The sequence below is a fragment of the Nocardiopsis rhodophaea genome (assembly GCF_039530945.1).
Classification (GTDB): domain Bacteria; phylum Actinomycetota; class Actinomycetes; order Streptosporangiales; family Streptosporangiaceae; genus Nocardiopsis_C; species Nocardiopsis_C rhodophaea.
The window spans coordinates 1-57,671 of sequence record NZ_BAAAPC010000011.1 but is presented as its reverse complement, the minus strand read 5'-3'; the positions used below and the strand labels follow the sequence as shown (position 1 = coordinate 57,671).

General features: G+C 67.8%; 37 protein-coding genes (1 of these 37 running past the window's edge). 17 read left to right on the top strand and 20 right to left on the bottom strand.

Translation table 11 applies throughout. The features are described 5' to 3' along the window. On the top strand, positions 1-1,642 hold the final stretch of the coding sequence (locus ABD259_RS13745) for a caspase, EACC1-associated type (RefSeq protein ID WP_344162721.1). Its footprint begins 2,126 nt before the window's first position; 1,642 of the gene's 3,768 nt are visible here — the last part of the coding sequence; its start codon lies beyond the left edge, outside the window; it ends in the stop codon at positions 1,640-1,642. 65 nt (positions 1,643-1,707) lie between these two features. On the opposite strand, the gene ABD259_RS13740 is transcribed toward ABD259_RS13745, so the two are convergent. From ABD259_RS13740 to ABD259_RS13720, 5 genes are all read right to left on the bottom strand, one after another. Beyond that, the gene (locus tag ABD259_RS13740) at positions 1,708-4,101 is read right to left on the bottom strand and encodes a UvrD-helicase domain-containing protein (protein ID WP_344101093.1); all 2,394 of its coding nucleotides are present in this window, start codon (positions 4,099-4,101) and stop codon (positions 1,708-1,710) included. Beyond that, a complete protein-coding gene (locus tag ABD259_RS13735; protein WP_344162720.1) occupies positions 4,098-10,799 on the bottom strand; it encodes a DEAD/DEAH box helicase in 6,702 nt (2,233 codons plus the stop codon). Before ABD259_RS13735 ends, ABD259_RS13740 begins: the two co-directional genes overlap by 4 nt. Positions 10,800-10,801: 2 nt before the next feature. After that, entirely contained in the window at positions 10,802-15,805 is a 5,004-nt protein-coding gene (locus ABD259_RS13730; RefSeq protein ID WP_344162717.1) for a class I SAM-dependent DNA methyltransferase, read from the bottom strand. Then, positions 15,802-18,630: a DEAD/DEAH box helicase gene (locus tag ABD259_RS13725; RefSeq protein ID WP_344162714.1), complete on the bottom strand. Its 2,829-nt coding sequence runs from the start codon at positions 18,628-18,630 to the stop codon at positions 15,802-15,804. Before ABD259_RS13725 ends, ABD259_RS13730 begins: the two co-directional genes overlap by 4 nt. A 348-nt stretch (positions 18,631-18,978) precedes the next feature. Continuing rightward, on the bottom strand, positions 18,979-20,031 hold the full coding sequence (locus ABD259_RS13720) for a serine/threonine-protein kinase (RefSeq protein WP_344162711.1): 1,053 nt from the start codon (positions 20,029-20,031) through the stop codon (positions 18,979-18,981). Positions 20,032-20,283: 252 nt separating this feature from the next. On the opposite strand from ABD259_RS13720, the gene ABD259_RS13715 reads away from it, so the two are divergent. Beyond that, the gene (locus ABD259_RS13715; protein WP_344162708.1) at positions 20,284-21,630 is read left to right on the top strand and encodes a hypothetical protein; all 1,347 of its coding nucleotides are present in this window, start codon (positions 20,284-20,286) and stop codon (positions 21,628-21,630) included. A 31-nt stretch (positions 21,631-21,661) separates the two neighbouring features. On the opposite strand, the gene ABD259_RS13710 is transcribed toward ABD259_RS13715, so the two are convergent. Continuing rightward, on the bottom strand, positions 21,662-21,847 hold the full coding sequence (locus ABD259_RS13710) for a DUF397 domain-containing protein (RefSeq protein ID WP_344162705.1): 186 nt from the start codon (positions 21,845-21,847) through the stop codon (positions 21,662-21,664). Then, a complete protein-coding gene (locus ABD259_RS13705; protein WP_344162702.1) occupies positions 21,844-22,701 on the bottom strand; it encodes a helix-turn-helix domain-containing protein in 858 nt (285 codons plus the stop codon). Before ABD259_RS13705 ends, ABD259_RS13710 begins: the two co-directional genes overlap by 4 nt. A gap of 211 nt (positions 22,702-22,912) precedes the next feature. Here ABD259_RS13705 and ABD259_RS13700 point away from each other — a divergent pair, with 211 nt between their 5' ends. The 4 genes from ABD259_RS13700 to ABD259_RS25880 all read left to right on the top strand — a co-directional run bounded on the left by ABD259_RS13700 (position 22,913) and on the right by ABD259_RS25880 (position 26,090). Beyond that, entirely contained in the window at positions 22,913-23,470 is a 558-nt protein-coding gene (locus ABD259_RS13700) for an ATP-binding protein (protein WP_344162698.1), read from the top strand. A gap of 210 nt (positions 23,471-23,680) precedes the next feature. Then, positions 23,681-24,601: a DNA-processing protein DprA gene (locus tag ABD259_RS13695; RefSeq protein ID WP_344162695.1), complete on the top strand. Its 921-nt coding sequence runs from the start codon at positions 23,681-23,683 to the stop codon at positions 24,599-24,601. A 146-nt stretch (positions 24,602-24,747) separates the two neighbouring features. Next, on the top strand, positions 24,748-25,374 hold the full coding sequence (locus tag ABD259_RS13690) for a hypothetical protein (protein WP_344101073.1): 627 nt from the start codon (positions 24,748-24,750) through the stop codon (positions 25,372-25,374). A 119-nt stretch (positions 25,375-25,493) separates the two neighbouring features. Continuing rightward, a complete protein-coding gene (locus ABD259_RS25880) occupies positions 25,494-26,090 on the top strand; it encodes an ATP-binding cassette domain-containing protein (RefSeq protein WP_412759354.1) in 597 nt (198 codons plus the stop codon). On the opposite strand, the gene ABD259_RS13685 is transcribed toward ABD259_RS25880, so the two are convergent. The 3 genes from ABD259_RS13685 to ABD259_RS13675 all read right to left on the bottom strand — a co-directional run bounded on the left by ABD259_RS13685 (position 26,059) and on the right by ABD259_RS13675 (position 27,991). Next, complete coding sequence (locus tag ABD259_RS13685) at positions 26,059-26,403, bottom strand: putative quinol monooxygenase (RefSeq protein WP_344101071.1); 345 nt, start codon at positions 26,401-26,403, stop codon at positions 26,059-26,061. The genes ABD259_RS25880 and ABD259_RS13685 overlap by 32 nt on opposite strands. A 62-nt stretch (positions 26,404-26,465) precedes the next feature. Continuing rightward, the gene (locus ABD259_RS13680; RefSeq protein WP_344101069.1) at positions 26,466-27,497 is read right to left on the bottom strand and encodes a YncE family protein; all 1,032 of its coding nucleotides are present in this window, start codon (positions 27,495-27,497) and stop codon (positions 26,466-26,468) included. Then, positions 27,494-27,991, bottom strand: coding sequence for a VOC family protein (locus tag ABD259_RS13675; protein WP_344101067.1), 498 nt, complete (start codon positions 27,989-27,991; stop codon positions 27,494-27,496). The genes ABD259_RS13680 and ABD259_RS13675 overlap by 4 nt, the downstream gene beginning before the upstream one ends. 125 nt (positions 27,992-28,116) lie before the next feature. Between ABD259_RS13675 and ABD259_RS13670 the strand changes: the two genes are divergently transcribed. Next, positions 28,117-29,007, top strand: coding sequence for a LysR family transcriptional regulator (locus ABD259_RS13670; protein WP_344101065.1), 891 nt, complete (start codon positions 28,117-28,119; stop codon positions 29,005-29,007). A 77-nt stretch (positions 29,008-29,084) separates the two neighbouring features. Here ABD259_RS13670 and ABD259_RS13665 read toward each other — a convergent pair whose 3' ends face one another. Both ABD259_RS13665 and ABD259_RS13660 read right to left on the bottom strand, forming a co-directional pair. After that, the gene (locus ABD259_RS13665) at positions 29,085-29,243 is read right to left on the bottom strand and encodes a hypothetical protein (protein WP_344101063.1); all 159 of its coding nucleotides are present in this window, start codon (positions 29,241-29,243) and stop codon (positions 29,085-29,087) included. 113 nt (positions 29,244-29,356) lie between these two features. Continuing rightward, positions 29,357-31,015, bottom strand: coding sequence for an MFS transporter (locus tag ABD259_RS13660; protein WP_344162692.1), 1,659 nt, complete (start codon positions 31,013-31,015; stop codon positions 29,357-29,359). Positions 31,016-31,148: 133 nt separating this feature from the next. Here ABD259_RS13660 and ABD259_RS13655 point away from each other — a divergent pair, with 133 nt between their 5' ends. Together ABD259_RS13655 and ABD259_RS13650 are read left to right on the top strand one after the other, a co-directional pair. Next, on the top strand, positions 31,149-31,499 hold the full coding sequence (locus ABD259_RS13655; protein ID WP_344101059.1) for an ArsR/SmtB family transcription factor: 351 nt from the start codon (positions 31,149-31,151) through the stop codon (positions 31,497-31,499). A gap of 159 nt (positions 31,500-31,658) precedes the next feature. After that, positions 31,659-33,845 (top strand): NB-ARC domain-containing protein, encoded by a 2,187-nt coding sequence (locus ABD259_RS13650; protein ID WP_344162690.1) that lies wholly within the window; start codon positions 31,659-31,661, stop codon positions 33,843-33,845. Between the two features lie 120 nt (positions 33,846-33,965). Here ABD259_RS13650 and ABD259_RS13645 read toward each other — a convergent pair whose 3' ends face one another. From ABD259_RS13645 to ABD259_RS13635, 3 genes are all read right to left on the bottom strand, one after another. After that, positions 33,966-34,454 carry a GNAT family N-acetyltransferase gene (locus tag ABD259_RS13645; RefSeq protein ID WP_344101055.1) on the bottom strand — a complete coding sequence of 163 codons (489 nt, stop codon included), beginning with the start codon at positions 34,452-34,454 and terminating at the stop codon, positions 33,966-33,968. A 176-nt stretch (positions 34,455-34,630) separates the two neighbouring features. Next, positions 34,631-36,307, bottom strand: coding sequence for a CDP-glycerol glycerophosphotransferase family protein (locus ABD259_RS13640; protein WP_344162688.1), 1,677 nt, complete (start codon positions 36,305-36,307; stop codon positions 34,631-34,633). A 305-nt stretch (positions 36,308-36,612) separates the two neighbouring features. Next, a complete protein-coding gene (locus ABD259_RS13635; RefSeq protein WP_344162685.1) occupies positions 36,613-38,682 on the bottom strand; it encodes a phosphocholine-specific phospholipase C in 2,070 nt (689 codons plus the stop codon). A gap of 198 nt (positions 38,683-38,880) precedes the next feature. On the opposite strand from ABD259_RS13635, the gene ABD259_RS13630 reads away from it, so the two are divergent. Next, positions 38,881-39,783, top strand: a complete 903-nt coding sequence (locus tag ABD259_RS13630; protein ID WP_344101049.1) for a TIGR04222 domain-containing membrane protein — start codon at positions 38,881-38,883, stop codon at positions 39,781-39,783. A 57-nt stretch (positions 39,784-39,840) separates the two neighbouring features. Then, a complete protein-coding gene (locus ABD259_RS13625) occupies positions 39,841-40,746 on the top strand; it encodes an LPXTG cell wall anchor domain-containing protein (protein WP_344101047.1) in 906 nt (301 codons plus the stop codon). Between the two features lie 134 nt (positions 40,747-40,880). On the opposite strand, the gene ABD259_RS13620 is transcribed toward ABD259_RS13625, so the two are convergent. Continuing rightward, positions 40,881-41,837, bottom strand: coding sequence for a 3-methyladenine DNA glycosylase (locus tag ABD259_RS13620; protein WP_344101045.1), 957 nt, complete (start codon positions 41,835-41,837; stop codon positions 40,881-40,883). Positions 41,838-41,995: 158 nt separating this feature from the next. On the opposite strand from ABD259_RS13620, the gene ssb reads away from it, so the two are divergent. Continuing rightward, on the top strand, positions 41,996-42,613 hold the full coding sequence (ssb, locus tag ABD259_RS13615; RefSeq protein WP_344101043.1) for a single-stranded DNA-binding protein: 618 nt from the start codon (positions 41,996-41,998) through the stop codon (positions 42,611-42,613). A 23-nt stretch (positions 42,614-42,636) separates the two neighbouring features. On the opposite strand, the gene ABD259_RS13610 is transcribed toward ssb, so the two are convergent. Both ABD259_RS13610 and dacB read right to left on the bottom strand, forming a co-directional pair. After that, entirely contained in the window at positions 42,637-44,421 is a 1,785-nt protein-coding gene (locus ABD259_RS13610) for a hypothetical protein (RefSeq protein ID WP_344101041.1), read from the bottom strand. Positions 44,422-44,619: 198 nt separating this feature from the next. Then, complete coding sequence (gene dacB, locus ABD259_RS13605; protein WP_344162682.1) at positions 44,620-46,245, bottom strand: D-alanyl-D-alanine carboxypeptidase/D-alanyl-D-alanine endopeptidase; 1,626 nt, start codon at positions 46,243-46,245, stop codon at positions 44,620-44,622. Positions 46,246-46,640: 395 nt separating this feature from the next. Here dacB and ABD259_RS13600 point away from each other — a divergent pair, with 395 nt between their 5' ends. After that, positions 46,641-48,065 (top strand): aldehyde dehydrogenase family protein, encoded by a 1,425-nt coding sequence (locus ABD259_RS13600; RefSeq protein WP_344162679.1) that lies wholly within the window; start codon positions 46,641-46,643, stop codon positions 48,063-48,065. A 322-nt stretch (positions 48,066-48,387) separates the two neighbouring features. Then, a complete protein-coding gene (locus tag ABD259_RS13595; RefSeq protein ID WP_344162870.1) occupies positions 48,388-49,830 on the top strand; it encodes a sodium/glutamate symporter in 1,443 nt (480 codons plus the stop codon). Positions 49,831-49,960: 130 nt separating this feature from the next. Here ABD259_RS13595 and ABD259_RS13590 read toward each other — a convergent pair whose 3' ends face one another. After that, positions 49,961-50,947 (bottom strand): trypsin-like serine peptidase, encoded by a 987-nt coding sequence (locus tag ABD259_RS13590; RefSeq protein WP_344162676.1) that lies wholly within the window; start codon positions 50,945-50,947, stop codon positions 49,961-49,963. A gap of 127 nt (positions 50,948-51,074) precedes the next feature. Next, positions 51,075-52,676, bottom strand: a complete 1,602-nt coding sequence (locus ABD259_RS13585; protein ID WP_344162673.1) for a CocE/NonD family hydrolase — start codon at positions 52,674-52,676, stop codon at positions 51,075-51,077. A gap of 454 nt (positions 52,677-53,130) precedes the next feature. Here ABD259_RS13585 and dxr point away from each other — a divergent pair, with 454 nt between their 5' ends. The 3 genes from dxr (at position 53,131) to ispG (ending at position 57,197) form a co-directional block, all read left to right on the top strand. Then, the gene (gene dxr, locus ABD259_RS13580) at positions 53,131-54,357 is read left to right on the top strand and encodes a 1-deoxy-D-xylulose-5-phosphate reductoisomerase (protein ID WP_344162867.1); all 1,227 of its coding nucleotides are present in this window, start codon (positions 53,131-53,133) and stop codon (positions 54,355-54,357) included. Between the two features lie 19 nt (positions 54,358-54,376). After that, positions 54,377-55,735: a M50 family metallopeptidase gene (locus tag ABD259_RS13575; protein WP_344162670.1), complete on the top strand. Its 1,359-nt coding sequence runs from the start codon at positions 54,377-54,379 to the stop codon at positions 55,733-55,735. 304 nt (positions 55,736-56,039) lie between these two features. Next, the gene (ispG, locus tag ABD259_RS13570; RefSeq protein ID WP_344162667.1) at positions 56,040-57,197 is read left to right on the top strand and encodes a flavodoxin-dependent (E)-4-hydroxy-3-methylbut-2-enyl-diphosphate synthase; all 1,158 of its coding nucleotides are present in this window, start codon (positions 56,040-56,042) and stop codon (positions 57,195-57,197) included. Positions 57,198-57,671: the final 474 nt, after the last annotated feature.

Here is a 57,671-nt window from a genome sequence, read left to right as displayed (position 1 = left end):
GATAGCAGACCTGCCCGGGGGTTTGACTCCGGAGACGTTCCGCGACATCGATACCGTGCGCGCCTGGGGCCAGCGGGTGGGGAAAGCGCTGGAAAGCCGATGGACGCGATGGTGGCATCGGTGGCGGATCCGGCGTGGGCTGGGGGTCGTTCCCGAGGAACCCGGACTCGTCGCGCTGCTCCGTTTCCTCGCGACCGAACGCTCCTGGCGAGCGGTACACGGGCGCCTAGCGAGCCACCCCGATCCGGCAGAGCTGTACAGGGCCGCGAAGGCGATCCGAGACGGCCGCCGCGCGGACAGCGCCCAGTTCGTTGTGGGGCAGGTGGCCGCGGCTCTTCAATCCGGACAGGACCATATCGACAACCGCCTCCAGGCGCTCGCCGAGGACAAGTCGTGGAAGGGTATCCCCGCCCTGGTGAGGACGGTCCGGGCCTGGGCGACAACGTCCCGGTCCGTGCGGGGGGTGCTCCCTCCTAACCCCGGCCTGTTCGACCTCGTCGTCATCGATGAGGCCAGCCAGTGCACGGTCGCCGACCTCATCCCACTTCTCTACCGGGCGAAACGCGCTCTCGTTATCGGTGACCCCCACCAGCTGCAGCCGGTGCACACCCTGGACCCAGCGGAGGACCAGCGGGCACAGCGGCTGGCCGGGATCGCCGAGCGTTGGCTGGACGAACGGTCGCTGATCTACAGCCGCAGCTCCGCCTACCATGCCGCAGCCGCGGCGCTGGCTCGGGCGGGAGGCCAGGTCCTGTGGCTGGACGAGCATTATCGGTGCCATCCGGACATCGTCGCCCCCGCCAATCGGCGCTTCTATGGGAATCGGCTGGCGATCCGCACGAACACGCAGAAGCTGAAGGAACCGATCGACCCCGCCGTGCAATGGATCGATGTGCGGGGAGAGCCCGAGCGCCCCGAGGGCGGCTCGTGCCGCAACCGTATGGAGGCCGACGCGGTCATCGAACAGCTGCGTGAGCTGTGGGCCCTGCCGAGTTCAACGTCGATCGGTGTCGTCTCCCCGTTCACGGCGCAGTGCCGTCTGGTCGAGAACCGGCTGGGACCGAAGGGAACGGACCGGATCCGTGTCGGTACGGTGCACACATTCCAAGGCGGGGAATGCGATGTCATCGTGGTCTCCCCGGCGGCCGCGACCGGAGTGGACCGCAGATCCGGGAATTGGGCCGTTTCCCAGCAGAATCTGTGGAACGTGGCCATCACGCGCGCCAGATCACGGCTGTACATCGTCGGTGACCGGGGCTACTGGTCGGAACGGGACGGCGTGCTCACGGACATCGCACGACAGACAGCCGCGGTGGATGGCCCCCTCCTCCCTGACGACACCGCGCGCGAATCGCTTTTCTCTGCGTTGCAGAAGCGAGGCGCGTCTCCGACAGTGGGCCGACGCCTCAACGGTTACACGTGCGACCTCAGCGTCCCGACGGGTGACGGAGAGACGGCCGTCTTCATCGACTGGGCCGGAACGGATCAGGGAGCGGCAGGGGACCTGGGGCGGGTCCTGTACCGGACCCTCGATCGGGTCGCCCTTTTCGAAGCCGTCACAGGCGTCCCTGCTCTGCGTGTGCCGGCCTGGCGGTGCTTGAGTGATCCGGACAGTGTGGCCTCAGAACTGCTTGCCCCCTGATCGGGTGCCCACAGGCGGGCGGCCGTCCGCTTGTCGTACGGCCGCCCCGGGGCTCGGCCCCCGCCTCAGAACAGCGCGTTCGTCGGTCGGAAGAGTCCGTCGTCGAGCGAAGGCGCCGGGGCTGATGCGACCGACGTTGGAACGAACGGGCTGGGGGACCCGTGCCAGGACACTGCCAGCGCGTCCCGCGCGCGGGTGGCGGCGACGAAGATCAACGATCGGGCCTTCTGTATCTCACGCCGGTAACGCAGGGGGTCGCTCTCCCGGAAGCGCTCGATGCCCCGGCGCGGAACCAGCCCATCGCACATGCCTGCGATCGCCACGAAGCGGTACTCCAGCCCTTTGAAACGGTGCAGTGTCCCGACATGCACGGCGGCTTCGGCGCGAGGTCCGTCCGGTCCAATCGACACCGAGCTGATCCCCGACTTCGACAACTGGCGCTCCACCTCCCCGACCATGTCCCGGGTAGGGACGGCCACGGCGATGGAACCGTTGTCTCCGTCGATCCCCCGCCACTCGCTGACCTGGGCGGCCAGCGCGTCCAGCTCCTCGTGCCATGTGGCGGCCCGGATGAACGACGGTGTGGGGCCTCGCAGGATCGAACGGTACCCGCCGAGATTGTCGCTGCCGTCGTCGAGGTCGTCCCATGCCTCGTCGCCGAGCAGGCCGAGGGCGGATCCGAGGATCTGCTTCGTCGTCCGGTAACTGAGCGTGAGCCGCGACGAGCGACCGCGGATGTTGACACCGAGACTGCCCAGCGAGACGTAGTTGTCGTAGATGCGCTGGTGCGTGTCGCCGACCAGGAAGATGTCGTCGTCTTTCTCCGCCACCATCGCGCGCAGCAGCTTCCAGTGGGCCGGGTTCAGGTCCTGGGCCTCGTCCACCACGATGTGCTGGTAGTCGTGGCGGAGATTCGCCCACGACTGGTCCAGGCGGTGCAGCATCGGCCCGCCGTGCTGGGCTTCGTCGTCCTTGTAGGCGGCGATCTTGGCGGCCTGCTCTCCCTTGATGCGGGCGGCGATTTCCGCGACCTGGCGGTGCGTCCACACCCGCTTCTCGTCGAGGCGCATGGTGAACCGTTCCACCAGCTGCCAGATCTCGGCCCGCTGCGCCCGACTGATGCGCTGGCCGCGTCCCGCGCGCCGGGCGCGGAAGTAGTCGGCCCGCGAGTTGACCGCTTGGCCCAGGATGACCTGGCTCCACTCGGCGTTGAGGAAATCCGCGTCCCAGCGCGTCTCACCGATCTCGGAGAGCATGTCCTGCCACTCGTCCAGCGCCTGCGCGTCGCTGATCCACCGACGGCGGCCGCCCTGAGCGGCCTCGGCGACGATCTGGTTGGCCAGGCTGTCGATGTTGACGATGTGGACGCGGTCGACCAACTCTTGGCCGCCGAGATCCAGCAGCCGTTTGCGCAGGTCGGTTGCGAGATTCCGGTTGTAGGTGGTCAGCAGCACGGCCTTGGTGCGTCCCGGAGGCAGCTGCTCGACCAGGTACTTCACCCGATGCAGCGCGACGATGGTCTTGCCGGTTCCCGGGCCGCCGCTCACCCGGGCGGGGCCCTTGTAGCGACGCTTGACCAGCCTCTCCTGTGTCGGGTGCAGGTAGACCTTCCAGCGGCCGAAGTCGTCCTCGATGGCCTCGCGCAGGTCCGTGTCCTCGGTAGTCACCCTGGTCGTGGATCGGTTCAGGGCGGCCGAGTAGTCGGTGACATCGACGGGCTCGGTCGCCGCGACCGGTCGGGTGATGCTCTCCAGGACCTCGTCGAAGCCTTTGCCCTCGGCCAGAGCAAGCAGGACCTCTTCGGAGTGCGCCGGGGCGTACTCGACCAGCCCGAGCATCTTCTCCTCGGTGCTGACGTCCAGGGCCAGCGGGATCAGCGCTTCGGCCACCCCGAGCTCGCGCAGCTGCTCCGCACTGACCCCCGCCAGCAGGGGGCGCCCGTGGGCACGCGGCGGCTCACCTGACGGCTCCGGTTCCGACCGCTTCTGCCGCTCAGCCCCCGGCTCGGGTGCGGGATCCGCCACCGGAGCAGACGGCGAGTCGACGGACCCGGGGCCTTCACTCCCCGAAGGCTCGGACGTCCCGGGGGTCCCGCTGGCAGCCCGCACCGTCGCGGACTCCACGACCTCCAGGAACTCGATACCCCCCGTGACGGGGTTCACCTGGTGGTGGAACCGGTCGAGGTTGTCGTACACCTCGCTGCGGTGCCGGACCGCGACGAGGATGTAGTCGCTCTCGCCGACGTGGAGCAGGAGCGCCCGGTAGTCGTCGGTGACCCGCGCCGAATACAGGCGATCGTTCCCCTTCAGCTGTTTGAGCCGCAGCCCCGGGGAGTTGGGGTTCTCCCGGAACTTGTACTGGAAGTCGTAGATAGCGCCCTTGACGACCCGGGGGAGTCTCTTGATCTCCTTATCCGCCTTGTCCAAGAGCCTCAGCGTCGCCTTGCCCTGCACGCTCATCCTTCCGTTCCCATCACCCGCGCCGCGATCTCCGCGGCGTCCCAGTCCTGCGCCTCGCGCGCCGTCCACCCGGCTGCGGCGTAGGCCGCGTCTCCCTTGGCCTTTTCTTCCTTGTTGGTCAGTAGAGCGTCGGACAGGACGACCGCGATCCGCTGCTCAGGCCAGGCGAGCTCGGCCGGCCACAGTCCACCGGAGAGCTCGTAGCCTGCCTCGGGAACCGGAACACCGCGGTCGATCAAGCTGCGCACCAGCGACTCCAGCCCGGGCTCGTCCCGCTCCAGATAGGCAAGCACCTCGGTCCATCCCCGCTGGTCTGGTTCCGGGGCCACGGGCGCCGAATCTACGCCGCTGCCGGCCTCCGTGCCGTGCTCAGGTGTCGGCCGACCGGCCCCTGCCGACTGCGGCGCGGGAGCCTCGGACGGGACAGCAGTGTCGGCCGCCGCACGGCCGACAGCCTCGGCCCGGTCGGGTTCGCGGGAAGCACCTTCGGCTTCCTCGGTCCGCCCGTCGTCCTCCGCATCGACGATGCCCCGCCCTGCCCTGCGGCCGCTGGGCAGAGCGTCGCCGAACAGCTCGGCCGTCTCGTCGTCCAGCGGCAGTCTCGCGTGGGTCTCTTCCAGGCCGACACCTCCGGCCGCCGCGATGACCTCGGCGTCGAACGCTTCCAGGTCGCTCAGCGCGAGCTGCCCGCCGTCGCTGTGTTCGCCCGCCAGAAACTGGAGCAGATTCCCCCAGTACAGCCAGGCCTGCCACCGGCGCCTGTGCTGCTCCGGATCGGCGGTGGCCGTCGCTTGCCGGTCATCGACCACGGTGAAGCCGCTGACCGACCGCGTCTGCCGGTCGAGCAGCACCACCACCGGACAGCCGTCGTCATCGGCACCGCGCAGCAGCATCATTGTGCCGTCCGTCCCCCGCGACGCCAGCGGATCGCCGGACAGGGCCGCGACGAGCGCGCCACCCACCGTCTCCCGGCTCACCCGTGCGGCTTCTGCTCCGGGAGTACGGCCGATTCCGGCTGCCGCCGCAGACGCGCGGCGCCGCCATGTCTGTCGGTCAGGATCAGACAGAAACGCCAGGAGCATGTCGATGGGCCGCACCCACACCGTGGACCGCAACTCCTCGCCATCGCCGCCCTCCTGCCGGTAGGCGGTGAGCGCCGCGCCCTCCGCACGGTGGCCGTACGGCTTCCACCGCTGCGCTCCGGCCACGTCCCGGTTCTCCCACGAGGCGATGTCGTCCCAGGTGAGCTGGAAGACAGTACACCCGTGAGCCCGCAGCCGAGCGCGCTTCTCGGCGTCATCGGCCAGCCGGTTGCGATGTGGCGCCGCGTGGTACTCGTAGCCGTCGAGGTACACCGCCACCTGTGTCGCTTCGGCGTCCAGCCGCCGGAACAGCACATCGGGACGCGTGCCCTTGATCGTGTTCTGCATGATGACCTGCCAGCTCACCACCGAGCCGTCGGACCCGGTCAGCCGAAGCTCGGCCGTCCGCCGGTCGTTGACCCGTGCGGCCGGACTCAGCGAACGACCCGCCCGCGGCTCGTCGGCCCATGCGGTGAGCGCGGCCAGGAACCGCGCCTCCAGTTCGCTCTCGACCTGATCCCACAGCGAGATCTCGCTGGTCCCCGCGATGCTCGTGGTGCCCCAGTCGTCCAACAGGTCGTGCAGCATCCGTGACGCCAGGGCGCGGTCGGTGTGGGGGAACTCGCGGTCGCTGACGTAGGCGAGCAGGCACCGGTGGCATGCGGCCCGGTCGGCTTCCGTGGCGCAGGTGCAGCCGTCGACCACCTCCAGGGCGCGGGACAGGATCTCCCGGATGCCCTCCTCGCCGGACCGCGGGTTCAGGTAGCCGGTGCCGCCGGGCAGTGTGTCATAGACGATGAGGTACTGCCGACGCCGTCCCGTCTCCTCGTCCGGCATGGTCGCGACCGTCGACGCCAGGTGCGGCAGTTCCCCGCCGTAGACGCTGGCGAATCCCGCCATCAGCGCGGCCTTGAAGCTGATGGTGCGCTCCGGCACCTGAACCGTGGCGGCGGGAAGCAGGATGCGCAGCGCCTCCGTGCGCAGCGTGTGGGCGAGCACCAAGGGAAGATGCTCCACAGCGTCGCCGCGCCGCTGGCGGCACCAGGGGCGGTGGTGGCTGGGGGAGGAGTCGTAGCCGCTCGTCGTCAGGTACTCGTCGCGCCGGTCAGGCCCGGGGTCGTCCGGTGTCGCGCCGCCGCACGTGGTGCACACGCGGAACGGGTTGGGCCGGACCAGCTCCCCGGCGAACGGTGCGTCCGCCGGACGGTCCATCCGCAGCGCCCCGAGGTTGAACCGGCGGATCAACGCTCCGCGGGTGAACTCGACGCCGAAGGCGCGGGTCCGGTGCCGCCACGCCCCCGGCGCGATGTCCTCGCGCGCGATGTCCACGGCCACCGGTGTCTCGTAGAAGCGGCGCTGCCGCTCGTCGTGGTCGTCACGGATCAGCGCGTCCTCGCGCCGGTCCCGCGCGAAGACCCGGGTCGGTTCGATCACGTTGTGCAGCGCGCTCTGGTCTCCGATGCTCGCACTGCGGCACTGCGGGCAGGGCCGGGTGTCCTCGTCGGCCGCTGTCGTCCGCACGTAACCGCACTCCGGGCACACCCGCCACCGGGTCCATGTCGGCCGGTTCTGGGTGCCGATGTCGATGCCATCGACCTGGTGCCGGTAGCCGCGCACGTAGAAGTGGTTGCCGGGGGCGAGTTCGGTCAGGGCCGACGTCGCCGACCGCTCGTACTCGCGGATCTCGCTGTGGTAGGTGGTCTTCTGCTCGGAGTCGGTCTCCTCCCAGGAGATCGTGGCCTCCAGCTCGGTCACCGAGTCCACCAGGGAGTAGTTCGGCAGCACACCGAGCTCGACGAGGGCGCCGTGCGCGCTGCCCTTTCCGGCCGACGTGATGACGCGGGCGATCTCCCGGCGCTCGGCGGACAGCTGCCGCTTCCGGGACCGCTGCTGCGGGTCGGAGTCGAGCAGCGCCGCCGCCGCGGCGTCGATGACCTCCAGGCGGGCGCGCAGGTCGGCCAGTCGCGCCTGCCACTTGCGCTCCGCATCGGCCAGGAAGTCCTTGATCCCGGCCGCGGCATACGAGCGCAGCTCAGCGGCCGCTTCATCGCTGACATCGGCGCCCGCACCCGCGAACAGGGCGAGGAAGTCCTCCACCAGCCGCGGCCCCTCAGCCAATGCGGCGTCGACGAACGGGCCGAGCCATCCGGTCTCCCCGAACAGCGCCGACGCGCGTCGCGGCAGTGCGGACACACCGGGCAGGCGACCGCGGGCCGCCAGGTCGAGCAGGTGCGCCGCGTACTGGCGGCGCAGGATCTCCACAGCTGAGGGGTAGCTCCCGGGCGGGGTGATCTGCCCGGCGATCATGTCGCGAGGGGCGGCCAGGTAGTACCGCTCGCGCGGGCGCCGACCGATCAGCGTGAGCAGGAAGGCGTTGCCGGAGCGCCGTCCGGCACGTCCGGCGCGCTGCACGTAGTTCGCGGGGCCGTTCGGCAGCGATCCCAGGATCACGGTCGACAGCGCCCCGATGTCGATGCCGAGCTCCAGGGTGGGTGTGCACGACAGCACGTTCGGGTCGCTGTAGCGGGTGCCCTCGCGGAACGCCTCCTCGGTGCGCTCCCGCTGGGCGCGGGTCAACTGGCCGGTGTGCTCGGCGGTGGTCACCCGGAACGGTTCGGCGGACAGGTACAGCCCCCGGTAGTAGTCGGAGGCGAACCGCCGGTCTTCGTCAACCCGCAGCACGCCGTCGGAGCAGCGGTACCGCGGGCACCGCATCCCTTCGCAGGCGGGGAGAAGCGCGGGGTGCACGGTCTGCTTCCAGTTACACACTGGGCAGATCAGTCCGGCCGCGGCCGTCTCGGCATCGGCCAGGCGGCGGACGTGCACGTGGCCGGGCATGAGCCCGTAGACGCGGGTGGCGCCATCGGCGGCGGTGTGACGGAAGAGGACGCCCTCGTCGGCCAGGAGCTCCAGCAGCCGACCTAGGTAGCGTGTCGCCGTGTCGGTGTCCACGCCGAGGCAGCGTGCCGTCCAGTCCTGGTACCAGTTGCCGCGGCCGGCGATGGAGTCGAACTCGCTGCGGTTCTTGACCTGGCCCAGCAGGAAGCGCGGTGACGGCAGTCCGGCCGGGAACGCGGGCATGCCGTCGGGTCGCTTGCCCCAGATCGTGCCGTAGCGGCGGGTCCCGGCGGCGTTCAGCCACGGAGTCAGCCAGTGGTGGGCGACGCCGCCGCGCGTGCGCAGTCGCTCCAGGAGGCCGCGCAGGTAGCCGACGAAGACGTGCGGCTCGGGCAGCCCGCCGTCGACGGTCTGGTGCGGATCGTGGAGCAGCAGGTCCCGGGCGAGCGAGGCGAGCCGGTCGGGGGAGTCGATGCGGACCTCGGCAGCAGCCGTCCGGGTGAGCTCCAGGGTGCGGCCCTGTCGCGAACGCAGCCCGAATTCGAGGACCGAGGAGAACGCGAGCCGCTCGCCGATGAGCTCCCACACCCGGGTGCCGCCCGGATCCTCCCCGGCCAGCAGCTGGTCGACTTCGGCGCGCTCGTGCAGGTCGGGCGGGACCACGCAGGCCAGGAACTTGGGGTCGGCGGCGCTGGTAACGGTGTCGGCGATCAGGTCGTTCAGCGCGATCGGTGACCCGTCCCGTGGCAGGTGCTCGGCCAGGAGCGTGCGCAGGGAGAAGGTGTAGGACCGGTTCGACACGAATCCGGCGCGGTGCGCGGCGTCCTGCACCGAGTCGTTGAAGATGAGTGTCTTGGGCTGGTCACTGTTATCGCTGTTGAGATCCCCGCCGAGCTGCCCGCCGGTGAAGAGCTCGGTGACCGCCACCGAGGCGAGCGCGGCCGGTCCCGAACCGAGGAAGCGGGTGCCCTGCTCGGAACGGCAGGCGGGGCAGCGGTCCATCTCGGCGTCGCGGAACGCTTCCTTGGTGTGGGCGAGGTCGCCGATGACGAACACGCCGTCGAGCTCGCCCTTGGCCGCGGCGGCAATGTCGGTGCCGTCGACGGGGCGGATGTTCTCGCCGGAGGCGCTGAGCACGTGGACGTTCTGTCCGGCGGTGCGCTGTGCGGCTTCGGTACGGCTCGCGTGGATGAACACGCGGAGGTACTTCTTGGCGGAGATCGCGCCCCGATAGATCCGTTCCGGGTCTGTCACGAGCTGGGTCGGGTTGCGCTCCGGCGAAATCGCCGCCCACCCCGACCGGCCGCACTGGCGGCAGTACACGGCAGGGAGACGGCCCCGGCCGATGCCGGAGGCCGTGGTCTCGCCGTCCAGGGCCGGTGCGGCCTCACCGTGCCAGCTGAATGCCGGTTTCTCGGACACGGCGCGCAGCAGCCGGGTGATCGCTCGTGCCCAGAGGTGCGTCTCGATAGCGAGGAAGGGCTGGGTGGGGTCGTTCGGGTCGCGCGCGATGGACAGCAGCGCGACGTAGCGCGCCAGAGCCTCGGCCGTCTGGGCGGGAGCGGTGCGCAGCGCCTGTCCCCAGGCGTAGGCGCCGCGCTTGGGAAGCGTTTCGAGGATCTCGTCGGCGGTGGAAATCCCTCCGTCGAGGATTTCCAGGACGGCACTGGTCAGGATGTGCGTCCTGAGCACCTTGCCCAGTTCCTGCGGGGAGAGGTCGTCCTGACCCGTGAAAGCCGCCATGATGCGCGCCATGGCCGTGGGGTCCCCGCCATGCGGGTCGGGGAGGTTGGCGACCTCAACCGGGTTAGGGAGAGGGAGGCTGTACTCGATCTTGTTGAATGGGACGAATTCCTCGGCGGTGAGGCGGTCTTCGCCGATGACGGAGTCGGGACCGAACTCGGTGGCGAACACGGTCGCGGCCACCTCGCGGATGGCCTGGTCAGATTCTGCGGAGCCGTCGCCCGCGCCGAGGGTGGCGCTGGTCGCGACCGGGCAGATGTCCCCGAGCGGCTGGCCAGGGCGGGTATTGCCTGTTGCGGCGGCGAGGCGTCGCAACAGCATCGCCACGTCGGTACCCTGCGCGCCGTCGTAGGTGTGGAACTCGTCCACGACGACGTAAGCGAGGTCTGAGCCCTCCCAGAGTGGGAGGTCGTGCTCGCGCAGCAGAAGCAGGTCGAGCATCTTGTAGTTGGTGATGAGAATGTCGGGCCGGACCCGGCGGATCTCGTCACGCCTGGTGATGATGTTCCGGTAACCGGTCTCGGGCGTATCACCGATATAGAGACCCGCGGTAACGCCTTCGAGCCCCTGCTGACCCAAGTAGTCGTTCAACCGCTGCGCCTGGTCGGTGGCGAGTGCGTTCATCGGGTAGAGCAGGACCGCTTTCACCCCGGCGTTGCCGCGTGCCCGCTCCCGGCGGCAGTGGTCGAGCACCGGGATGACGAACGACTCGGTCTTTCCGGAGCCGGTCCCGGTCGTAATGATTGTGGGTTGGGCCGGACCACGGAGTGTCGAAAGCCGCTGGAAAGCTCGCGCCTGATGCCGGTAAGGAGTGAACCCGGCCGGAGCCCACTCCAAGCTCCCCCGCCATTCCCCGTCGGCCGGGCGGAATGGTGTCCGGATCCGGAGGTAGGGGCCACGGAAAATCCCGTGGTGGGGGTCGTTGAGGAACTCCTCCAATCCCTCGCGGACAGGCTCGTCAGCGAGCGCGAAGGTGGTGGAGAGGTATTGCGTGATGTTCCGTTTGATCTCAACAGCGGCGAGGGTGGGCTGCATGATCAGTCCTCCCCATCCCACTCACCGTTGGCCTTGGCGCGTTCTAGTATCTCCGTGAAGTAGGCGTGGGCCTGGCGGTACTCGTTTTTTCGATTGGCTTTATAAAAGGGGGGTGTGTAGCCTTCTGGGGTCGGCTCAGCGCAAGACGAATCTAGGTATGTCTGAAGTTGGACGTAGTGTTCTTTAGTCTGATCGAATCCGTAGGCGTAGCGGTCTGCAGCGATTTTTCTACCGTTAGCGTCGAACCAAGTATCCCGGTCGCGTCCAGCAAGAATTTGGAATCGAGCGTCATATATAGAGTTCAGTTGATCGCTGGATAGTCCGAGCCAGACTGCCACGAGCGCATCTATCTCTACTAAGGCGGCACGTCGCTCATATTCCGTTCGGAGTGGAGTAGTGTAGTCCCACTTTGGAGAGATATTACCGAGCTTTGCAAGATGCGGCCAATTAATAGCCCAATCCTGATTCTGCCAATCAGATATATAGAGTTCATTCCAAAGTGGAAAGTACGCGTCAGTGAGACAGTTGAGCCGAGCTGTTCTTACAAGCAGGGGCAGGGCCAATGGATGTCGGTCGGATGGCGACGGCATTTTGTGAGCTTCAGAGACGTCGAGATGCGAGCGCCCAGTTACGCGCAGGAGATAGTCCAGGGGCAAGGATGACCAGAAGCCGCAGTTGAGGACAGTCTGACGGTTGTCACTCAACGCCATTGAACGAACGGCGTGCACATGCGCGGGGCCGGGCGGGATAAGTGCGGCAAAAAGACTCCGCTCGGTATCAGATGCGATCATGTTGCGCCAAGCCAGGCGAAAGTATCCGGTGTAACGACGGTCTCCCCACATCTCTTGAGAGGACAAAAACTCTTCATATGTGCAGGCACGCTTATAGTTGGTATTGGGTAGCGTGTCCGCTGGGATGGTGGAGGGATTGAATGACTTCCAGTCCTTGGCATGCTTGAAAGGAATGTTTGGATTCTGCATCAAGGGCGTGGAAGGTTCGATGTGGGGTCCCTGAAGAATGGACTCGGTGAGATTCGGGGCGGGTGAATTATCCCATCGAATTATTCCAGATTTCCGATCGTTTGCCTCGTTGAATCCTTGGCTGATATACGGGTTGTGGGTCCCTAGTCGGCTCTTGAAGTTCGCGAGTTCCCTCATGGCTCCTGATTCGGATGCCGTTACTGGGTGCAATAGAGGAGTCTGCTCGATTGGTACGTCTGTCGAATCGGTTAGGCGCCTCCATTCAGCAAGCTGTTTAAGGTCTACAGAAACAATCCTATCCTTGTGAGGTTGTAGGTCCCACTTTCCGTCATTCTTAATTCCTGGTGCAGGTCCGCGTCCGTCGTGCTTCAGAGAACCCGTGACGACTGACGCCCCATACAGCCAGTTCATAGTCTTAAATCTAATCTCGGATTCGTGTGCGTAGATGTGAACGCCGAATTCTCGGCTCCGTCCAACTGGGCTGGGGAAGGCCCAGTTTCCCGCATTGACGAAATGGGCGTGAAATTTAAGACGTTTGTATGAGGCAGCTCGAAGTTTGCCTTCCTTTGTTCCCCCAAAGTGGGTGTCTGAATGGATGAGGCCGACGCTTCCTTTTTGGGCCATATTGTCCCACGTTCGGCACATGAAAGCTCGATAAAGGTCGGGGCGAGTTCCAGATAGAAGGAAATAGGTTGTATTGTCTGACAGGAAGGAACTCATGCCAGATACCTCAGCTAGGTTTGTGAGAAAATAGCAGGCGTTGTGCCGTGGCTGAAGCGCGTCCGATTTGCGTTTCGCGACGGTGCCAGCGTTCACTCTTTCGTGTAGCTTGAACCACGGGTCCAGCTCTGCGAGTACTGATTCCTCATCCCATTCGGGGCGCACCCATGGGGGGTTTCCTACTTGAAGTGTGAATCCGCAATTCTGGAAAATGTGCGCAAACTGAAGTTCCCAGTGGAAGTACCCGCGCTGATTAGCGAGGTCTTCTACTGTGTGGAGCCAAGGAAATCGCTCTGCTAACTTGAATTCTGACTCCATTCCCGTCCATGCTGGAAGCTGGTCTTCATGGTCACTGAGATCTTCTAGGCTCGCGAAGTGTTCCACGAGGGAGTCTTTAGGAATGTCTGCTCGACCGAGAAGGGCCTCAGCGAAGTCAAGCCAGTTATCAAGGCATGAGAGAGGGACACTCTTGCTCGCTACACCAAACAGTGAGTCGTTTCCCCTTGGTCGACTGACATCGAGTGTGTCTTCTAGCCGTTGGTAGAGATCATCGCTTCCGTCCAGCAGCCCTGCCTTCTCCACGGGCCAGAACCACAGTGCGCACCAGGCGTCCATCAGGGTCTTCAAACGCCAATAGGGTGTGCCTTGTGCCGTTAGGTCAGCGAGGACCTTTTCCCTGGGAACAGCTGTCTCGGGGTGCTCCAGGTCATCGGCGCCCCAGACATCGATGTGGCGGCTGATCTCCCTCTCGGAAATCTCTAGCCGGCGGATGACCAGTTGCCACAGGTACTCGGCTCGGCGGGCTAGGCCTTGGAGTCGCTGGACCTGAGACTGCTTTTCGCCCCGCTTCTTCTTCGCCGATGGTGCCTTGCGTATCGCCCTGCGCCAGTCGGCGAGGCGCTTGGCGTCGTCCGGGGCGAGTGACCGCGCCTCTCTCTCTGCTGCGACGCAACCCCAGCCCTGGGCAGGGAGGAGGAAGTGGTGGATGTAACCTTCGGGGATCTCGCCTTCCCGGAAGGGGTGATCGGTCGGCGCTTCCTTGAGCCACGCTCCCTTGGCCAGCTGGTCGGGGCTGTACAGTCGTCGCCCAGCACCGATCAGCGAGTTGCCTCGCCGCAGGTGGAGGCCGAACCATGGGGCCTGGAGCCCGGGGTGCATGACGTTGAGCCAGAGAGATACTTCCGCCAACTCCACGGCTGTCGCGTTCAGGTCGACGCCGTAGCAGCGGTGGAGGGCGATATACGCTTTCACTTTCTGCAGTTCGTGGGCGTAGTCTTCCGGCTCCAATCGCACGCCGAGTTCATTCTGCCGCCGCTTGAGGTACTCGGCCGCCACCTGGTTGATGGCCTCGTTGAGGAATGCCCCGGAGCCCAGTGCTGGCTCGCAGATGGTCCAGTCCAGGAGCTCGCGGGCCTTGGTCGTCTTGCCGTCCTGGTCCAGAAGCTCCCGCAAGGCCAGCTGTACCGTCAGCTGGGTCAGTGACTCGGGTGTGTAGTACGACGCGCTCGTCTCACGGTCGCGTCCAGCCAGCCGGTACACGAACGAGCCCGGCTTGTAGACGACGCGCTCGCCGGTGGGGAAGCCGTCCTCGTCCTTCTCCGGGACCCAGACGTCGTCCGGGTAGTCGGCCACTGCCGAGTGCGGGACCAGCCAGGAACCGTCCTTCGGGTCGCCGTTCTTGGCCGCCTCGTACAGCAACTCCTCAGCGATGAACCCGGTGTAGGACATCAGTCCCTCGTACACCGCACCAAGCTGGTTGATGCCCAGCTGCGCGTACGAGATGAACCCGCCCCGTTCCTTGCGCTTGCCGCGTGCCAGCATCAGCAGACGCAGCACCCGGTGTAGCGCCTTGTTCCGCAGTCGGGTGTCGAGCCGTGGCATTACCGGATCGTCCTGGTCATCGTCCGGATGGACCAGCGCGCGGCCGATGAGTCGCGTCCGCTCGGGGGCGAAGAGGTCGGCCCTCAGCGCCTCGAACCGTAGGCCGTCACCCTCCGACAGATCACGTGCCTCGTCCTCCGACAGCACGCGGCCGCGCGGTCGGTGGCCCTCATTGACCATCCGGAAGAGCAGGTCCAGCGACTCGTAGAGGTGCACGCTGTTGCGCGCCTCCTCGCCGACCAATCCCTGCACGACCAGGTCACCGAGGCGGGCCATGCTGTATCCGCGCATGTACGCCTCATCGTCTGCCGGAACCACGCCCAATTCCGGGCGTGCCTCCGCGTACAGCAGGAACAGGATTCGGTACAGATACCGCAGCGACTCGCGGGCCAGTTCGTCGGCGAACTCCTTATTGGAGTCGGCCAGCTGATCCGGACGCACCCCCTGTTCGCGCAGTCGTTCCAGCACCTCGTTGGCGATGATCTCGACCGACTTCTGTAGGCCCTCCCGCAGGTCCTTTGAGACACCGACCGCGTGCTGGCGGGACGCGTCCAACAGCGCCTGGATCGGCTCGGTGCCGCCCTCCTCGGGCGGGAGCAGTGCCTCGGCGCCGAACAGCGCGGCGATCGTGCCGAGCTCGTCGTTGTCCCCGCGCCCGAGCGCTACGTCCAAGCTGACCGCCAGGTACCGGCCCTCGCCCCACACCGCACGGTCGGCGAGGATGATCACACCGCCCGCGAGGATCAGCACATACCGCAGCCGCTCGTCCTGGTTGAGCAACCACGACGCGAGCTTGGTGCCGAGCGTGATGGGCTCCCGCTCGCCCACGTCCGCAGGGTCCAGCAGCCGTCCCGCTTCGGCCTCGTCCATAGCCGCGTCCACGTCCGGGGCCCAGCCGCATTCGATCGCGGCCAGCGTCGGCTCGTGCAGGGCTACCCGTACCGTGCGCTGCTCGTCGCCGTCATCCACCAGGAAATCCACCGGCTCGGGCTTGACGCTGTACCCCAGGGCCGACAGGACGTCGCGGTGTAGTTCGTGAAGGCGCTCTCGGTACGCAGCGGCCTCATTGGGCCGGACCCCGCCGCCTTCGCGGATGTCGGCCGTCGCCTCGGCGAAGGTCGGACGCTCTTTGAAGTATCGCGACTTCAGCGCGCGCAGGCCGGCGCGCGGCGTCGGTGTGGTGGAGCGGGACGTCTCGTCGGCAGACTCCTCGGATGCTTCCGACGCATCCGTCTCCGCACCCTCCGCGGGTGCCTCCTGCTTCCGCGCGGCCCTGCGCTCGCGCTTCTCGCGCTCGGCCTCTTTCTCCAGCTCGGTCCACCTGCGGAACGGGCCGTCCTTGCCCTTCAGTGTCTTGGGCAGAACCTCGGCCAGGTAGTGGGCGGAGAAGTAGTCACCGCGATTCACCAGCGAGTCGTAGCTCACGACGCCCCCTTCACCACAGCGAGGATGCGCAGAAGCGGCTCCCCGTTCGTCCGCATCTTCTTCATCAGTCGTTCCTGCTCGGCGACGGTCGCATCGACCTCACGGCGCCGCCGCTCACTCCGCGGATCGGCACCGATCCCTTCAAGGCTGAGCTGCTGCCACTGCCGGAGCTGCTGCTCTGGCTGGGCGAGCTGTTCCTCGATACGCTCGTCGTAGTCGGCCCGGCAGGTATCCAGGTGCTCGCGGGCCGCGCGCACCGCCGGTTCGACGAGCTTTTGGAGCGGCTCCAGATCGCTAGGCGTGCCCGTGTTGATCATCTCCGGGCCGACCTCGGCCCGCCGGAGCACATCGAACATGTCTTCCACCTGCGGCTGGTCGGGCAGCCCGCCCACCGCCATCCACTCGACCACCGTTGGCTGGCCCAGCTCGTTGGAGTAGATGCCCTGCACGAGGAACACCGGGCTGTCCACGCGTCCCGTGATGACGGGTGCCTGCTGCCGATGCAGGCGCACCTGCACCTTGTCCACCAGCCACTCGACCATCGGATGAAGATCGCTTACGTATGCGGTCTCCGGCCATGAGGTCTCGGTCTGACGGGCTTCCTCGCGCTTCTCCTCGCCGTGCTGCTTGTCGAAGGTCACCCGCATCCGTTCGGTGACCTTGCGCTTCTTCAGATACGAGGCGGGCAGCACGGAGAGCCGGTGCTTGAGGTCGGCCGGTGGCTCGAAAGCGAGCATCGTGCCATCCTCGTCCACCTGTACTTCAGGGCAGACGGTCTCCAACGCGGTCCGCACGAACGCCTCGGTTGAGTCGAAAAGCCGGGGGACCGGGGCGATCTCTGGTGCTGCCGCGTGCTCCGGCACGCCGACCCCATCACCGTAAAGGTGGCCCATCCAGTCGTCTTCCACGTCCCCAGCACCCGGGCGATCCAGTGATTCGTCGACCGATCTACCGGTGAGGAGGTCGTGGATGAGCCGGTCCTCCTCCTTCTTCGCGCTGAACTCGCCGGTGACGGCCTCGGCCGTGCCGAGGCTGCGGTGCGCCTGCTCCTCGCGCTTGAGCAGTTTCTCGGCCACAGTCCGGTCGTCGGTGACGCCCTCCACCTGCGATGTGTGAATGAGCGCCTTGAACTGGGGCTCGTGCTCCTGGCCGTAGCGGTCGATGCGTCCGTTGCGCTGCTCGATGCGGATCAGGCTCCACGGCAAGTCGTAGTGGATCAGGTGGTGGCACTGGCGGTGCAGGTTGACGCCCTCGGACGCGATGTCACTGGTGAAGAAGATGCGGACCTTGCTGTCCTCCAGCGCGAAGTCGTCGATGATGCGCTGCTGCTCCTGGTCGGACATGCCATTGCCTTTGAGCAGCGCGATCTGATCGCTCTTCAGGCCCAGCTCCGCCGGAACGGTCTCGACCAGCCACTCAAGGGTGGGAATGGATTCGGAGAACACGACCGCGCGTGTCTTCTGTCCCTTTCCGACACCGATGTCCTTCAGCTGCTCGATGAGGGCGGCGCGTTTGGCCGAGTCCGCGTCGCTGATGCGCTCTACCAGCTGTTTTAGGTCCTTGAGAGCACCGAACTCGCGCTCGTCCTGGCCGTCCTTCAGTTTTCCGGTGCTGCCCACAGTCATGCTTGCCAGCCGGTTGTCGATGGTGGTGGCGAGCGCTCGGTGGGACGATAGGAACGCCTTGATGAGGGTGTAGGGGAAAAGTCTGCGCTCGCGGCGTACGACCGGTCCGCCCTCGCGGCCTTCCCCACGTAGCCAGACGCGGGTCAGTTCGTCGAACACGGCTTCCTCGGCCGGAGTGGCCGCGCAGTAGACGGACTCCGACGGCCCGCGGTCCGGCCACTTGTCGCCCATCTGCTCCCGCACCTCCGGATTCACTTTGGTGCGGCGGATATAGAGGTGGGCGATGTCATCGGCCGAGTAGTTCTCGGGGTCGACGATGGCGGCCGGGTCGAGCATCCGGATCAGCTCGGCGAACGATCGGGCGTTGCCGTTGTGCGGGGTCGCGCTGGCCAGCAGCAGTGCGTCGGTCTGGGCGGCCAGCAGCTTGGCCAGGCGGTTGCGCAGGTTGCCCTCGTTGATGAGGTTGTGGGATTCGTCGATGACGACGGCGTCCCACGTCATATTGCGCAGGTGCTGCCCGTACTTGCCCTGGTTCTTCAGGGTGTCGACCGAGATGATGGCGCGCTTGAAGTACAGGAAGGGGTTGCGTCCGGCCGGGATCTCGCGCTGCACCCGCTCCAAGCCGACTGAGTCCAGGCGGACGAGAGGGATGGCGAACCGGGTCCACAGCTCCTGCTGGAACTGTTCCAGGACCTGTTGGGGCGTAACGACGAGGATGCGCTCGCCGCGGCCGCGGCGTATCAGCTCGGCAAGAATGAGCCCGATCTCCAGGGTCTTACCGAGCCCCACCACGTCGGCGATGAGCAGCCGCGGTCGCAGCCCCTGCAATGCCAGCTCGGCCGGGCGCTGCTGGTAGACGTGCTCATCGAGGAGGAACTTGTCGGTCATCGCGAGCCGCCGCTCCGACTGGGGGAGCGGGGTACGGCGCAGCACCGACTCCAGGTACAGCCGGCTTTGTGCGAACCGGGCAGAGTCGTCGGGGACGAGCACGGTGTCCTCGGGCCGAAGCGGGCGCACGTCGTCGATGCCGGTGAAGAAGACGGCATCTTCCTCACGGACGAACTCGGAGACCCCCACGGCCCGCACCATGTAGCCGTCTTCATCCGGGTGATTGGTGGGGATGCAGGTGCGCACCATCCATTCGGCGTCGCGGACCTCGATGCGGGCTCCGGGGGCAAATGGGCTTGACTCGGCTGCCACTGCTGTCGTTGTGTCCGCTTCTGCTTGTGTGGTCGTACCGACCCCTGCGTCCGCGCTCCGCTCCGTCATGTCGGACACGCTGCTCTCACCACTGATCACTGTCGGAACCCTGCAATCCCCACTCGGCACGGTTACTCACTGTGCCATGACTTGCCACTGGCCGATGACGCCGCGAAGAAACGCAGCCGTTCCGCTCCGGGCCTGGTCCGGCCGCGGGCGGTGAGCGCGCCCCATCGCCCTGCTGCGCTGGCACGATGGTCCCTTCGTATGCCCCTGGTGCGTTTGTGGCGGGCCACTCATATGCGCTCCTCCCGGTCGTCTGGGGTTGCTCCGCTTGGTCGCAGCTAGCTAGCGGGCGGCCAGGGTCGCTGATCGGTCGTATTCGTTTCGGAGCCGCGACGCGAGGGCCTGCACCAGGGGAGTGGGGGCTGAAGCGCTGGAGCGAGCCAAGTGGTGGCGAGGGCGCGGGACGGGGATCGGGGCGGCGGGGTCTACTGCCACAGGGCTGTCGCCATCGTCTGGTCCGGCCACATAGGTGGTGTGCGCCAGCCGTATCCGGGCCGCCCCGGGCGACTGGCCGATTTCGGCCAACATTTCCGTCAGCTGGGCGCGGACGTCGGCCAGCTGCGGCCGGTCGTCAGGATCGCGGGAAAGCAGCGCGGCCACGATCGGCCGCAGTTCCTCTGGAAGGCGCGTGAGGTCAGGTTCCGTACCCGTCACCAGGGCCGCGAAGAGCGCTTCGGGTGTTGGTCGCTCTATGGGGTAGTGACCGGTCACGGCGAAGGTAAGTGTGGCGCCGAGGGCGTACATGTCGGCGGCCGTCCCCACGGCTTTCGCGTTCTGCGCCTGTTCAGGGGCCATACACAGCGGAGTCCCGAGCATCGCGTTGGTCGCTGTCAGCTCTCCCACAGCACCGCCAATGGCGACGAGGCCGAAGTCGATCACGCACGGTCCATCCGGGCCGAGGATCACGTTGCTCGGCTTGAGGTCGCGGTGCAGCAGGGCAGCACCATGGATGTCGGCGAGTGCCCGGGCAAGGACGAGCCCGAGAGCCTTCCCCTCGTTGCTGCTCATCGGCCCATTGCGGTGGACATAATCACGCAGGGTCAGCCCGGGTACGTACTCCATGGCCAGCCACTGCGGATCGGCGTCGGGCGGGGATGCCGCCAGCAGCGCCGCCGTTCCCGGTCCCTGGACCATGCGCATCGCCGCGACCTCGCGGTCGAATCGTTCGCGCAGGTCATCGCGGTCGGCCGTGGCGGAGTGCAGGGTCTTGACGGCCACCCGATCCCCATCTGGGGTTTCTCCCGCATATACCTGGCCCATCCCACCCGCGCCGAGCCTGCCGCGCAGCGTGATGTCGCCGAGGGTTCGAGGGTCGGATGCACTCAGGGGGTCCACTCTCACCTGCCATTCGCAGTGCTGAGATGCACGTCGGGGGAAGGAACCGGGACAAAGTCGGACTGTAGGGAGTCAGGCCAGCTTAATACCGATGTTGCGTTCTGTGATAGGAAAATCATCCAGGCCGGGCGCATTCGGCATCCGGTGGAATGGAGAACTCCCGAAGGCTGGCACACGCGGTGGCGGAGAGGTGTATCGTCGTGCGTCTTGCCTTCCGCCGTCCGATTCGATGTGTGTGGTGAAGGAACAGCCGTGGCGCACAACCATCTCGAACAGACGTACCTGGGTCAGTCCCACCAGGAGCAGTTCGAGAAGAACATTGACTACGCGCAGGCGCTGATCGTCGGGGGCAGAGCGCTGGAAGGCCTGCGTTCGGCGGCGGGGAACTTCGGCGACCTTACGGCTGCCCACCCGGAAGACCTGTACCGTGCGGCCTGGACACAGGCGGTGTCCGCTCTGGACCACTGGCTCCACCTCGAAGTGGTGGAGCATGCGGTGGCGATCGTGACAGATCCGACGCGGCCGCGGCCCCTGAAGCTCAACAAGCTCCAAATGCCGTTCGATATGGCGGAGCGGCTGTCCGGTGAGGCGAGGGGCGAGGTATTCCGTGAGTTCATCAATGAGCAGATCCGGCGCGACACCTATCAGCGCAGTGGGGGAATCAAGGAGGCGATTCGGCTCGTAACCACGCTCAACGGCGATGAGATCTGGCGTCGCGTCGGTACCACCCTGGGTGTGCCGGCCGCCCAAGTCCAGGCGCGGCAGGACGCCATCGTCGACCGGCGGAACCGGATCGCACACCAGGCCGACCTCGGACCGGATGGTCGCCGATCGCCCATGTCCGCCGATGAGGCGGACGAGGCCGTTGCCTGGGTGAAGGCGCTCGCCACCGCGTTGGAGCAGCGCTTCCTGCCGCTGGCCGGGATGCCGGTCCGGGCAACGGCCGCTGCCACGGGCAAGGTTGAGGCATCGGTTGCTGCATCGGCCGTCACTGCGCAACGTGCGGGAAGGGTCGGAAGGCAGGGGAGCCATGCCTGGCTGGTGCGCGCGGGCCGAGGTGGAATCGACGCCGACTGGGCGCTGAAGAACGGAGTCGCGGTCGTCGGCTTCCACGAGATCGCTGACCTCAGCGCAGCGGACGACCGCGACAAGGTCGCACGGCAGGTCCGGTCGAGCTTGCCTGCTGACGCCAAGGAAGGCCGGATCGAGAACTTCTCCCGCCAGCTTTGGGCCTTTCGCGGGCGGATCGAGGTCGGCGACCTCGTGGTGCTCCCCGTGGTGAAACGTCAGCAGATCGCCATCGGTGAGATCACCAGCGACTACTTCTTCCGCGAAGACAGCAATGTGCGTCACCGGCATCTGCGGCACGTCAACTGGATCCGAGACGACATCCCGCGCAGCTCTGTGCGGCAGGACCTACTCAACACGCTTGGCGCGTTCATGACGGTCTGCAAGATCCACGAGAACGACGGCGCGTGGCGGATCGCGCGCCTGGCCGAGAACGGCGAGGACCCGGGCCCGCGCTCCGAGACGATCCGAGCGCCGGAGGACGTGGAGGAGGAGACGGACCCGGGCAAGGCCGCGCCCGAGGAGGAGTAGGGGAGTAGGTCGTCAGGTGGGGAATGGCGGTCTAGAGTTCTCCGCGCCGACTGGCGGTGAGGAAGATGGCCCATTCCCCACTCGGGAAGGTCAGGTAGCCCTTCTCTGCGTGCTTGGAGTCGCGTATGGCGGCGATCCGGCGGAGATTGGCTACTTCGACACAGTTCTGGTTCTGGGCGCTGTAGCTGCTCTTCCGGAACTCCGTGTTGGCGTTCATGGCTTGCTCTCTAGAGACTTCAGGACGTTTCCGATGAACTGGGCGGATTGCGCAGTTGAGAGCGCTACGCCCTGTACGTTGCTAAATGCCACGCTATACCGTTCCAGTTCCTCGGGTTGTTCGAGGAACAGATCGTTGGTAGCTGTCCCGACGTACACGATTGGCTGGTCCTTGGCCTCGGGGAACTCAAGGATGCTGAAGGGGCCTGCGAGGGCGAGGTGAGCCCCTGCTTCGTAGGGCAGGACTTGGATGTCGATGTGGTGGCGCAGCGCGAGATGGTTGAGATGCGTCAGTTGCTCGCGCATCACGTCGAGACCGCCGATGACGCGGCGTAGGGCGCCTTCGTCGATGACTGCGAGGACGTGGGGTGGCTTGATCCGGTTGAAGATTTCCCTCCGGGCCATCCGGGCCTCGACGCGACGGGCGACGTCTTCTTCGAGGATGGCGCGGCCGGCTCGGAATACGGCGGTAGCGTAGTCCGGGGTCTGAAACAGACCGGGGATAGTGAGCCCTTCGAAGGTGCGGATCATGCAGGCCTCGGCCTCCCAGTCGGGGAGAGCGTGGTCGCCGAAGACGTCCTTGTATTTGGACCACCATCCACGCTCTTTGGACTGCCGCGCGAGTTCGTGCATGGCGTCCCGCGTCGGGCGGTCCACGCCGTAGAGATCGGCGAGCGCGTCCAGGTCGGTGTGGCGCAGGCGGCGGGCGTCGGCGGTCTCGATTCGGCCGAGTGTGGCGCGGGGGACTCCGGAGGCCTGGGCGGCGGCCTCCAAGGTCATCTTGGCGTCTTCTCGCAGCCTGCGGAGGGCCTGGCCGAGTCGGCGGCGTCGGATGTTGGGGCTGTAAGCGTCCACGGCGCACTCCGAGCAAGATCTAATGGGAATCTCATGAATCCGCTTGAGAAATGGGATTCTGAGTTTATCCTAGGGGTAGTCAGACAGCTAAAGCTCACGTTGACGAGCTGAACGCTACGGCGCGACCGCCTCCCACGTCCTCAGAACGGACCGAACAGCGGATGCGATCGCACTACCCCCTCGTCCGCGACCTGTGTCCCTAGGAGCACACATGTCCGTTCTGACCCCCGTACCCCCGATGCCCGAGGTGACGATCCCGCTCAACCTGCTCATCCCGCACGGCTATGAGCACTACTTCAACTGCAGCACCGACCGCCCCTACTTCACGCGCCGCGCCTTCGAGTTCCGGGGTGAGACGGTCCTCATGCCGCTGGTTCACGCCTACCTGCGCACCTGCGCCGCAGCGGGAAGCCCCGAGTACCGCTACATTTTCGATCTGCTGGGAACCGAGCTCGCCAGCAACGCCATCAAGCACACGCGCTCCGGCACCCACGGTCGCACCTACACCCTCAAAGTGGAGCGCTCGGCGGGTGGCCTCACGCTCACTTGCATCGACTGGGGACGTGCGGATCGGAACTACGGCTACAAGGAGCGGCACTACCTCACCGCACTCGACCCGGCCGATCGACTGACCGTCGAGTCCGGTCGCGGGCTCGCCCTCGTCGACAACCTCTCCACGGCCTGGGGCGACAGCGGGCAGGCCAGCTTCCGCCGTGTCTGGTTCCGCCTCGACTACGACCTCACCAACAGCGCTTGGCCCGCCGTTTGAGCGAGACGCACGCCACCGCCGCCAGCGGCCCAGGAATCACGATGTTGTCAGCACGTTGCTAGAACATGTGTTCTATCGCGAGACTCGGCGTATCGGACGCGAGGCGGAGGAAAGGAGGCGGCGATGTCGGCAAGGTCGCCACGGACACGCGCATTGCGCAGGGAAGCGGCACAGGTCAGGGGCCGTAATGGACCCTCTAGGCTGGAGTCCATGCAGCAAGACGACGAACGAGCCGCGCTCATCGCTCTGCTGCGCATGGGATCGGGCTGGGCGAAGATCGCCGACTCCGTTGCCGACTCCGGAGGCGCTCTGACCGTTCTGGAGGACAGGCTCGCGCACGAGGAGACTCTTTTTTCCCCCGTGTCCGACCGCGTCTCGCAGCTGCTTGACGAGTCTCGTCGCCTGCTCGATGACTGGTCCGCGCAGGGTATGGACGTCCTCGTCTTCTGGGAGGACGGCTACCCTCCCCAACTCCGTGAGATTCACGAAATGCCGCCCGTCGTCTTCACCCGGGGTGAGCACGCCGACGACCGCAGAGCCATCGCGGTCGTCGGCTCCCGGTCGGCGTCACCCCGTGGGCAGGAGATCGCTGGGAACATCGCCGAACGCCTCGCTTCGGAGAAGGTGACCGTCGTCAGTGGCCTCGCCGTCGGAATCGACGCGGCCGCTCACGCCACTGCGCTGCGAGCCGGGGGCCGCACCGTCGCTGTCGTCGGAACCGGTATCGACCGCTACTACCCGAAAGACAACCGTGCTCTGCAGGACGAGATCGCCGAGCGCGGCATGCTGCTGAGCCAGTTCCTGCCGGGATCTGCACCGACACGGCGGAGCTTTCCCATGCGTAACGCCGTCATGAGCGGATACGCAGCGGCGACCATCGTCGTCGAAGCAGGTGAGCACAGCGGTGCCAGGATCCAGGCGCGCTACGCGCTGAAGCACGGCAGGCAGGTCATCTTCACCAAAGAGCTGCTGGCCAATGAATGGGCACGGGACTTCCAGAGCCGACCGGGTGTGCACGTCGTCGCCAGCATGGACGAGTTAATGGAGGTCGTCCATGAGGTGTTCGCCGCGAACGAGTCACCGCCAGGACAGTTCGCCGACTGGATGGAGCCGGAGGGTCCTGTCTGGTGACCTCGGGTGAGCTGCGTCGTGTCCGTGCGAATGTCGTACTCCAGACCAACTACCTGCACGCTGTACCTCGCAAAGGACCAGGCCTTTGCGAGGTCTGCTATGGCGCGATCGATCCCAAATACACGCGATGCTTGAAATGCAAGCGTATGGAATCCGCTGCCAGAGGCAGCCTCGCCGACCTCGTAGTGCCCATCACCTACCGAATTGATGGCCAGCACGCTCACGACCTCCGGTGGTACAAGAAGACCGACGTGTCGGGGACGGAAGCCCATCGGCGCCGTCTCGCCGCCCTCTTCTGGTACTTCCGCGACCACCACATCGCGTGCGTCAAGGAGGCAGCGGGCCTGTCCTCCTTCACGCACGCCTGCTTCGTGCCAAGCACGAAGACACCGGAGAGTACACACCCCCTTCAGGAGCTGCTCGCACCGGCGGTCAGCACGCTCTGCCTGATCGACCTGGCAGTGAACACGGACGTCGATTCCGAGTCGCGCGAGTTCCACAAGGACTGGTTCCGACTGGCTCGGATCCCTCAGGGGAGGCGTCCGGACGCCGACGTTGTGCTGATCGACGACACCTGGGTCACCGGCTCCCGGGCGCAGTCGGCGGCATACCGCCTGAAGCGTGCAGGGGCGCGGACGGTCGTGATCCTGGTGCTTGCTCGCCAGCTCGATGCCGGATACGCGCACACGCAGCGGATACTCGGACCTATCCGGAACAGCACATACGACCTCGGCGACTGTGCCGTGCACGATGAGAGCCAGCCAAGGGGCTAAGGCCGAGACGGATCGGTGCGCTGCGGCAGGTCCGCAGCTTGGCGCGCCCGGGACTCCGGACCGAACCGGGGGGTCGGCAATGGCCGACACTACGTGGGCTTTCCCAGTCCAGCGGCAACATGCCTGAGAACCGCGGAGTCGAGGAGGGATTCCGCGTGGAACCACCCGGGGCCTCCGAGGTTCGGCTGCGCGGCGTCGCGTTCTCCTGTGGGAGGGACAGCGCTCCGGTGACACGTGACCTCAACCTCGACATCGCGGAAGGAGAATACCTCGCGGTAGTTGGGCCCAGCGACATCGGCGAGTCCACCCTCGCCCTGCTCCTGGCTGGGCTGGTCGCCCCCGATGCGGGAAGAGGTGCTGCTGGGGGCGCACGCTGCCGGAACCGTCGCGAGCGCAACAGGCGCGGTGGGTCACCTTTATTCCGCAGGATGCTTACGTGTTTCGCGGGGCCCCGCGGGACAACTTGGCCTATCTCGCGCCCGACTCCCCGGGTGGGAACTAGAAGAGGCAGTGCGTCGAATGGGCGGTATCGCCGACCGGATCGGCGGACTGGACACGCAGCATCGCGGCCGCGTGGTAGCGGCGATCGAATGGTCGTCGGTCAAGGCCATCTTTCGTTTCAGGTGGCGCGAGAGCCGCGCTGGTCGTGCGTGGAAGGTCGGTTCTCCGGGTGGTCGGGGCACGTCACGCCCCGGCCTCGTGGCCGAGCGGGGTGAGTTCGGCCATCGGCGCCCAGCCGCCGTCGGGGGCCTGGTCGGTGTAGATGATCTGCGGCTTCTCCGCGATGTAATGGGGCATGAACTTCATCGCCTCGGCGAAGTGCGCGGACGTCACGTGGGCTTCGCCGGCGTCGGAGCCGGTGAAGGCTTCCAGCAACACGAAGATGGTGGGGTCCTCCGGGGAGCGGTACCACTCGAAGAACACGTTGCCCTCCTCAGCGCGGGTCGCCCTGCTGAAGGCGTCGACACGGTTGAGCCATTGGTCGGCGAGTTCAGGGCGGATGCGGTACTTGACGTTGATCAGAATCACCGGAAGGTTCCTCTCGGCGTTGGTGGTCGGGTGGTGTAGGCCGCGGCATCGGCAGCGGGCTGTCACGTCAGGTAAGCGATGCCGTGTGCCCCCTGTACCGTCGCGGGGTCGCCTGGGTCGACGTCGATGGTGTGCAGCCGAGTGCCGGCTGTCAGGTCGATGACGTCGAGCGTCCCGGAGCGCAGGTTGGCGACGAACCCACGGTCCCCGGCCGGTGTGGAGCGGATGGTGAGCGGGACCCGCCCGACCTGCGCGGTCAGCCGGAGTTCCAGCCGTCCAGTGGCGGTGTGCCGGTAGGCATTCAGCAGCCCCGGCCCCGGCACGCCCGGCTCGGCGAAGCGCACCAGGCCGGCGAGGACGAGGCCGTCGGTGGTGACGTGCACAGGGGATGCGGGATGCGGAAGGGGAACCTGGTGCACAATCTCGTCGCAGGTGGTGTCGACGACGGCGAGGGTGGCCGGGGACTGGTCGTCGTCCCCGCCTGCGAAGTCGATCATCGCGGCAGCGACGTACACCCACTTCCCGTCCGGAGAGGCGGTGATCTCCTCAGTGCCGTACGGCACCGGAATCCGCCTCACCAGCAGGCAGCGCTCCAAGTCGACAACGGAGACGTAGGGGGCTTCCTTGCTGGCCGTGTAGGCCTTCGACCCGTCGGGGGTGATGGCCGTCCAGTGCGGGCCCCGGGCACTGACGTCGATCCGCCGCACCGGCTTGCGGGTGGCGGTGTCGATGGCCACCAGAGCGCCGCCTCCGTTGGGGCCTGCTTCGACGGTGACGTACAGCAGTCCGCGAGCCGCGTCTAGAGCAAGACCGTGCGGCGCTTCCTCGGGGGCGAGGGGGATGACATCGGCCAGCTCGCGCCGGTGCGGGTCGATGACGGAGATCTCGTGTGCCTTGGTGCCGGGGGCGGCATAGACACCGGAACGGTAGGTGTGCGAGACGTACATCCACCCGTTTCCGGGGTCGGCGCAGATCTCATGCGGCTGCGCGGCTACGGGAAGGTCACCGAGGGGTTCATAGGTGGCGCCGTGGAAGAACCTGAGTCGCCGCCCCGAGGATGTGACCACCGCCAGCACAGGTATGCGGGCGGTCACTTCCCCTCCTCGCTTTCGAAGTCGGGGCGCTGGATGAACTCGATCACTTCACCGTCCAGGCCGTAGACGAAAGCGAGGCGGATTTTGCCGTCCACGTGCCCGTGCAGACCCTTCTGGGGCAGATGGGCCGGAGCCTGCATCGGCCGGGCACCGTTTTCCAGGGCATGGTCGTAGGCGGCGTCCACATCGTCGGTGCGCAGGCAGATGTGCAGCAGGGCGCTGTGGGCGGCGCGCTCCTCGTCGCTCGACCGGGGGGCCTCGGGGTCGGGGGCGGCCGGGCCGCCGGGCACGGCGGTGGGGGCGTCGAACAGCTCTAGGTAGACGCCGTTGCCGGCGTCCAGGAAGGCGCAGCGGCCCACGACGCCGGGGGAGTTCCACTCGTAGACGACGTGAAAGCCGAGTGCTTGCTCGTAGAAGCGGACGGTGGCGTCGAAGTCGGCAGCGCGCAGGGCGAAGTGGTCGAAACCGCGGTGCGTCCGGGGCGAGGTGCCCATGAAGGATCGTCCTTTGAAGGGTGGTCGGTATCTCTCTGCGGATTCAACGTTACGAAGGCCCTTTTATAGGATCAAATCCAATTTTTGGGGGGACTACATAGAATGTCCCTATGTCCTGCCCTTCGTTGCGACAGATCGAATACCTCCTCGCCGTGGTCGAGCACGGTTCCATCAGCGACGCCGCCCACGCCCTCCACACAGCGCAGCCCACTCTCTCCCAGCAGCTCAAAGCCCTTGAGAAGACCGTAGGCACGCCCCTGCTAGAACGCACCGCACGCGGCGCACGGCTCACCCCTGCCGGCCGCGCGTTCCTCCCCGGCGCGCGCCGTGCCTTGGCCGGCGCCGAGCGCGCCACCGGCGCCGCCCGCGCCGTCGCGGGAATGGCCCACGGTCGGCTCCACCTCGCCTCCGTCCTCTCCGTGGCCCTCGGTGTCGTGCCCTCCGTCCTGACCGCTTGGCGCGCCGCCCACCCGCTGGTGGATGTGGAGCTGTACGAATACGCTGACCTGGAGTCCTTCACCGCCGCGATCACGGACGGCACCGCAGACGTCGCCATCGGCCCACTCCCCGAAGGCTGGGAGGGCCCCTCCCACGCTCTGGGGGCGGAGGAGTTCGTCGTCATCGCGCCGCCCGCGGATCCCCTGGCAGGCTGCGACCGTGTGCGCCTTGCCGAGCTGGCCGACCGGCGCTGGGTCCACTACGGCCACACCCACGGCCTCGCCGACCTCGTCGACCAGCTGTGCGCCGAGGCCGGCTTCACCCCGAACGCGGCCATCCGATCCATGCAGACCGCCGCCCTGCCCTACCTCGTAGCCGCCGGCCTGGGGGTGGCGATCGTGCCGGCGAACATCCTCACCCCTGACTTCCCCGGAACCCTCCTGCGCCTAAATCCGCCCCACCTGCGCGACCTCTCCGCCTTCGCCCGACCCGCGCCGCACCCTGTCATCACCGAGTTCCTGGACATCGCACAGGGCAGTGCACGGCTGCTACCCGAGCACCTGGCCATTTCCTGGTGATCCTGTGTGGGAGGCGCGATCGTGGGATCGACCGCGGGTAACTGGTCACCCTCGCCTTCGAACGATGGCGCCGGTGCTCAATGGACGAGCATGACCCACTTCTTCTCCTGGCCAGGAGCCAACTTACGGGGACGCTTCTCGATGATCCAGGCGTCTCCTTCGTTGCCGACGATCTCTAGGAGCGCCCGCCGCACGACGTCGTCGAATACGCCGTCGAGAAGCCGTGAACCCCTCACCGTGGTTTCTCGGACAGCCGCTGGATCGCGGGGATGCCGTCAGGGGCGAGAACACTCCCGCCCCTGCTTAACCGCCGTTCTCGAAGAGAACGGCGGTGAGTCTCCTACTTCGCCTACCTTTTTGTGATCACGGATGAGTGGTTGCCGCTGCGTAGGAGGGTTCCGATGAGGAGGAAGAGCAGGAGGCAGATTCCCCCGAGGGCGAGGATGACGGTGTGGAAGGCACCGTCGTAGGAGGTGATGAGGAAGTCGAGGAAAGCGGTACTGCCTCCGTCCCCGGCGTCGATCGCCGACGTCGCGCCCGCGGTGTGGCCTCCCGCGACGTCATTGGCGACCGCGGCCGCGTCCCCCGCTCCCGGGAAGTCGCCGATGCCGTCGCGGATGTGCGAGGTCAGGAGCGTGGTCAGCAGGGAGGCGTAGAGCGCGACGGCGATGGCCTCGCTGCCCAGGCGGAGGGTGTTGAGGAATCCGGCGGCCATGCCGGTCTTGCTCTCGTCGACGATGTCCAGGGCGAGGCGGTCGACCAGTCCCGCGGAGAGGCCCATCCCGGCGCCGGTGACGAGCATGGGCAGCGCGACGACGGGGATGGCGACGGTTGGGCTGAAGAGGAGCAGGGCGAGGTCGCCGATCACCAGGCAGGCGAGGCTGATGTAGATGAGGAGGAGAGCGGAGACTCCGCGGTTGACGAGGGCGGCCGCCAGCATGGGGCAGGCGACGACCGGGAAGGTCAGCAGCACCATGATGAGCCCGGCGGTTCCCGCGCCGTAGCCGCCGACGACGGTGAGGTAGCTGGGCAGGTAGGTCAGGATCGTCACGAAGCCGAAGGACGCGGCCACCGGGACCAGGCACAGGCCGACGAACCGGCGATCGCGCAGCAGGCTCAGGTCGAGCATCGGGTCGTCGCGTCGCTGTTCCACCGTGGCGAAGACGGCCAGGACGATGACGGTACCGGCGACGAGGCCGATCACGCGCGCGCTGCCCCAGCCCCACTGGGAGCCCTGCACGATGCCGGTGGTCAGGAGCAGTATGGCCAGGATGAACAGCGCGCTGCCGATGACGTCGATACGCGCTCCGGCGCGGCCGGTGTGGGCGGTGTTGCGCGCGATCACCGGGACGGCCAGCAGGACGAGGCCCAGCGCCAGCGCGTGCATGCCGAAGACCCAGCGCCATCCCAGCCCCTCGATGATCAGGCCGGACAGGGACGGGCCGAGCGCGACGCCGATACCCGCGACGGTGCCGAACAGCGCGAACGCCTTCGCTCGGGCTGGGCCGTCGAAGGCCGTCGCGAGGATGGCGCTGCCGCAGGCGAAGATGGCAGCACCTCCCAAGCCCGCGAGGGCGCGGGCGATGTCGAGCAGGTAGATGCTGCCGACGAGCGCGCTGGCCAGTGATGCCGCCGCGCAGATGCCCGCCCCCAGCGCGAAGGCCCGCACGCGGCCGACGATGTCGGCGATGGAGCCCCACGCGAGGGTGAAGCACGCGAAGGCGACGTTGAAGGCGTTGACCACCCATTGCAGAGGCACGATGTCGGCGCCTGTGGCGGTGCCGATGGCGGGCAGCGCGACAGCCGTCCCGGAGATCGAGCTCGGCACGACGAAGACGGCGAGCAGGATCGCGGCCAGTGTCAGGGTCCGCTTCAGGGTGTATGGCGCGACGGGTGCCGAGGCTCTTGGGGTGGGGGACGAGCGTTCGCTGCGGCTCGCTTCGTCGGGGCCGAGCCGTGTGCCTGGGGGCTGGTCCTTTTTCCCTGTCTTCCTGCTGTGGGGAGCCAAGGGGTTTCTCCTTGCCTGGGTCCGGCCCCTGTGGGCCTAGGTTCTAAAAAAGACGAACCTGAGGCTCGCACGCGAGGGAGGTACGATGCAAGTCGAACCTTGTTGGCGTAGTCGACGTTCGAGGAGATTGGGCATGCCCGACACCGAAGGCCACCCCGCGCGTGCGGAGATGGACCTGTTGACCGTGCTGAGTGCTCTGGCCGACCCCCTGAGGTATCAGGTGGTGACGGCGCTCCTTCGGGAGCCGGCGGGAGCCGAACGGCACTGCTCTTCCTTCGGCCTGCCCATATCGAAGTCGACCCGCGCCCACCATTTCCGGATCCTGCGTGAGGCAGGACTGATCAGGCAGGTGGACCGCGGAAACAGCCGCAAGGCGCGGCTGCGCCGGGAAGACATCGAGTCCCGCTTCCCCGGGCTGCTCGATCTGATCGCGCAAAACGCGCCGGCCGACGACTCCTCTGCGCCTTCCCGAGCCAACCACTGACTGGATTCGCCCGGTGTCCCGCGCCGTTCTGGTGGCCGAATGCGGTCACCGTGCACATCGCCGCTATCACGTAATGTTGCGTCGCGTTGGGACTTTTCCTGTGCAGCCCCCTACGCAGGAGGACGGATGGAGCGTCGGGACATTCCCGGGGACGGGGACATGACACGCGGTGGCCCGGATTCCCATGCCTCGGGTGAGACGCGCAATGATTTCTCCGGGCGGGCCGAATCGGTGTTCATGGCCCGTGATATCCACGACCTCACCTTCGTGAGCGGTGGCGGCCCGCAGGCGTCCCACGTGCCCTGGCAGGTTCCCGCCGCCCCCGCCAGTTTCGTGAATCGGCGCGCGGAACTGGCGCGCCTCGGTTCGGCTCTGGGAAACAGGGACGGGGCGCAGGTCGTCGTGTGTGAGGGTCCGCGCGGAATCGGTAAGACGGCGCTGCTCCGCCAGGGGGCCGCCGCGTTGAGCGACCGTTTTCCCGGTGGCCAGTTCTATTTCGAGTTTCCGCAGGTCGACGCTGGAAAGCGTGGTGATGCGGACCTGGCGGTCACGGCCTTCCTCCGGAAACTTGGAGTCAACGGTAAATACCTCCCGAACACCTACGACGAACGTGTCGCCGAGTTCCGAACTCTCACGCGCGACACGGCGACGCTGGTCGTCCTCGAAGGGGCCGAAGAGCCGGCGCAGGTCAGGGCTCTGATCCCGTCCGGCGCGGGGAGCGCTGTGCTGGTGGCGAGCGACGGTCCGTCCCTGGCGGAACTCGAATTGGACGGAGCGCGCTCCATGACGCTGCGGCCGCTGGAGCCCGAGGACGGCCGGAAACTGCTGCTGGATATGTGCGACGGGACGATCGACCCCGACGACCGGCATTGTCGGGATGCCGCCGACCGACTGGTGGCCGCGTGCCACGGCCTGCCCCTGGCCATCGTCATGGTGGCAACCCGGCTGCGGCGGCAGCTGTCGCCGGACGTGCGTGCCCTGGCCGAGGAGTTGGAGGACGAAAAGCGCAGGCTGGCCGGGATGGGGGTGAGCGCGCACCTGACCCTGTCGGCGACCTTCGGACTCACCTACCGGCGCCTGTCCGATGCGGCGTCGACGGCGTATCGGGCTCTTGGCTCCTGGCCGGGCCCCCACATCGACGGCGGGCTTGCCGCCTCGATCACGGGTGGACGCGAGGAGGACACCCGCACGTGGCTGCGCGAGTTGGTCGATGCCAACCTCATCGAGGAGTTCGCTGCCGACCGCTACCGCTTCCGGCACGAGCTGATCCGCCTGGACGCCCGCGATCGCGCCCACCACCAGGACCCCGCGGAGGAGCGCCAAGCCCGGCTCCGGCGCGGCCTCGACCGCTACCTGGTGCTCATGGCCTTCGCCGACCATGCGGTCATGGGGGTCCGGACCCGTATTACCGACACCGCGGCGTTGATGGCGGGCGCCGCGGACCCCTTCGACGGGGACCAGCGGCGCGCTCTGGACCGCCTGGATGACGAGCGCGAGGCCATCGTGGAGCTGGCATCAGCCGCAGCCCACGCGGGGTTCCCCGACCACGCCTGGCAGATCGCCGAAATGGCGACCGCGCTGTACATGAACGTCCGCTACATCAACGACTGGGTCCGTACCGGCACCATCGGCGCCGACGCGGCCCGGACGGCGGGTAATCCCCGCGCCGAAGCGCGCCTGCGGGCGGCTGTGTCCAGGCCGCTCACCGACCTCGGCAAGCTCGATCAGGCCGGGGAGCAACTGGACCGGGCGCTGGAGGCCGTCGAGCACGTCGACGACCTCATGCTGCGCTCCTCGGTACACGAGTTCCACGGACGCTACCTCGACTACGTCGACCCCGAGCGCGCCATCGGCGCCTACGACCGGGCGCGGGAGCTGAGCGAGCACGTCGCTCGGACCGCCGCGAGCGTGGAGGAGCAGCGCAACGGGCGGCGCGGCGCAGCTCTGGCCGTCTATTTCCGCGGCCGTGCACACGCGGCCGCTGACCGGCTCGATGTTGCCGACGCCGAACTCACCGATGCCTTGGGACGGTTCCGGGCCCTGGCGGACGAACGTATGGCGGCACGGGTCCGCGTGAGTCTGGGGCGCCTCCACCAGCGGGTCGGGCGGCTGCGTGACGCGTCACGCGAGTTGAACGACGCCGTCCGCGCGTTGCGGGGCGGCAAGCACAAGTACTACGCGGCGGAGGCCTGCGAGATCCTCGCGGACATCCACGCCGAACTCGGTGCCAGGGACGAAACGCGGCGGCACCTTGCCGATGCCTTGGCGATCTACGAGGAGTGCGGAAGCCCGCGGGCGCGTACCGTGCGCGCCCGCCTGGAGGAGCTCGGAGACAACGGCGACTGAGGACACCCGCCGGTGCTCCACCTCCGTTGATCTCGGCGGTATCGACCGAATACTCGCCGGTATTACGTCGATACCGCCGAGATCAACGGGCGGGTGGGAAACGGTGTCGCGCTGGACGGGTCAGGAGGACGTCGAAGAGAACGCGTCCTCGTCGAGGACACGCTCGTAGCAGACGCTGAGATCGCAGTTGGCGTAGTAGCCGTAACGGTCGATCCGGTAGTAGCCGCACCGCTCGTACAGCCGCATCGCGTCCGGCATCCTGTCGCCGGTCTCCAGGCGGATCCGTGTGGCTCCCCGTTCCTTTGCTGCGTCCTCCAACGCCCGTACCAGGACTTTCCCGATCTGCCGTCCGCGCCACTCGGGGACCACGTACATGCGCTTTATCTCGAAGGTGGCCGGGTCCAGCCGCCGGAGGCCGCCGCAGCCCACAACCTCGCCCGTGTCGGTGTCCGTGGCCAGAAGGAACACGTCGATGTCGGCTACCGAGGGCTTCGGCCCCTCTTCGTGATCCTCGCCGTCGTAGAGTTGCTTCGTCTCCCGCACCTGGTCATGGCGCAAACGCTCGCCTACGGGGTCGTCCCAGGGGACCTCGTCGATGGTGATCGGCATGCCCGACAGGTTAGGGGACGACGCGGAGACGCGGTTTCACTGCCACAGGCCTTTTCAGCGCGATGCCTTTTCCGTCCTTCCGTTGATCTCGGCGGTATCGACGTAATACCGGCGGCGAGTATTCGGTCGATACCGCCGAGATCAACGGAGGTGGAGGCGCCGGTAGTGGTAGAAGGTCAGTCAGGGAACGTGTACAGCGAGCAGGCCCAGGCGCGGGTACCCGCGCACAGCGTGAAATGCCCACTCGGGTTTCGACGGTCGCGCAGGAGGGCGTAGACGACCGAGGCGAGGAGGCATACGTCGGGCGCGTCCGGGCCGCCGGGTGACCCCGCGGGTGTGGAGACCTGGACGATCCGGCCGTCGCGGATAGCCACCAGGCACCCCTCCAGGGTGCCGACGGCGGTCAGCAGTACGCCGGGGTTCTCGGTGAGGGCCGAGTGGGCCCACGGCCGGGCACGGTCCGTCCGCAGGGGACCGGGTCGGTAGATCACCGAAGCCGAGCGGGCCAGCGCGTCGTCGGGCTCGGACACAGCTGCCGCGAGGTGTCGGATCGTGCCCGGTGGCGGGTCCTCAGGCGCGCGGACAGCCGCGGGGAAGCGGTCGACGGCAACAGTGCGCGGGCCGGTGAGCGTGGTGTGCACGTCGAACGCGGTGACCTCGGTACGCTTCGGTTCGGCGGCGGGAACGGCGCGGATTCGCCCGCTACCGGGCGGCGGCGGGAGTCCCAGCAGCTGATAGAAGAACTCGGCCTGGCGGCGGCCGGAGTCACCGACGTGCGCGAAGGCCAACTCGGCGGCGGACGCGTGCTGTCCGGGGCTGTGGCCGTCCACGGCCGCCTCGACCTGGGCTAGGAGGCCGTGATCGTGTTCCAGACGTGGGGCTGAGGCGGCCAGCTGGGCGATGGCCGTGCCCGGTACCGCTTCCTCACCGAACGTCCCCATCAGCACGGGCCGGTCCAACGCCGCGCTGTAGAGGGTGACCGAACCGTGGTCGCCGATCACGCAATCGGCGCCGACCAGCGCCGCTTGCCACCCCCGGTCCGGCGGGATGAGGAGGAGCCCCGCGTCGAGCGCGTCGGCGAGCCAGTGCCGGACCTGCCAGGGGCTGTGCGCGAACCAGATGTTGGGGTGCAGGATCGCCGCCACCCGGTAGCGGTCGTGCGGGAGCTGGGCCAAGAGCTCCGAGGGGAGCGTGGGGCGCTGGCCGAGGAGTCCCTGGTCGTTCCAGGTGGAGGTGACCGTGACGAGCCGGTGGTGATCCGCGACTCCGAGCCGCCGACGGTACTCGTCGCGGAGGCGGACACTGGCCTGGAGGTCGTCGTGGATGGGGTCGCCGATCACCGCCGCGCTCGCGGCGAGGTGCGGGTATTCGGACCGGAGCTGCTCCCGCTGAGCGGGGTGGGAAACCACCATGTGTACGTTGGGCCAGTCGGTGAACTCTTCGCGGATGACCCCCGAAATGCGGAGCCGATCGGTGAGCGAATCCGGAACATATTTCTGAAAGCCGATTCCGTGCGGAAGGACGACGATGGGGGCGGTGAAATCGGTCAGATCGACATTCTCACTGGCGGTGAGGACCAGGCGGGCCGGTGCCTTCCGCGCCTCATCCCAGGGGAGCAGGCACACGTCCTGGTCTCGGAGGAGGGCTTCCGTTCCGGCGTTGAAGGCCGAGGTGTCGTCGAAGGTGAACACCACCTGGATCCGGGGGTCGCCGCGGAAGGCCGCGAGGGCGCTGAGGAGCCGGGTGGCGGAGGTGAAGGTGCGCGCTATGGCGAGGACGACGTGGGGGTGGGGGAAAGTGGTCCAGCGCCGCGCGTCGTCGCCTGCATGGGCCCGTACGTACGGCAGGCCCATTAGCGGGGGCTCTCAGCGGTGGCGGTTAGCTCATCGTTTCCGCGATTCCGCGATTCCGCGATTCCGCGATTCCGCGATTCCGCGATTACCGCGGTGATTTTAGTGGCTGGGAGGTTCAGGCGGCTAATCGTTCGTGGTATCGGGAGGGTAATTTCGGTCATCGCTTCCGTGCGGGGTTCCGGTCAGCGATGCCGATTCTAGCCCCGGGACTGACGACGGGGCCGACGGGCTACTGTCGTCACCGAGTCCCTGGTGGCCGGAAACGCGGGAGCGTGCCCGGCCACCGATCCCGAACTGCCACGGCTTCAGCCGGTGACGCTCTCCTTGCCGTTCTCGATGTGGCCGGTGAGCCGGCGCGCGAAACCGTCGTCCTCGGCCAGCGTCACCTCCAGGTCGTACCAGCCCTGGCTGTCCCCCGTCGGCCACATCACGGTGTGCTGAGCGGAAGGGCGGACGGTGAACGTCTGCTCCGGCAGCTCCGAGTAGGCCGCGGCCCGCACAGTGAACGTCAGTGTCCGCTCCCCGCGGTTGGCGAGGCGCAGGTGGAGCTTGCGCGGGCCCGGCTTGATCTCCGTGGTGATCTCGGCCGCCCGGGCGGTTCCGTCCGCGACCGATCCGGCGAACTCGCGGCGGAACCCGTTGGGGCCGGTCAGCACGAGCCGATAGCTGCTGCCGCTGACCGGGACCCGATGCGTCTGCTCACCGGACACGTCGAAGTGGCGCGGGCGCGGCAGTTCGCCGCTATACGGGAACAGGATCAGGTGGACGCTCTCGGTGCCCTGGTTCCGCAGCGTCACTTCCACCTCCCCGTCCACCACCCGGGCGAACGCGTCGGCCTGGTAGGGCAGCGGGCGGGCCGGACGCGTCCCCGGCTCCTGCGCGGGCATCCGCTGCTCGCGCGGCGGTCTCGGCTTCCACCGGCCGTCGAAGGGCGGGACCGCCCCCGGCGCGGCCGGCCGAGGCGCCGCACCGGCCTTCGTGAAGTCGAACGCCGACGTCAGGTCGCCGGAGACCGTGCGCCGCCAGGCACTGATGTCCGGAGCCTTCACGCCGAACCGCTTCTCCAGGAACCGTAGCGACGCGGTGTGGTCGAACACCTGGGAGTTGACGTACCCGCCGACCGTCCACGGCGAGACCACGATCATCGGCACCCGCATGCCGAGCCCGATCGGATCGCCAGCGTAGAACTCATCATCTACGTCCTCCGGCGGAGCCGGCGGCGGCATGTGGTCGAAGAAGCCGTCGTTCTCGTCGTAGTTGATGAACAGCACCGTCGAGTCCCATACCTCAGGGTTGGACGCGATCGCGTCCAGCACCTGGTAGGTGATGTTCGCGCTCTGGATCGGTGACGACGCCGAGGGGTGCTCGGAGTCGGCGGCCGACGGGACGATGTAGGACACCTGCGGCAGCTTCCCCGCCTCGATATCGGCGCGGAACGCCGCCGCCGTGCGGCCGGTGGGGTGGCGTCGCAACGCCCGCTCGAACAGGCGCCGCTCGTGGTCGCTGAGCTGGGCGACGCCTTCCTCCAGGCGCGCCTCCATCTGCTCCCGCTTTTCTGGCGATGCCTTGCTCAGTGCCTCGTAGTAGTAGACCATCGCCGGGTAGTCACCCCGGAGCGCCTTGGCCGCGATGTCCTTGAACGTCGCGAAGAACTCCAGCTGGTTATCGGTGAAGTTGTCCCATTCCTGGTACACCTGCCAGCTCACCCCGGCCTGCTCCAGCAACTCGGCGTAGGTGACCCAGTCGTACCCCGGGTGCGTGGCCTCGGCGTAGGCATCGTTGCCGACCGCCCGGCGCCGCGTTCCGGGCTCGTAACCCGTGTATCCGGTGAAGTGGTAGTTGCGGTTGGGGCTGGTGGAGGAGAGAACCGAGCAGAAGTAGTGGTCGCAGATGGTGAAGGTGTCCGCGAGTTCGTACTGGAACGGGATGTCCTGCCGCTCGTAATAGGTCATCGTGGCGGCGCCCTTCGCCGGGACCCACCCGTCGTGCCAACCATCGCCGCGCGACCGCTGCCCGTCGGTCCAGAAGTGGGGAAGAGCCCCGATGTACTGCAGGTTCTTCTTCACCAGGTCGGCGGCGTCCCGGACCGGGAACGGCAGTACGGTTCTGCCCCAGCCGGCCGGCTGTTCGAAGACGCTTCCGCCGTCCGGCAGCTCGATGGCATTGCGGTCACCGAAGCCCCGCACGCCCTTCAGCGCACCGAAGTAGTGGTCGAACGACCGGTTCTCCTGCATGAGGAAGACGACGTGGTCGATGGCCTGCAGGCCACCGGGGAGGGCGGGCCGGGCGAGGGCGGTGTGCACGGACGGGGGAAGGAGGGACGCGGCGAGCGTGCCCGCGCCGACGGTGAGGAAACGCTGGCGGGAGAGGGTCATGGCGGCCTTTATAGGAGGGGGGATGGGCTACTCCTTGGCTCCCCGCTAAACGGTGGTCGTATGTCGGCTTACGCCTGGTTTGCATGAGTGCGGCGGGCGATCGAGCGGGCACCCCTTTCCCCGAGGTGAGGAGAGAATAGGAGCGGTGATAACGTCCGCTTCCCCCTTATCGAGATCCGCCCGCGCCGAGGAGGCCCCGTGACGGATGCCTACGGGTATGTCCCCATCGCGATCCTCGCCTCGGAGATGCTCGTCATTGTCGTGGTCCTCGGCATCTTCGAGATGCGCGGATTCCTCGCGCATCGCGCTCTGTGCCAGGAACCTCCCGCCTCTGTCCCCGACGCCGACACGCTTTCCCCGACGGAACTGGCGTTTCTTGCGGGCGGCACGCGGCGCAGGGCCGAAGTGACGTTGACCGGGATGTACCTGCGAGGGCGCATCCGCCTCCAGGACGACAACGGCGCTCTCACCGTCAGCGGCCCGCGCCAGCCCCTACTCGGCGAAGGCGACCCGATGGAGCGCGCTATCCTGCGGCACCTGGGCGCCCACGGCTCCAGCACCGCGAACGGCCTCATCGACGCCGCTGTGGCCGTCTCTGGTCGGCGCAGTGTGCGGCAGCGCCTCTCCGGCATCGGGCTCTTCGCCGATTCAGCGGAGCTGGAACGCGCGCTCCACATGCGAGCCTGGGCGCTGAACCTGCTGACATGGATCGGCTCCGTCGGACTTCTCGGCCTGGTCGCGGGAGGGGGCGTCTACATCGCGGCGGGCGACGCGTGGGCGCGGGATATGGCGGCCCTGACGCTCGGGTTCGGCGTGACGCTGGTCTCCTCCTGGGCGCTACTGCGTGGTCTGGGAACGATCACCGGCGGGGACCTCACCTCGCGCACCGCAGCGGGAGACGCGCTCCTCGCCCAGGCTCGGGAGCGTTATGCCGCCCCCGGCCCGGATAGCGACCGACGTCTCGCCCTCGACGACGCGCTGCGTTTCACGGCGCTGAGTGGGTTCACGGACATGCGGCGGACGCGGTTCATACGTACGTCTTCCCAGATCACCGATGTGTTATGGCACCGTGACGGCAGTTGCGCCGGACGTTCGGGATGACGCGCTAGGTTAGGCCTCCTCTGCGCACATCCCCCGAATATCTTGGGAGCCATCCCAATGAACACCTGGCAGACCCATGTCTCCCGCGCGTCTCGCACCGCTGTTGGCACGGTGCTCATCTTCGGCGCGACGCTCGGTTTCTCCGGGGCGAGCGCCTTCGCCGACACGGATGACCCCGCCGACCTCCCGGCTCCGAAGGAGCGGCGTACCGGCCCTCCCGGTGACAACGGAACCGTGAAGGTCCACGACCCGGACGCGGATTCCGACGACATGCGCAACGAGCCGCACGTCTGCGCGTTCACCCTGGTCGGCTCCCACTTCGACGACGAGCAGAAGGTCTGGTGGAAGATCCGCGCGTGGCCGCCGGGCGAGAGCGCCAAGAAGCGCCCGGTCGTCCTCGAAGGCGACCTGACCCTGGACGAGGACGGCCACGGCAGCACCGCCACCCAGAGCCTTCCGGACGGCCACTACAAGCTCTTCTGGAACTTCGACGGCGTGAACGGTCACGCCAAGCAGAAGGTCTTCTGGGTCGACTGCGAGGGCGAGGAGGAGCCCGACGAGGACTCTACGGGGGCTGACACGGAGTCCGACGAGGACACGGAGACGGATCGGGATAACGACGGCAACGACGAGGACGCGGAGACCCCGGGCGAGCCCGGCGACAAGGACAAGGGCGAGTCACAGGAGTCCGAGAAGGACGCGGCGGGCGCGCCGAGCCCGAAGCCCGAGGCTGACGCCGGGCAGCCGGACTCCGAGGGGCCCGCTCCTGTTTCCGCCGCAGAACCGGAAACCGACGAGGAGGAGGCCGACACCGCGAGTATCGGCGGCCTTCCGGTGACCGGTACCGCCCTGGCCGGTCTCGTCGTGGCAGGCGTTGTGGCGCTCGTCGGCGGCGGCGCGGCGATGTTGTACGCCCGCAAGCGGAAGGCCGCCGCGGACGACTCGGAGCGCAGGGAGCCCTAGTCCGAGAAGTCCGGAAAAGCTCGCGCCGGTGCACCAAACGGCCCGGGGGCCACGGCGCGACGAGGTGGCGGGGACCCGCGAGTCCCCACCGCCTCCCATGCGCCGGTAGCGGTGCCGCCGTGGTAGGCGGGCGGTCACTCCCCGCCGGTGGCGGTGGTTCCGACCAGCGGGGCGCAGGCCGCCAGAAGGCGGGCGCGCAGCACCTTCCCCCGCTCGGCGAAGTCTTCCTGGGCGGCCATGTACTCGGCCTTGCCCTGCGCTGTCTCGATCCGCACCGGTTCGTAGCCGTAGCCGCTGAGGTCGTAGGGGGAGGCGCGCATGTCCAGCTCGCGCACGTCGCGCGCCAGCTCGAAGCAGTCCACGAGCAGTTCTCCGGGCACGGCCGGGGCCAGCTTGTAGGCCCACTTGTACAAATCCATGGTGGCGTGCAGGCAGCCCGGCTGGTCCAGTTCGATCTGGGTGTCGCGGGACGGCCGCAGCCGGTTCAGGGGGCGGGCCTCAGGGGTGAAGAAGCGGAAGGCGTCGTAGTGCGAGCACTGGATGCGGTGCGACTCCACCACCCGGTCGGTCCCCTCGGCGCCGAGGCGCAGCGGGACCGAGGAATGCCTGACCTCGTCCTGGTTCCGCCGGTACACCATCGCCCACTCGTGCAGCCCGAAGCATCCCAGGTGGGCGGGGCGCGACGCGACCGCGGTGAGCAGCGAGACCACGAACCGGGCGGTCGAGCCCCGCTTGGCCGTGAACGCCTCCAGGTCGAGCCCCACGCCGACCACCGGGTCTCCGTCCGGCCCGGTGGCCCGGATCTCGGTGAAGAACCGCTCGTCGAGCCGGTGCCGGGCGGCCTCGCCGAGCAGGACCACCCCGGCCCCCGGATACCAGCGTCGCAGCTGTGAGGGCTTGTAGCTGTAGTAGGTGAACAGGAAGTCCTCGACCGGGTGCGCGACGCGGTCGCGGCGGCGTTCGAGGTGGCCGGCGACGAGTGCGTCCACCCGCTCGTGGTGCCGCGCTTCGCGCTCTTGCCAAACCTGTTGCTCCAGGACCGCCACCGGGGCGCTCCCGGCGGGAGTGGAGATCGCGGTCGGAGTGTTCATCGGGTTCCAGGTTAGGCGTTCGGCGGCCACGTCCTTGTCAGCCGCTCGTCCACAGGTGGGAAACGGGGATGGCTGGGCGGTGGTGGCGATTGCTTCGCTGGTGGTGCGCCGGACAACCGGCTGGCGCATCTCTGTTCTGCGGCCGGAGGGATGCCCTGATGAACGCGACCATCGTCACCGTCGTCGGTCGCCTCGTCCGTGACCCGGAGGTGAAATTTCTGGAGGACGGCACGGCGCTGTGCCGCTTCACGGTCGTCACCGCACCCCGCGTGTTCGACCGCGCCACCGGCAAGTGGGGCGATGGCGACCCCGTGTTCCTGTCCTGCTCCGCCTGGCGGCTGTATGCCGAGAACATCGCCGCCAGCGTGGGCCGGGGCAGCCGGGTGATCGTCGTCGGGGAGCTGCGGCAGCGGAGCTACACCAGTTCCGGGGGGCAGGCGCGGACCATCGTGGACCTGCGGGTGCACGACCTCGCCCCGACCCTGCGGTGGACGGCCGCGCGGGTCACCCGCAGTGGATGGGTGGACGCCGCGAGCGCGGGGGCGCGCCCCGAGCCGAGGGGCGAGGAACGGGAGCGCTGGGCGGGAAGCAGCGAGGGTGAGGAGGCCGAGCGGAAGGTGTCGGTGCCGTTGCCGCGTACCGGGGGGTCTGCCCCCGCGGTACCGACGTCGCCGGTGCCGTTATCCCCGTCGCCCCGACTGTGGTCGCCATGGCCGACGGTGTCCGCGCTGCGGAGCGGAGAGTCGGCGCAGGAGGAGGGCGATCCGCCGTTTTAGCGGTGGTCGATGGCGTGGGGGAGTCAGTTGGTCCGCTGTACGGGGAGGTGGCGTCCGAGATAGCCGATGTAGATGCGGTTGGTGGTCTGCGGGCCGAGGTGCGGGTAGAAGTACAGCCGCGGACAGATGCCGTACTCGGTGTCGAGTTTGATGTGCGCGAACATCGGCACCTCACCGCGCGCGTCCACCTCGGCGGGCACCTTGAAGACGCGTTTTTCGCTGAGCTTTTCCCGGTTGCGCACGTGGTCGCTCTCCCGCGAGGCCAGTCGCCGCACCGGGATGGCGTGGTAGCCGTCCGGCGGCTCGCGCAGATAGCCGTGGAAATTCAGGCCGCTGGTCGGGTTCTCCAGCTTGAAGCGCGCGTAGTCGTCCAGGGCGAGAAGCGCCTCCCACGCGCGCGCCACCCACAGGGTCTCCTTCTGGTTGCCCGTGAGCTCGCGGACGGTGTCGCGGTCCTCGATGGTGAAGTAGAGGTGGGGGAAGTTGGAGCCGTCGGTGATCCGGTCGAGCAGGTCCTCCACCTTGCGCGGGGGACGGCGCCGAGGGTCGGGGGGCGGGGCCTCGCCCGCCAGGCGGAACAGGCCCTCCTCCCGGAGGCGGCGGCGCAGCCAGGCGATCTCGTGCCGGGCGGTGTGCAGGGCTTCACGTGCGGTGTTGGTCTCCTCGGTGACCTCGGCCAGTTCGGCGATAAGACGCTCATTCTCCTTGGTCCGTTCGGTCAGCTGCGCGCCGAGCTGTTTGGCCTTGGTGCTCAGCTGGTTGGCCTCGTGGGACTTGTCGGCCAACCGCGCGCGAAGCATGTCGATGAACTCGTTGGCCTGCTGGTCGCTGCTCGCGGCGACGGGCGAGGGCCGGGACGGAACGATGGGGTCGTCCTCGGCGTCGTGGATAAAGGTGTCGATCTCCTCTTCGTTCAGCAGAGCGTCGATGTCGTGCAGAGCGGGAGGAAGGGGGAATTCCAGCGCGTTGTCGCGGACCGAGCGGGCGAGCGCCAGGCTCACCCAGGCGCGCACCCGCTCGCCGTCGCGGGCGGTGTCCAGGGTTTGCGCGCTCATCCTGGGATGTCGGAGGGAATCGGAGGGATCGTTGAAATCCACGCGGGGGAGGAAGGTACGGACCCCTCCGGGAGGTATGTCGAAGCCCCGGGGCAGGATCCGTCCGAGGGCTTCGTGCGCGGCGGCGTCGAGGATGTACCCGGCGCACATGCCGGTCGACCGGGCCAGGACGCTGCCCATGGTCTCGCACCATCCGGCGACGGTCATGTCTTCCGGGGTACCGCTGATGACGATGGCCAGTCGGCGGTCGGGGTCGTTGATCGAGTTGAGCAGTTCCTGGACGGCCCGATCGTCCTTGCCGCGCACGATGTGCGGCACGGCCGGGAGCCGGTGGCCGCCGTCGAAGCCGGGGACCTCGTCGAGCAGCATCCGCACCGCGTCGGGCGGGGCGATGTCGAGGCGGTCGCTGCCGGAGATCCCCGGGCGCGGGTCGACCGTCATGTCGATCCAGATGTACCGGTGGGCGAGACGCTGCGGGTCGTGGACCGCTGTCACCGTAGTGCGCCATACACCGTCGGGTTTGTCCGATTCGGTGGTGAGACGCAGGAAGGTGATGTTCTCGTCGTGGTTCTCGTGGCGCAGCACCATCGCCCGCGACCGCTTGCTCAGCTCATAGGCCCCTGACCGGGTGAAGTCGACCCGCGCACCCGCTGTTCCGCGCTTACTCAGCCATTCCGACAGAACAGCCGAGGTCGTGGCGATGACGTCGTGATCCTGCGGGACCGTGACGATACTGCGGTAAACGAGGGACACTCCTGATCTCCCGTCGGTGGCCGGTTCCGGAGGGCTCTGGAATCTTCCGGCCTGCGGTATAGGCATTCCTGGATGGGCCCTCACAGACAACTGTGGCCTAATGGGTGATGCTTTGCCAATCCAGCTGCGGATTCGCCGAATGAGGTCGGAGTGCCCCTCGTTACCGGGGTGAGACCCGATGTCGTGCCGACGACGGCGTTAGCAGGCCTCGGCCCACGTGCACTCAAGGTCGCCGACGCTGCGGCCCGGGGCGTCTGGTACGTCCAGGGCGCGTGGGGCGCCGGGCCGCGGCTGGAGCGCGTCCGCGCTGGTAGTCGTGGTGCGGGAGAACTCGGCCAGACGCACGGCGATCGCGTCCTGGACGTCGCGCGGCGCCGGTCCCGAGTGCCCGTTGTTGATGATGGCGAAGACCAGTTCTTCGCCGCCGGTCCCGGTCACGTAACCCGACAGGGCGCTGACGCCGGTGAGCGTTCCGGTCTTGGCCCGCACGTTGCCGTCGGCCGGGGTGCCGACCATGCGGTTGCGCAGCGTGCCGCCGACCATCCGATCCTGTCCGCCCGCGACGGGCAGCGAGGTGCGCCAGTCGTCGTACCAGGGCTCGTCGCGCACGGCGTCGAGCAGGCTGATGACGATGTCGGCGCGGAGCAGGTTGCCGCGCGACAGGCCCGAACCGTCAGCCTGGCGCACGTCCTTGACCGAGGCGCCGATGCGGTCCAGCGCCGGCTTCACCTGGACGAGGCCGGCCTGCCAGGTGCCCTCGCCGAGCGTCTCGCGGCCCATCGCCTTGATCAGGATCTCGGCGTGCCCGTTGTTGGAGAGTTTCATGAACGGGATGAGCAGGTCACTCAGCTCGTCGGAGTGGCGGACGGCGACCTCCTCGGAGTCGGCGGGCGTGGTCCCTCGACCGACCTCGCCGTGCACCTTGACGCCCTGGTCGGCCAAAGCGTCGGCGAAGACGTGGGCGGCGTGGTCGGTGGGTTCGTGCACGGTGCGCAGCGTGGCGTAGGGGGAGCCGCCGAGCGGTAGCCCGCCGGTGGCGGTGAAGGCGTTTCCGCCGGGCTTCCGGCGGACATCAAGGGTGCGGGCGCTGGTGGCCGTGCCGGTTTTCGTCCGGTTGGTGAGCGAGAGGTTGTCGGTCATGGGCTCCAGGGCCACGTCGACCGGGTAGCCGACGCGGTCGCCGGGGGTGGCGGTGACGTTGACGACGCCGGTGTCGAGATCATCGTTGGCGGCGAGGGTCAGTGCCGAGATCTGGGCGGCGTAGTAGTACGGTTCGTCGCCCTCTTCCCAGTCGGGGTGGAGGCGCGTGTCGTCGAACCAGGTGTCGTCGGCCAGCAGGTCGCCGGTCACTTCGGTGACGCCGCTGTCGGCGACCTCCCCGGCGAGATCGGCGACGGCGTCGACGGTGAGGCTGGGGTCGCCGGTGCCCGTGATGTAGAGGTCGCCGTCGACCACTCCGTCGGAGGGGTCCTCGCCGGCGGAGACGGTGGTGCGGAACGTGTAGTCGGGGCCCAGGACGTCCATCGCGGCCGCCGAGGTCAGCAGCTTCATGTTGGAGGCCGGGAGGAGCGGTGTGGCGGCGTTCCGGCTGTAGAGGGTGTCGTCCTCGTCCAGGCTGCGCACGACGACGCCCGAGATCGCGCCCTCAAGGGAGGGGTCGTCGAGGATCGTGTCGATGTCCGTGCGGAGATCGGCGACGGGGTCGGAGTCATCGGCGGAGACGTGCGCGGCGGCCGGGACGGTGGTGGAGACGACCAGCGCCGCGCTGGTGGTGATCGCGAACAGGAGGGTCTGGACGTGGGGGATGACCCGGCTGACCGGCATCTGACGGCCTTCCTATTCATCTGTGCGTGGTGGTGGACGGTTGTGCGGGTCGGTGGGCCTCACTGCCGTTCTGTGCGAGATTGGCGGGGCACATCTCGGCGGCGGTGCTCACGCGTTTCGGATTCGCAATTTACACGTGAGGGCCGCCGTTATAGGGAAACGGTGGGCGCGTGTGGATCATTTTTCGCGGTTCTTTGCTGAGATGTCGAATTATCACTGGCGGGTTTCGGTCAGGCCCGAAATTCCGCGTGGTGGCTATTCGGAGAGGCACGGAGCGGGGGCGTTATCCGCCGAGTGGGTGATGGCGGGGGTTATACGAAGTGTCCAAAAGGGGTGGGCGCAATGCTCCGCTGTGAACAAGAGATCGTTCCGCTGGGCGGACTAGCGTCAGCCGTATGTCTACACGTCCGTTCTGGCTGGCCGGGGCTGCTGCTACCGGCGACGATGAGATCACGGTGACCGACCCCTACACGGGGGAGGTCACGGGAACCGTGGCGGTGCCGTCTACCGCCCAGATCGAGCAGGCCGTGGCCGCTGCGGACGGCGTGTCCGCGCAGGCCGCGGCGCTTCCCGCCTATGTCCGCGCCGAAGCCCTCATGCATGTCTCCCGGCGGCTCGCTGAGCGCACCGAGGAGATCGCCGGCATCATCACCGCCGAGAGCGGCAAGCCCGTGAAGTGGGCCCGCGGTGAGGTCGGCCGCGCGGTTTCGGTCTTCCGCCTGGCGGCCGAGGAGGCCCGCCGCGACAGCGGGGAGCTCCAGCGGCTTGACACCGACGCCGGAGGCACCGGCCGCATCGCGATGATCCGCCGCGTCCCCAAGGGCCCGGTGCTGGGTATCGCGCCGTTCAACTTCCCGCTCAACCTGGTCGCCCACAAGGTGGCCCCGGCCATCGCCGTCGGCGCCCCGATCATCCTCAAGCCCGCCCCGGCCACCCCCATGACCGCCCTGGTCCTCGGGGAGATCCTGGCCGAGACCGACCTGCCGAGCGGCATGGTCTCCGTGCTGCCGATGCCCAACGAGCGCGCCGCGACCCTCATCACCGATCCGCGGCTGCCGGTCATCTCCTTCACCGGCGGCCAGTTCGGCTGGGAACTGCAGCGCCTGGCACCGCACAAGCACGTCACCCTGGAGCTGGGCGGCAACGCCGCGGCCGTCGTGCTCGCCGACGCCGACCTCGACTGGGCGGCCCGGCGCATCGCACTGTTCGGCAACAACCAGGCCGGTCAGGTCTGTATCGGCGTGCAGCGCGTCATCGTCGAGGACGCGGTCTACGACGCGTTCGTCGAGCAGCTGGTACGGCGGGTCGAAGAGCTGCCGACCGGCGACCCGCGCGACCCGGCCACCGAGGTCGGGCCGATGATCAACGAGGAGGCGGCGGTCCGCGTCGCCGCGTGGGTCGAGGAGGCCGTGCGGGACGGCGCTCTGCTGCTCACCGGTGGCAAGCGCGACGGTGTCACGGTGGCCCCCGCGGTTCTGGCGGAGGCCCCCGCCGGCGCCAAGGTCGTGCGCGAGGAGGTGTTCGGCCCCGTCCTGGTGGTGAGCCGGGTCAGCGATGTGGACCAGGCGTTCGCCGAGGTGAACAGCGGTGATTTCGGTCTCCAGGCCGGGGTGTTCACGCGCGACCTGCAGGTGGCGTTCCGCGCCCACCGCGAGCTGGAGGTGGGCGGTGTGATCATCGGCGATGTGCCGACCTTCCGGGCCGATCAGATGCCCTACGGCGGTGTGAAGAAGTCCGGTGTCGGCAAGGAGGGCGTGCGGCCGGCGATGGAGGACCTCACTTACGAGCGCGTCATGGTCATGACCGGCGTCGATCTGTGATGTGTGTCATATGGTCATCCTGGTGGTGACCAACGGGTAACTTGCAGGGGGCGCCGCGGTGCCCCCTGATCTCTCTGGGTGGCGGGGCGATCGGAAACCGAACGGCTTCCGATCGCACCGCCACCCGCTGTTGGGGGCGGGACGGTCGAAAGCGAAGCGGGGGTATATCCCGCCGTTTCGTTCGTACTTACGAGTCCTTTATGGGGCATAGCATTGCGGCGCTGTCACCTGCGGTGTGGCTCACAGCGAAGTGGAAGCGACGTCATCCGGGCGCGGTGACGTGGACACACTCCGTAAGCACTCCCACGTGGAAAGGACAATGATGTCCCCCGACACCATCGGCCTTGCGCTCCTTTTACTCGGAGTGCTGCTCTTGGTCGCGAAGCTTGTCCGAGTGAAATGGCGGCTCGCGCAGAGGCTGTTCATTCCGAGTTCGATCATCGGCGGTGCCATAGCCCTGATCCTCGGCCCTGACGTTCTGGGCGCCATCGCCTCGTGGATCGGCACCGACCGCTTCGCCGACGCCGGCATCTTCACGGCGGACATCCGCGAGGTATGGTCCTCGCTGCCTGGACTGCTCATCTCGGTGGTGTTCGCCGGCCTCTTCCTCGGCCACCGCATCCCCAACGCCCGCGAGGCCGGCCGCATGGCCGGGCCGCAGCTCATGTTCGGTCTCACCCTGGCCAGCGGCCAGTACGTGGTCGGCCTGCTGCTCGCGCTGCTCGTGCTGGGACCGGTTTTCGGCCTGCCTCCACTGACGGGTGCGCTGATCGAGATCGGCTTCGAGGGCGGTCACGGCACCGCCGCCGGCCTGGGCGACACCTTCAGCGACTTCGGCTTCCCCGAGGGCCAGGACCTGGCGCTCGGCATGGCGACCGTGGGCCTGCTCTCCGGCATCATCTTGGGCATCGTCCTGATCAACTGGGGTGTGCGCCGCGGCAAGACCGCCGAGCTGAAGGCGAGCGCCACGCCCTCGGTCTCCGAGCAGATGGGCATCGTGGAGCGTGAGAACCGCCGCTCGGCCGCCACGCTGACCGTTCACCCCTCGTCGATCGAACCGCTGGCCCTGCACTTCGGCCTGCTGGCCATCGCGGTGATCATCGGCCAGCTGATCCTGTCGGGCCTGCAGTGGGTCGAGCAGCTCTTCTGGGCCGACACCATCGAGCTGTTCAAGTACGTCCCGCTGTTCCCGATCGCGATGATCGGCGGCATCATCGTCCAGACCGTCATCGACCGGTTCGACCGGCACAAGATCGTCGACCAGCTGATGATCGAGCGGATTCAGGGCTTCTCCCTGGACATGCTGATCATCTCCGCCCTGGGGACCCTCTCCCTCCAGGTCCTGGCCGAGAACTTCACGCCCTTCCTGCTGCTGGTGATCTGCGGTCTGGCCTGGTCGGTCGGCGCGTTCCTGCTCCTGGCTCCGCGCATGCTGCCGGACTACTGGTTCGAGCGCGGCATCGGTGACTTCGGGCAGTCCATGGGTGTCACCGCCACGGGGCTGATCCTGATGCGTATCGCCGACCCCGAACTGCGCACCCCCGCCTACCCGGCGTTCGGGTACAAACAGCTGGTGCTGGAGCCGTTCTTCGGCGGCGGACTGGTGACGGCGGCGGCGATTCCCCTGATCGTGGCTTTCGGCCCCACGCCGCTGCTCGTCGTGATGGCCGTGCTGCTCGCCTTCTCGCTGTCCATCGGCCTGCTGGTCTTCGGCCGCAAGCGCGGCGCTTCGGCGTCGTCGGAACCGGCGGCCAGCACGGAGTAACGGAGCGGTGCCCCAGCCGTCGCGCCGACCCTGCCGCTTGTGCCCCGATAGCCGCGGTGAGGCCGGTGGAACCTGCCGAGGATTCCACCGGCGTTTTCCCTTCCGCCCGAGATGCGCGGGGCAGACATGCTTACAGAGCACGGGCCCTCTGGTAGAGCCGTCGGGCCTCCGCGCCCAGGCGCGGTCCGTACTGGGTACTGGGGTCGGCGACGTACTTGAAACTGATGACGGATACCAGCGTGCCGATGCCGGTCGCGGGATCGAAGTCGGCCAGCCACGGCCCGCCGCTGGACCCCCGCGTCATCACACAGCGCATCCCGTTCGCGGTCGTCCCGCCCCGGTCGGCGCGGGTGCCGCCGGAGCAGTAGTGGAGATGGTCGCCCCGGTAGGGCGGGGTGGACGGGTACCCGAACGCGTAGCTTTGCTGCGGCTGGCGGTTGAAGGCGACCCGTTGCGCCCCCGTGTGGTCCTGCACGTGGGTGCCGTCGGTGGTGTTGAGCACCGCCGCCCCGAAGTCGAAGCTCTCGTCGGCCTTCTTGGCCCACCTCGCGGGCACCAGCAGTTCGCGGGCGGTGAAGCGGCCGTAGGGCTCGCGTCCGTCCGCGTAGGCGGGCACGAACGTCCAGTTGCGCGCCCAGGAGCCGGCCCCGTCCTTCAGGCAGTGCCCCGCGGTGAGCACGGTGTCCCTGTTCTCGGCGTTCACCACCGAGGCGCTGCAGGTGAAGTCGCGACCGTCCATCGTCAAATAGACCTTGCCGGTGGTCCGGGCGACCCGGCCGCCGTGCGTCCAGCGTTCCCCGGTGCTGGTGGAACGCGGGGCCGCCGTACGGGAGCGCTGGGCCGGGCCGAGGTGCAGCTGGGGGAGGTCGGCCGTCACTCCATCGAGGAGTCGTCCCAGCGGAACCGCCTCATCCATGCGCTCGCGGGTCCAGTAGGCGAGGACGTCCGCCTGTTCGGCGGGTCCGTGCGCCGCGGACTGCCGGACGACGCTGCTGCTCGGGGAGCGCGCCGATGGCGCGTTGTCGGTGGGGTCGGCTGTGGCGGAGGGAGCACCGGCCACAACGAGGCTGAGCGCCACGAGAGGCCCGAGAACCCTGGGAACGAGGGGTGGAGTCATGATCACGAGAATGCCACACAGAAAGTCATTACGCCCCTACTTTGGGTTTGAGTGGCGGGCGTCGTGGGCAGAAACAAGCGCCCCGTGCTCACACGGGGCGCTTGTTCACCTCGTTCGGCGTGTCGGGTCAGGCGGTCGGCACCGTCAGGGTCGACGGGTCGCCCGCGGGTGAGCTGAACTCCACCCGCTGCCCGATCCGGCTCTCGTTGACGTAGCGCAGGTCCACGGTGTCGATGACGAGCGCCAGTCGGTCGCCGGCCGGTACATCCCACACCACGGGCTCCAGATCGACGTCAACCGTCACCGGTGTGCCGGGATCGGCGTCGCGCAGGGTGTAGGGCTTGTGCGTGAGCAGCGCGCCCTTGCCGTTCTTATCGACCGCGTACAAGTAGACGTAGAGCGACTGCTCCGTCGCGGTGGGCGCGACCGTGAAACGGGCGTTGGGGGTGCCGCTGACGCGGACGCCGTCGCGGTAGGTGGGTCCGGTCCACACACCCGCCCGGGAGCGGTCCACGGTCGGCAGCAGCACACCGGTCGGGATGTCGGCGAACTGCTGCAGCGCCCCGGCGACGATCAGGGTGCCGCTGTGCGCCGTGGTGCCGATCCCGGCCTGGATACCGTAGGTCCAGCCGGTGTCCGGTTCGGGCTCCAGCCCGCCGGTGGCCTGCCAGTTGGTCCAGGACCGGCTCGGCTCGCCGAGGTGGAACGTGGTGCGGTCTGCCGACGCGGACTCCCAGTCCGGGTAGCCGGCCCACGGGCCGCGCCCGTTGTTCGGCTTGAGCTGCACCGGGTTTTCGCGGTCGATCCCGTTGTCGACGCCCTTGAGGTGGTGGTCCATCCAGCGGGTGAGCGACTCCCAGATCTCATTGGGCAGTCCGGCCGCCCCGAAGGCCTCCGGCGTGGCGTGGTCGCCGGGGGAGAGCATCATCCGCTTCGGCCCGGTCAGCCGCGTAAAGAGGTCGGTCTGCTGTTTGGGCGGGAAGATCCCGTCGTTCCAGGCGTGGGCGATCATGACCGCTGTCCCGTTGGCGTTGAGCGCGTCCGCTTGGGCCAGGACCGACCTGGACCTCGCGAGGTCGAGGGCCGGCTGGATGTTGCCCTTGCGGTACTCGCGTTCGATCTCCTGCAGATCCTCGCCCGGGCGGCCGGTGATCTTGCCCAGCGCGAGCAGGGCCTCGACGGCCTGGAAGTTGATCGTCTCGTTCTGGTAGAGGGAAGCGGCGAGGTCGGTCCAGCCGCTCATCGCGCCGACGGCCTTCACTCGCTTGTCGACGGCAGCGGTCAGCATGCTGATGCCCGAGCCGTAAGAGATTCCGGCCATACCGATGCGCTGGGGGTCGGCGTCGGTGTTCTCCAGCCCCCAGTCGATCACCTTGCGGGCGTCGGCGATGTCCTCCGGCCCGGCGACCTCGATCTCGCCGCCGGAGTCCCAGAAGCCGCGCGAGGTGTAGCTGATGACCTGGTACCCGGACTCCTGCGCGAGCTTCTTGCCCGCGCCCACATAGAGCAGGTTGTTGGTCGACCACGCCGACGGCATGACCAGCAGGGGGTACGGGCCGTCGGTGTTCGTGGGCGTGATCACCATCGCTTTGATGTCGATTCCGCCATGGCCGGGGATGGTCCGGTACTCGATGGTGGAGCCGACAGCGGCAGTTGCGGGCGGTGCGAATGTGACTACCGTGAGTAACGTAATGAGCGTGGCGGACAGTGCCGTCCAGAACCTCTTCATTGGGAGACCTCGGAAGTTGCAGAGTGAGCGGGGTGCGGGGGAACACGGTGGCGGCCGATGTGCGCCGCCTGTCGTCGGGTGGCCGTGGCCGGGCGTCATCGCCGACGGCCGTGGCCCGGGCGCGGGAGCGCCCCCTGTGGAACCCACGTCGACTGTGCTGGGGTCGGCCGTGGTGCTGGGTAGTTGCCGGTCGTGCTGCTCGGGGTTGGTTTCGGTCGGATGCCGGCGCTAGAGCCGACCTGTCGGTAGGTGAATCCCGCGTAGTTGATTGTGAGCTAACTTACTTCGGAGTTAAATTAAGACACGGCAGCCAGATTTGTAAAGGGCGTGCTGCTCCTGCGTGTCTCCCGGGCCGCGGAGCGTGTCCGAGGTGGTATGAGAGCGCATAGGGCCTGGTCCGTGGGTGCGCGAGAATGGGACCGTGCGAATCGCGGAACATCTACTCGGCCAGGACATCTCCTCCGAACAGCGGCGGGAGGTGATCATCCTCGGGTCTACTGGATCGATCGGCACCCAGGCCATCGACGTCGTCACCCGCAACCCCGACCGCTTCCGGGTCGTCGGACTGGCGGCCGGCGGCGGCCGCCTCGACCTGCTCGTCGACCAGGCGTGTGCCCTCGGTGCCGAGGTCGTGGCCGTGGCCGATCCCGACGCAGCGGCCGACCTGGGCCGACGCCTCCGCGAGCGCGGCCATCCCGCCAAGGTCCTGGCCGGCGCCGAGGGTGTTGCCGAACTCGCCTCCTGGCAGTGCGACGTCGTACTGAACGGCATCACCGGCGCGCTCGGCCTGGAGTCGACGCTGGCCGCGCTGCGGGCCGGGCGGCTGCTGGCCCTCGCCAACAAGGAGTCGCTGATCATTGGCGGCCCGCTGGTCAGCGCCGCGGCTCAGCCCGGCCAGATCGTGCCCGTGGACTCCGAGCACTTCGCGCTCGCCCAGTGCTTCCCGCGCGCGCTGGGCGACGATCTGACCAGCCTGGCCATGGGGCAGGTGCACGCCCCGACGGCCGAGGTGCGCAAGCTGGTGATCACGGCCAGCGGGGGGCCGTTCCGCGGCCGTACGCGCGCCGAGCTCGGCGAGGTCACCCGCGAGCAGGCACTGGACCACCCCACCTGGAGCATGGGCCCGGTCATCACGGTGAACTCGGCGACCCTCGTCAACAAGGGGCTGGAGGTCATCGAGGCCCACCTGCTCTTCGACATCCCCCTCGACCGGATCGAGGTCGTGGTGCACCCGCAGTCGGTGATCCATTCCATGGTCGAGTACACCGATGGCTCCACGCTCGCCCAGGCCAGCCCGCCCAGCATGTGTATCCCGATCGCCTACGGCATCGGCTGGCCGCACCGGGTCGACGCTGTGGCGCCCGCCATCGACTGGACACGGGCGCACACCTGGACCTTTGAGCCGCTGGACAGCGACGCCTTCCCATCGGTCGACCTGGCCTGCGAGGTCGGCGCGGCCGGAGGGACCGCCCCCGCCGTCTACAACGCGGCCAACGAGGAGGCCGTGGACGCGTTTCTTACCGGAAGGCTGGCATTTCCCGCGATCGTGGACACCGTCGCACAGGTAGTCTCAGAGCATCAGCAGCCGGACACCAGTTCCGCTCTCGCATTGGCCGATGTCTACGCGGCCGACGCGTGGGCCCGCGACCGGGCCCGGGAACTGATCTCCCGGTCCGCATGACGAGAGGCACGGAAGGTCTATGGTCACGCTTCTGACCACGCTCGGGATCATCCTGTTCTTCCTCGGGCTCCTGTTCTCCATCGCCTGGCACGAGCTCGGGCACCTCAGCACCGCGAAGATGTTCGGTATCCGGTGCACCCAGTACATGGTCGGCTTCGGCAAGACCCTGTGGTCGAGGAAGTGGGGCGACACCGAGTACGGCGTGAAGCTGGTCCCGCTCGGCGGCTATGTGCGCATGGTGGGGATGATCCCCCCGGCCGCCAAGCAGGCCGACGCCTCCGGCAAGCGGATGTCGCGGTGGCGGGCCATGATCGAGGACGCCCGCGAGGCCAGCAACGTCGAGATCGAGCCCGGCGACGAAGACCGCCAGTTCTACCAGCGCGCGCCGTGGAAGCGGCTCATCGTGATGGTCGCCGGCCCGGCGATGAACCTCGTCCTCGCGGTCATCCTCTTCTCGATCGTGCTCATGGGCATCGGCGTCATGCAGCCGACCACCACCATCGGGTCCGTCAGCGAGTGCGTGGTCCCCGCCGACGCGCAGTCGACGGAGTGCCCGAAGGACGCGCCGCCGAGCCCGGCCGCCGCGGCCGGATTCAAGGCGGGGGACGAGATCGTCAAGGTCGGCGACACGCCCACCCCGACCTGGGAGGCGGCCAACAAGGCGATCCGCGACTCCATCGGCCCGACCGACATCGAAGTGCGGCGCGACGGCGCGACCGTCACCCTCACCCCGGACCTCATCGAGAACCAGGTCGTCGCACGCGACGCCGAGGGCGAGATCGTCTACAAGACCGACGCGGACGGCGACCGGGTCAAGGACGACCGGGGCTATAACGTCCCCGCCCTGGAGACCGCCGGGTTCCTCGGCATCACCTTCTCCTCCGAGCGCCAGGCGATGGGGCTGGGGGACAGCGCCGCCTTCATGGGCGACATGGTGGTCGGCGTCGGCAAGGCGCTGATCTCCCTGCCGTCCAAGGTCGACGACGTGTTCGGCGCGGCCTTCCTCGGCGAGAAGCGCACGGTCGACTCGCCGGTCGGCATCGTGGGCGCCTCGCGGATCGGCGGCGAGATCCTCTCCCAGCCGATTCCGATCGTGGACCGGGGGGCGTTCCTGCTGAACATGCTGGCGGGGGTCAACCTGTTCCTGTTCGCCTTCAACATGCTGCCGATCCTGCCGCTGGACGGCGGGCACATTGTGGGGGCGCTGTGGGAGTCGCTGCGCCGCAACGTCGCACGGCTCTTCCGCCGCCCGGACCCCGGCCCGTTCGACGTCGCCCAGCTCATGCCGGTCGCCTACATCGTGGTGGCGTGCTTCGTCGCGTTCAGCCTGATGCTGCTCGTCGCCGATGTGGTCAATCCGGTACGCCTGGTGCAGTGACGCGGAGTGGGAGACGGGGGACGGGGATGTGGCACCGACTAGACCTGCTTTGTGGCACGCCCTGTTCCCGCACATCAGGCGCGCGCGTCCGCGTGGGGCCGGTAACCTGGGAGAGGCGGACGGAATTCGCGAGTGTCCCTCCCGCGTTCCGGTCCCATAGGCGCCGCGCGCGTGCCAGCTGGTGCGCAGGCGCCGCTGGGGGCTGCGGTGCCCCTCCGCACCACCGTGCTCCCACGTGCCAATTGGTACTCATGACTTCAATGCGACGCCGCCGGCGACTCCGGTGGTCGAGGAGTGAGACTGCGTGACCGTCGATCTTGGAATGCCTTCCGCGCCTGTGCGCCCGCTCGCGACACGGCGCAAGTCGCGGCAGATCATGGTCGGGAACGTGCCCGTCGGGGGCGACGCCCCGGTGTCGGTGCAGTCGATGACGACGGCGGTGACCGCGGACATCAACTCCACGCTGCAGCAGATCGCCGAGCTCACGGCCAGCGGCTGCCAGATCGTGCGGGTGGCGGTCCCCAGCGCCGATGACGCCGAGGCGCTGCCGATCATCGCGAAGAAGTCGCAGATCCCGGTGATCGCCGACATCCACTTCCAGCCCAAGTACGTCTTCGCCGCGATCGAGGCCGGCTGCGCGGCGGTACGGGTCAACCCGGGCAACATCAAAAAGTTCGACGACAAGGTCGGCGAGATCGCCAAGGCCGCCAGCGACGCCGGGGTGCCCATCCGCATCGGCGTCAACGCCGGATCGCTCGACAAGCGGCTGCTGGCCAAGCACGGCAAGGCCACCCCCGAGGCGCTGGTGGAGTCCGCGCTGTGGGAGTGCTCGCTGTTCGAGGAGCACGGCTTCCGCGACATCAAGATCTCGGTCAAGCACAACGACCCGGTCGTGATGATCAACGCCTACCGCCAGCTCGCCGAGCAGTGCGACTACCCGCTGCACCTGGGCGTCACCGAGGCCGGCCCGGCCTTCCAGGGCACCATCAAGTCCTCGGTGGCCTTCGGCGCGCTGCTGGCCGAGGGCATCGGCGACACCATCCGGGTGTCGCTGTCGACGCCTCCGGCCGAGGAGGTCAAGGTCGGCATCCAGATCCTGGAGTCGCTGGGCCTGCGGGAGCGCGGTTTGGAGATCGTGTCCTGCCCGAGCTGCGGCCGGGCCCAGGTCGATGTCTACACGCTGGCCGAGGAGGTCACGGCCGGCCTGGAGGGCATGGACGTGCCGCTGCGGGTGGCCGTCATGGGGTGTGTGGTCAACGGGCCGGGCGAGGCGCGCGACGCCGACCTCGGTGTGGCCTCCGGTAACGGCAAGGGGCAGATCTTCGTCAAGGGCGAGGTCATCAAGACGGTGCCGGAGTCCAAGATCGTGGAGACCCTGATCGAGGAAGCCATGCGGCTCGCCGAGGAGATGAAGGACGCCGGGACGGAGTCGGGCGAGCCCAGCGTCGCCGTCGCGGGCTGACCCACGCGCAGGGCCCCGGTCCGAGACTCCCGCGAACGGGCGGGGAGCGATCCGCTCCCCGCTCATTCGTTTTGTTTGTGGCATCGCTGTCCTGCCCGGAGCCGGGGCTGGGGTCTGCTGGGCGGCCTTGTCGGCGTTCTTTCTTTCCGGTGTTCGGTGGTGAAAATCGGCACCGAGGCCGGAGGGGGCTGGGGGCACCGGTCCCGTGGCGGGCGCGGCGGGGCGGGGGATCGCGGCGTCGGGTGGTCGTCTCGCTCCGCGTGAGGAGCCTTCCGCGATCCGGGAGCACTCCCCCGCCGCAGGCCCCCTCTGGCGATGATCATGGGGATGGTCCCGACAAACCGGACCTCAAGTTTCGGGTTTTTGGGGTGGAGGGGTGAGAGATTGCTTGCCCTGAGGTGAAACGACCCCCGCCCCCTGCAACGCAGGCGCAAAACAAGGGAAGCATCGGCAGTGCCAAAAAAGACCTCGTAT

What these genes read in the sequence shown, in the direction of transcription:
- ABD259_RS13740 (WP_344101093.1), bottom strand. Translation starts at nt 4,101, where the DNA reads ATGAGCGTGCAGGGCAAGGCGACGCTGAGGCTCTTGGACAAGGCGGAT.
- ABD259_RS13735 (WP_344162720.1), bottom strand. Translation starts at nt 10,799, where the DNA reads ATGCAGCCCACCCTCGCCGCTGTTGAGATCAAACGGAACATCACGCAA.
- ABD259_RS13710 (WP_344162705.1), bottom strand. Translation starts at nt 21,847, where the DNA reads ATGAACGCCAACACGGAGTTCCGGAAGAGCAGCTACAGCGCCCAGAAC.
- ABD259_RS13700 (WP_344162698.1), top strand. Translation starts at nt 22,913, where the DNA reads ATGTCCGTTCTGACCCCCGTACCCCCGATGCCCGAGGTGACGATCCCG.
- ABD259_RS13695 (WP_344162695.1), top strand. Translation starts at nt 23,681, where the DNA reads ATGCAGCAAGACGACGAACGAGCCGCGCTCATCGCTCTGCTGCGCATG.
- ABD259_RS13690 (WP_344101073.1), top strand. Translation starts at nt 24,748, where the DNA reads ATGGAATCCGCTGCCAGAGGCAGCCTCGCCGACCTCGTAGTGCCCATC.
- ABD259_RS25880 (WP_412759354.1), top strand. Translation starts at nt 25,494, where the DNA reads ATGCCTGAGAACCGCGGAGTCGAGGAGGGATTCCGCGTGGAACCACCC.
- ABD259_RS13675 (WP_344101067.1), bottom strand. Translation starts at nt 27,991, where the DNA reads ATGGGCACCTCGCCCCGGACGCACCGCGGTTTCGACCACTTCGCCCTG.
- ABD259_RS13655 (WP_344101059.1), top strand. Translation starts at nt 31,149, where the DNA reads ATGCCCGACACCGAAGGCCACCCCGCGCGTGCGGAGATGGACCTGTTG.
- ABD259_RS13650 (WP_344162690.1), top strand. Translation starts at nt 31,659, where the DNA reads ATGACACGCGGTGGCCCGGATTCCCATGCCTCGGGTGAGACGCGCAAT.
- ABD259_RS13645 (WP_344101055.1), bottom strand. Translation starts at nt 34,454, where the DNA reads ATGCCGATCACCATCGACGAGGTCCCCTGGGACGACCCCGTAGGCGAG.
- ABD259_RS13640 (WP_344162688.1), bottom strand. Translation starts at nt 36,307, where the DNA reads ATGGGCCTGCCGTACGTACGGGCCCATGCAGGCGACGACGCGCGGCGC.
- ABD259_RS13635 (WP_344162685.1), bottom strand. Translation starts at nt 38,682, where the DNA reads ATGACCCTCTCCCGCCAGCGTTTCCTCACCGTCGGCGCGGGCACGCTC.
- ABD259_RS13625 (WP_344101047.1), top strand. Translation starts at nt 39,841, where the DNA reads ATGAACACCTGGCAGACCCATGTCTCCCGCGCGTCTCGCACCGCTGTT.
- ABD259_RS13620 (WP_344101045.1), bottom strand. Translation starts at nt 41,837, where the DNA reads ATGAACACTCCGACCGCGATCTCCACTCCCGCCGGGAGCGCCCCGGTG.
- ssb (WP_344101043.1), top strand. Translation starts at nt 41,996, where the DNA reads ATGAACGCGACCATCGTCACCGTCGTCGGTCGCCTCGTCCGTGACCCG.
- dacB (WP_344162682.1), bottom strand. Translation starts at nt 46,245, where the DNA reads ATGCCGGTCAGCCGGGTCATCCCCCACGTCCAGACCCTCCTGTTCGCG.
- ABD259_RS13600 (WP_344162679.1), top strand. Translation starts at nt 46,641, where the DNA reads ATGTCTACACGTCCGTTCTGGCTGGCCGGGGCTGCTGCTACCGGCGAC.
- ABD259_RS13595 (WP_344162870.1), top strand. Translation starts at nt 48,388, where the DNA reads ATGTCCCCCGACACCATCGGCCTTGCGCTCCTTTTACTCGGAGTGCTG.
- ABD259_RS13590 (WP_344162676.1), bottom strand. Translation starts at nt 50,947, where the DNA reads ATGACTCCACCCCTCGTTCCCAGGGTTCTCGGGCCTCTCGTGGCGCTC.
- ABD259_RS13585 (WP_344162673.1), bottom strand. Translation starts at nt 52,676, where the DNA reads ATGAAGAGGTTCTGGACGGCACTGTCCGCCACGCTCATTACGTTACTC.
- ABD259_RS13575 (WP_344162670.1), top strand. Translation starts at nt 54,377, where the DNA reads ATGGTCACGCTTCTGACCACGCTCGGGATCATCCTGTTCTTCCTCGGG.